Origin of the sequence: Janthinobacterium sp. PLB04, from assembly GCF_021165895.1 — a bacterium.
GTDB lineage: Bacteria > Pseudomonadota > Gammaproteobacteria > Burkholderiales > Burkholderiaceae_D > Janthinobacterium > Janthinobacterium lividum.
On sequence record NZ_CP088968.1, the window covers coordinates 725,519 to 781,484 of the forward strand.

Annotated in this window: 59 protein-coding genes and 1 pseudogene (1 of these 60 only partly in view); 51 read left to right on the forward strand and 9 right to left on the reverse strand. The window is 60.6% G+C overall.

All coding sequences use genetic code 11. The features are described 5' to 3' along the window. Positions 1-189 precede the first annotated feature (189 nt). The 29 genes from rplC to dsbD all read left to right on the forward strand — a co-directional run bounded on the left by rplC (position 190) and on the right by dsbD (position 16,439). The gene (gene rplC, locus LSO07_RS03040; RefSeq protein ID WP_010394393.1) at positions 190-846 is read left to right on the forward strand and encodes a 50S ribosomal protein L3; all 657 of its coding nucleotides are present in this window, start codon (positions 190-192) and stop codon (positions 844-846) included. A 3-nt stretch (positions 847-849) separates the two neighbouring features. Then, on the forward strand, positions 850-1,470 hold the full coding sequence (gene rplD / locus LSO07_RS03045; protein WP_034753197.1) for a 50S ribosomal protein L4: 621 nt from the start codon (positions 850-852) through the stop codon (positions 1,468-1,470). Continuing rightward, on the forward strand, positions 1,467-1,784 hold the full coding sequence (gene rplW, locus LSO07_RS03050) for a 50S ribosomal protein L23 (protein WP_010394398.1): 318 nt from the start codon (positions 1,467-1,469) through the stop codon (positions 1,782-1,784). The genes rplD and rplW overlap by 4 nt, the downstream gene beginning before the upstream one ends. After that, on the forward strand, positions 1,784-2,611 hold the full coding sequence (gene rplB / locus LSO07_RS03055; protein WP_034753198.1) for a 50S ribosomal protein L2: 828 nt from the start codon (positions 1,784-1,786) through the stop codon (positions 2,609-2,611). The genes rplW and rplB overlap by 1 nt, the downstream gene beginning before the upstream one ends. A gap of 10 nt (positions 2,612-2,621) precedes the next feature. Continuing rightward, positions 2,622-2,897 (forward strand): 30S ribosomal protein S19, encoded by a 276-nt coding sequence (gene rpsS, locus LSO07_RS03060; protein ID WP_008444295.1) that lies wholly within the window; start codon positions 2,622-2,624, stop codon positions 2,895-2,897. Further along, a complete protein-coding gene (rplV, locus tag LSO07_RS03065) occupies positions 2,894-3,226 on the forward strand; it encodes a 50S ribosomal protein L22 (protein WP_170840583.1) in 333 nt (110 codons plus the stop codon). The genes rpsS and rplV overlap by 4 nt, the downstream gene beginning before the upstream one ends. A gap of 9 nt (positions 3,227-3,235) precedes the next feature. Further along, positions 3,236-4,060, forward strand: coding sequence for a 30S ribosomal protein S3 (gene rpsC / locus LSO07_RS03070; protein WP_034753199.1), 825 nt, complete (start codon positions 3,236-3,238; stop codon positions 4,058-4,060). Positions 4,061-4,062: 2 nt separating this feature from the next. After that, positions 4,063-4,482 carry a 50S ribosomal protein L16 gene (gene rplP, locus LSO07_RS03075; RefSeq protein ID WP_034753201.1) on the forward strand — a complete coding sequence of 140 codons (420 nt, stop codon included), beginning with the start codon at positions 4,063-4,065 and terminating at the stop codon, positions 4,480-4,482. 12 nt (positions 4,483-4,494) lie between these two features. Then, positions 4,495-4,686, forward strand: a complete 192-nt coding sequence (gene rpmC, locus LSO07_RS03080) for a 50S ribosomal protein L29 (RefSeq protein WP_010394412.1) — start codon at positions 4,495-4,497, stop codon at positions 4,684-4,686. After that, positions 4,683-4,955, forward strand: coding sequence for a 30S ribosomal protein S17 (gene rpsQ / locus LSO07_RS03085; RefSeq protein ID WP_010394415.1), 273 nt, complete (start codon positions 4,683-4,685; stop codon positions 4,953-4,955). Before rpmC ends, rpsQ begins: the two co-directional genes overlap by 4 nt. Positions 4,956-5,208: 253 nt before the next feature. Next, positions 5,209-5,577: a 50S ribosomal protein L14 gene (gene rplN / locus LSO07_RS03090; protein WP_008444317.1), complete on the forward strand. Its 369-nt coding sequence runs from the start codon at positions 5,209-5,211 to the stop codon at positions 5,575-5,577. A gap of 9 nt (positions 5,578-5,586) precedes the next feature. Next, positions 5,587-5,901, forward strand: coding sequence for a 50S ribosomal protein L24 (rplX, locus tag LSO07_RS03095; RefSeq protein WP_034753204.1), 315 nt, complete (start codon positions 5,587-5,589; stop codon positions 5,899-5,901). A 6-nt stretch (positions 5,902-5,907) separates the two neighbouring features. Beyond that, positions 5,908-6,447 carry a 50S ribosomal protein L5 gene (rplE, locus tag LSO07_RS03100; RefSeq protein WP_010394421.1) on the forward strand — a complete coding sequence of 180 codons (540 nt, stop codon included), beginning with the start codon at positions 5,908-5,910 and terminating at the stop codon, positions 6,445-6,447. Positions 6,448-6,449: 2 nt separating this feature from the next. Then, complete coding sequence (rpsN, locus tag LSO07_RS03105) at positions 6,450-6,755, forward strand: 30S ribosomal protein S14 (RefSeq protein WP_010394423.1); 306 nt, start codon at positions 6,450-6,452, stop codon at positions 6,753-6,755. A 14-nt stretch (positions 6,756-6,769) separates the two neighbouring features. After that, positions 6,770-7,165, forward strand: coding sequence for a 30S ribosomal protein S8 (rpsH, locus tag LSO07_RS03110; protein WP_034753208.1), 396 nt, complete (start codon positions 6,770-6,772; stop codon positions 7,163-7,165). A gap of 10 nt (positions 7,166-7,175) precedes the next feature. Then, positions 7,176-7,709: a 50S ribosomal protein L6 gene (gene rplF, locus LSO07_RS03115; protein ID WP_034778281.1), complete on the forward strand. Its 534-nt coding sequence runs from the start codon at positions 7,176-7,178 to the stop codon at positions 7,707-7,709. Positions 7,710-7,722: 13 nt separating this feature from the next. After that, a complete protein-coding gene (rplR, locus tag LSO07_RS03120) occupies positions 7,723-8,085 on the forward strand; it encodes a 50S ribosomal protein L18 (protein WP_010394431.1) in 363 nt (120 codons plus the stop codon). Positions 8,086-8,094: 9 nt separating this feature from the next. Then, positions 8,095-8,613 carry a 30S ribosomal protein S5 gene (gene rpsE / locus LSO07_RS03125; protein ID WP_010394433.1) on the forward strand — a complete coding sequence of 173 codons (519 nt, stop codon included), beginning with the start codon at positions 8,095-8,097 and terminating at the stop codon, positions 8,611-8,613. A 10-nt stretch (positions 8,614-8,623) separates the two neighbouring features. After that, the gene (gene rpmD / locus LSO07_RS03130; RefSeq protein ID WP_010394435.1) at positions 8,624-8,803 is read left to right on the forward strand and encodes a 50S ribosomal protein L30; all 180 of its coding nucleotides are present in this window, start codon (positions 8,624-8,626) and stop codon (positions 8,801-8,803) included. Between the two features lie 30 nt (positions 8,804-8,833). Then, the gene (gene rplO, locus LSO07_RS03135; protein WP_034753211.1) at positions 8,834-9,265 is read left to right on the forward strand and encodes a 50S ribosomal protein L15; all 432 of its coding nucleotides are present in this window, start codon (positions 8,834-8,836) and stop codon (positions 9,263-9,265) included. A 32-nt stretch (positions 9,266-9,297) separates the two neighbouring features. Further along, entirely contained in the window at positions 9,298-10,632 is a 1,335-nt protein-coding gene (gene secY / locus LSO07_RS03140; RefSeq protein WP_010394438.1) for a preprotein translocase subunit SecY, read from the forward strand. 18 nt (positions 10,633-10,650) lie between these two features. After that, the gene (gene infA, locus LSO07_RS03145) at positions 10,651-10,869 is read left to right on the forward strand and encodes a translation initiation factor IF-1 (RefSeq protein WP_005663428.1); all 219 of its coding nucleotides are present in this window, start codon (positions 10,651-10,653) and stop codon (positions 10,867-10,869) included. A 42-nt stretch (positions 10,870-10,911) separates the two neighbouring features. Beyond that, positions 10,912-11,025: a 50S ribosomal protein L36 gene (rpmJ, locus tag LSO07_RS03150; RefSeq protein WP_010394471.1), complete on the forward strand. Its 114-nt coding sequence runs from the start codon at positions 10,912-10,914 to the stop codon at positions 11,023-11,025. 14 nt (positions 11,026-11,039) lie between these two features. Next, positions 11,040-11,405, forward strand: coding sequence for a 30S ribosomal protein S13 (gene rpsM, locus LSO07_RS03155; protein WP_046681666.1), 366 nt, complete (start codon positions 11,040-11,042; stop codon positions 11,403-11,405). A gap of 17 nt (positions 11,406-11,422) precedes the next feature. Next, complete coding sequence (gene rpsK / locus LSO07_RS03160) at positions 11,423-11,827, forward strand: 30S ribosomal protein S11 (protein ID WP_010394475.1); 405 nt, start codon at positions 11,423-11,425, stop codon at positions 11,825-11,827. A gap of 258 nt (positions 11,828-12,085) precedes the next feature. Further along, positions 12,086-12,709, forward strand: a complete 624-nt coding sequence (gene rpsD / locus LSO07_RS03165) for a 30S ribosomal protein S4 (protein WP_010394478.1) — start codon at positions 12,086-12,088, stop codon at positions 12,707-12,709. A 108-nt stretch (positions 12,710-12,817) separates the two neighbouring features. Continuing rightward, positions 12,818-13,795 carry a DNA-directed RNA polymerase subunit alpha gene (locus LSO07_RS03170; RefSeq protein WP_008444343.1) on the forward strand — a complete coding sequence of 326 codons (978 nt, stop codon included), beginning with the start codon at positions 12,818-12,820 and terminating at the stop codon, positions 13,793-13,795. A gap of 148 nt (positions 13,796-13,943) precedes the next feature. Next, positions 13,944-14,336, forward strand: coding sequence for a 50S ribosomal protein L17 (gene rplQ, locus LSO07_RS03175; RefSeq protein ID WP_034753219.1), 393 nt, complete (start codon positions 13,944-13,946; stop codon positions 14,334-14,336). 156 nt (positions 14,337-14,492) lie between these two features. Beyond that, entirely contained in the window at positions 14,493-16,439 is a 1,947-nt protein-coding gene (gene dsbD, locus LSO07_RS03180) for a protein-disulfide reductase DsbD (RefSeq protein WP_151092249.1), read from the forward strand. Positions 16,440-16,535: 96 nt separating this feature from the next. Here the strand turns inward: dsbD and LSO07_RS03185 are convergent, their stop codons facing one another. Further along, complete coding sequence (locus LSO07_RS03185) at positions 16,536-17,069, reverse strand: Spy/CpxP family protein refolding chaperone (protein ID WP_170846394.1); 534 nt, start codon at positions 17,067-17,069, stop codon at positions 16,536-16,538. Positions 17,070-17,255: 186 nt separating this feature from the next. Between LSO07_RS03185 and LSO07_RS03190 the strand changes: the two genes are divergently transcribed. The 5 genes from LSO07_RS03190 (at position 17,256) to LSO07_RS03210 (ending at position 24,860) form a co-directional block, all read left to right on the forward strand. Then, positions 17,256-17,984, forward strand: a complete 729-nt coding sequence (locus tag LSO07_RS03190; RefSeq protein WP_034753223.1) for a response regulator — start codon at positions 17,256-17,258, stop codon at positions 17,982-17,984. Further along, on the forward strand, positions 17,981-19,339 hold the full coding sequence (locus LSO07_RS03195) for an ATP-binding protein (protein WP_034778284.1): 1,359 nt from the start codon (positions 17,981-17,983) through the stop codon (positions 19,337-19,339). Before LSO07_RS03190 ends, LSO07_RS03195 begins: the two co-directional genes overlap by 4 nt. Positions 19,340-19,426: 87 nt before the next feature. Then, positions 19,427-20,599 (forward strand): efflux RND transporter periplasmic adaptor subunit, encoded by a 1,173-nt coding sequence (locus tag LSO07_RS03200; protein ID WP_151092251.1) that lies wholly within the window; start codon positions 19,427-19,429, stop codon positions 20,597-20,599. Next, positions 20,596-23,706 (forward strand): efflux RND transporter permease subunit, encoded by a 3,111-nt coding sequence (locus LSO07_RS03205; RefSeq protein WP_034778288.1) that lies wholly within the window; start codon positions 20,596-20,598, stop codon positions 23,704-23,706. The genes LSO07_RS03200 and LSO07_RS03205 overlap by 4 nt, the downstream gene beginning before the upstream one ends. A gap of 272 nt (positions 23,707-23,978) precedes the next feature. After that, complete coding sequence (locus LSO07_RS03210; RefSeq protein WP_225317160.1) at positions 23,979-24,860, forward strand: hypothetical protein; 882 nt, start codon at positions 23,979-23,981, stop codon at positions 24,858-24,860. 76 nt (positions 24,861-24,936) lie between these two features. Here the strand turns inward: LSO07_RS03210 and yihA are convergent, their stop codons facing one another. Next, the gene (yihA, locus tag LSO07_RS03215; protein ID WP_099395868.1) at positions 24,937-25,680 is read right to left on the reverse strand and encodes a ribosome biogenesis GTP-binding protein YihA/YsxC; all 744 of its coding nucleotides are present in this window, start codon (positions 25,678-25,680) and stop codon (positions 24,937-24,939) included. 186 nt (positions 25,681-25,866) lie between these two features. On the opposite strand from yihA, the gene LSO07_RS03220 reads away from it, so the two are divergent. From LSO07_RS03220 to LSO07_RS03240, 5 genes are all read left to right on the forward strand, one after another. Continuing rightward, on the forward strand, positions 25,867-26,538 hold the full coding sequence (locus LSO07_RS03220) for a c-type cytochrome (RefSeq protein ID WP_034778295.1): 672 nt from the start codon (positions 25,867-25,869) through the stop codon (positions 26,536-26,538). 185 nt (positions 26,539-26,723) lie between these two features. Next, complete coding sequence (locus tag LSO07_RS03225) at positions 26,724-28,820, forward strand: cytochrome c biogenesis protein ResB (protein ID WP_151092253.1); 2,097 nt, start codon at positions 26,724-26,726, stop codon at positions 28,818-28,820. A 49-nt stretch (positions 28,821-28,869) separates the two neighbouring features. Then, positions 28,870-30,021, forward strand: coding sequence for a c-type cytochrome biogenesis protein CcsB (ccsB, locus tag LSO07_RS03230; RefSeq protein WP_034778299.1), 1,152 nt, complete (start codon positions 28,870-28,872; stop codon positions 30,019-30,021). An 84-nt stretch (positions 30,022-30,105) separates the two neighbouring features. Beyond that, entirely contained in the window at positions 30,106-31,083 is a 978-nt protein-coding gene (msrP, locus tag LSO07_RS03235; protein ID WP_151092255.1) for a protein-methionine-sulfoxide reductase catalytic subunit MsrP, read from the forward strand. A 9-nt stretch (positions 31,084-31,092) separates the two neighbouring features. After that, the gene (locus tag LSO07_RS03240) at positions 31,093-31,746 is read left to right on the forward strand and encodes a sulfite oxidase heme-binding subunit YedZ (RefSeq protein ID WP_151092257.1); all 654 of its coding nucleotides are present in this window, start codon (positions 31,093-31,095) and stop codon (positions 31,744-31,746) included. On the opposite strand, the gene lptM is transcribed toward LSO07_RS03240, so the two are convergent. Next, positions 31,743-31,925, reverse strand: coding sequence for an LPS translocon maturation chaperone LptM (gene lptM / locus LSO07_RS03245; protein ID WP_034778304.1), 183 nt, complete (start codon positions 31,923-31,925; stop codon positions 31,743-31,745). The two genes, LSO07_RS03240 and lptM, sit on opposite strands and share 4 nt — an antisense overlap. Positions 31,926-31,965: 40 nt before the next feature. Here lptM and cyaY point away from each other — a divergent pair, with 40 nt between their 5' ends. Then, on the forward strand, positions 31,966-32,295 hold the full coding sequence (gene cyaY, locus LSO07_RS03250; protein WP_034778305.1) for an iron donor protein CyaY: 330 nt from the start codon (positions 31,966-31,968) through the stop codon (positions 32,293-32,295). 175 nt (positions 32,296-32,470) lie between these two features. On the opposite strand, the gene LSO07_RS03255 is transcribed toward cyaY, so the two are convergent. Then, a complete protein-coding gene (locus LSO07_RS03255; RefSeq protein WP_046681678.1) occupies positions 32,471-34,816 on the reverse strand; it encodes a penicillin-binding protein 1A in 2,346 nt (781 codons plus the stop codon). A 301-nt stretch (positions 34,817-35,117) separates the two neighbouring features. Here LSO07_RS03255 and pilM point away from each other — a divergent pair, with 301 nt between their 5' ends. From pilM to LSO07_RS03305, 10 genes and pseudogenes are all read left to right on the forward strand, one after another. After that, positions 35,118-35,750 (forward strand): pilus assembly protein PilM, encoded by a 633-nt coding sequence (pilM, locus tag LSO07_RS03260; RefSeq protein WP_191909569.1) that lies wholly within the window; start codon positions 35,118-35,120, stop codon positions 35,748-35,750. Beyond that, positions 35,747-36,319 carry a PilN domain-containing protein gene (locus LSO07_RS03265; RefSeq protein ID WP_151092261.1) on the forward strand — a complete coding sequence of 191 codons (573 nt, stop codon included), beginning with the start codon at positions 35,747-35,749 and terminating at the stop codon, positions 36,317-36,319. Before pilM ends, LSO07_RS03265 begins: the two co-directional genes overlap by 4 nt. Before the next feature lie 2 nt (positions 36,320-36,321). Next, complete coding sequence (locus LSO07_RS03270; protein WP_151092263.1) at positions 36,322-37,347, forward strand: pilus assembly protein PilP; 1,026 nt, start codon at positions 36,322-36,324, stop codon at positions 37,345-37,347. A 92-nt stretch (positions 37,348-37,439) separates the two neighbouring features. After that, positions 37,440-38,765 (forward strand): annotated as a pseudogene (locus LSO07_RS03275) (type IV pilus secretin PilQ); the annotation flags it as partial. 46 nt (positions 38,766-38,811) lie between these two features. Next, positions 38,812-41,091 carry an Ig-like domain-containing protein gene (locus LSO07_RS03280; RefSeq protein ID WP_151092265.1) on the forward strand — a complete coding sequence of 760 codons (2,280 nt, stop codon included), beginning with the start codon at positions 38,812-38,814 and terminating at the stop codon, positions 41,089-41,091. 106 nt (positions 41,092-41,197) lie between these two features. Next, positions 41,198-42,817, forward strand: a complete 1,620-nt coding sequence (aroKB, locus tag LSO07_RS03285; RefSeq protein ID WP_034778314.1) for a bifunctional shikimate kinase/3-dehydroquinate synthase AroKB — start codon at positions 41,198-41,200, stop codon at positions 42,815-42,817. A 1-nt stretch (position 42,818) separates the two neighbouring features. Beyond that, positions 42,819-43,955, forward strand: a complete 1,137-nt coding sequence (locus LSO07_RS03290) for a deoxyguanosinetriphosphate triphosphohydrolase (protein ID WP_151092267.1) — start codon at positions 42,819-42,821, stop codon at positions 43,953-43,955. A gap of 242 nt (positions 43,956-44,197) precedes the next feature. Continuing rightward, on the forward strand, positions 44,198-44,908 hold the full coding sequence (gene dsrO, locus LSO07_RS03295) for a sulfate reduction electron transfer complex DsrMKJOP subunit DsrO (RefSeq protein ID WP_051991383.1): 711 nt from the start codon (positions 44,198-44,200) through the stop codon (positions 44,906-44,908). Between the two features lie 3 nt (positions 44,909-44,911). Next, a complete protein-coding gene (gene nrfD / locus LSO07_RS03300) occupies positions 44,912-46,024 on the forward strand; it encodes an NrfD/PsrC family molybdoenzyme membrane anchor subunit (RefSeq protein WP_151092269.1) in 1,113 nt (370 codons plus the stop codon). Between the two features lie 10 nt (positions 46,025-46,034). Continuing rightward, complete coding sequence (locus tag LSO07_RS03305; RefSeq protein WP_151092271.1) at positions 46,035-49,244, forward strand: molybdopterin dinucleotide binding domain-containing protein; 3,210 nt, start codon at positions 46,035-46,037, stop codon at positions 49,242-49,244. Here LSO07_RS03305 and LSO07_RS03310 read toward each other — a convergent pair. Genes LSO07_RS03310 through mutM form a run of 5 tightly spaced genes read right to left on the reverse strand, consistent with a single transcriptional unit; the run spans position 49,241 to position 55,646 of the window. Beyond that, positions 49,241-49,864, reverse strand: a complete 624-nt coding sequence (locus tag LSO07_RS03310) for a response regulator transcription factor (protein ID WP_034778325.1) — start codon at positions 49,862-49,864, stop codon at positions 49,241-49,243. The two genes, LSO07_RS03305 and LSO07_RS03310, sit on opposite strands and share 4 nt — an antisense overlap. Beyond that, entirely contained in the window at positions 49,861-51,666 is a 1,806-nt protein-coding gene (locus LSO07_RS03315; RefSeq protein WP_191909570.1) for a sensor histidine kinase, read from the reverse strand. The genes LSO07_RS03310 and LSO07_RS03315 overlap by 4 nt, the downstream gene beginning before the upstream one ends. Then, positions 51,666-52,841 (reverse strand): A/G-specific adenine glycosylase, encoded by a 1,176-nt coding sequence (gene mutY / locus LSO07_RS03320; RefSeq protein ID WP_151092275.1) that lies wholly within the window; start codon positions 52,839-52,841, stop codon positions 51,666-51,668. Before mutY ends, LSO07_RS03315 begins: the two co-directional genes overlap by 1 nt. A 44-nt stretch (positions 52,842-52,885) precedes the next feature. Beyond that, complete coding sequence (locus LSO07_RS03325; protein ID WP_151092277.1) at positions 52,886-54,787, reverse strand: dynamin family protein; 1,902 nt, start codon at positions 54,785-54,787, stop codon at positions 52,886-52,888. 22 nt (positions 54,788-54,809) lie between these two features. Continuing rightward, positions 54,810-55,646, reverse strand: coding sequence for a bifunctional DNA-formamidopyrimidine glycosylase/DNA-(apurinic or apyrimidinic site) lyase (mutM, locus tag LSO07_RS03330; protein WP_034778336.1), 837 nt, complete (start codon positions 55,644-55,646; stop codon positions 54,810-54,812). Between the two features lie 168 nt (positions 55,647-55,814). Between mutM and LSO07_RS03335 the strand changes: the two genes are divergently transcribed. Then, positions 55,815-55,966, forward strand: the 5' end (the start) of a protein-coding gene (locus tag LSO07_RS03335; protein ID WP_034778524.1) for a tetratricopeptide repeat protein. Its footprint extends 1,633 nt past the window's final position; 152 of the gene's 1,785 nt are visible here — the first part of the coding sequence; the start codon lies at positions 55,815-55,817; the stop codon falls past the right edge of the window.

Below are 55,966 nucleotides of genomic sequence, written 5' to 3' on the forward strand. Positions count from 1 at the left end.
TTTCCGGCGCACCGACAACTCCCGCAAGGGCGCCGCGCAACACTTTGACATACCTCGTGTTAACTTGTTGCGTCAAGGGTTTTTGTGCTATATACTAGCCGGCTTCGGTATGGATTCGTCTTTTTTGAGTCCTACGTTACTTTGTAGTTAAACAAGCCCCGCCCAATCGCAGGTGGGAATGGAGAAAAAATGAGCCTAGGCCTTCTCGGTCGCAAGGTTGGTATGATGCGCATTTTCACGGATGAAGGGGATTCGATCCCGGTCACCGTGTTGGACGTATCGAACAACCGTGTTGCGCAAATCAAAACCCCTGAAACAGATGGTTACTCCGCTGTTCAGGTCGCATTCGGTCAACGTCGCGCTTCCCGCGTGACCAAAGCTGTTGCTGGTCATCACGCTAAAGCTGGCGTTGAAGCCGGTACTCTGTTGAAAGAGTTCCGTGTCGATGCTGCTAAAGCCGCTGAACTGAAAGCTGGCGATGTTGTCGCTGCTTCCCTGTTCGAAGTCGGTCAAAAGATCGACGTGCAAGGCGTTACCATTGGTAAAGGCTATGCAGGCGTTATCAAACGTTACCACTTCGCTTCTGGCCGTGCAACGCACGGTAACTCGCGTTCGCACAACGTTCCAGGTTCCATCGGTATGGCACAAGATCCAGGTCGCGTTTTCCCTGGTAAGCGCATGACCGGTCATCTGGGTGACGTTAACCGTACGATCCAGAACCTCGTGATCGCCCGTATCGATGCCGACCGTCAGCTGTTGCTGGTCAAAGGCGCGATTCCAGGTGCGAAAAATGGCCAGGTAGTTGTCTCGCCAGCCATCAAAACCAAAGCCAAGAAGGGAGCTTAAACGATGGAACTCAAGCTTCTGAATGCGCAAGGTCAAGCCGCCTCGAACGTTGCTGCAGCCGATACGATTTTCGGCCGTGACTACAATGAAGCGCTGATCCACCAAGTCGTCATCGCTTATCAAGCGAATGCACGTAGTGGTAACCGCAAGCAAAAAGACCGTGAAGAAGTTCACCACACGACGAAAAAGCCATGGCGCCAAAAAGGTACCGGCCGCGCTCGTGCTGGTATGTCGTCGTCGCCACTGTGGCGCGGCGGTGGTCGGATTTTCCCGAACTCGCCTGACGAAAACTTCACCCACAAAGTGAACAAAAAAATGTATCGCGCAGGTATCTGCTCGATCCTGTCGCAGCTGGCTCGCGAAGAGCGCCTGATCGTCATCGACGATCTGACGATCGACGCGCCAAAAACCAAGCTGTTGTCGCAAAAATTGAACGGCCTGGGCTTTGATTCGGTTCTGATCATCACCGACGTTCTGAACGAAAACCTGGAACTGGCATCGCGCAACCTGCCTAACGTACTCGTCGTTGAGCCACGTCACGCAGACCCGATGTCCCTGGTGTTCTACAAGAAGATCCTGGTCACCAAAGCTGCATTGGCCAAGATTGAGGAGATGCTGGCATGAGCGCGATTTTGAAACATAGCGAAGAACGCTTGATGAAGGTGCTGTTGGCGCCCGTGATTTCCGAAAAGGCCACCATGGTCGCGGAAAAGAACGAGCAAATTGTATTCCGCGTACTGCCGGATGCAACCAAGCCTGAAATCAAGGCAGCGGTCGAACTGCTGTTCAAGGTTGAAGTTCTGTCCGTGCAAACTGCAAACCGCGAAGGTAAGCAAAAACGCACCGGCAAGTTCAACGGTCGTCGTAACCATACCAAGCGTGCTTTCGTGTGCCTGAAGCCTGGCCAGGAAATCAACTTCTCCGAGGAGGCTGCATAATGGCACTCGTTAAGATGAAACCAACCTCGCCAGGCCGTCGCGGCATGGTGAAGGTGGTGAATGCCGACCTGTACAAAGGTCGTCCGTTCGCTGCCCTGGTTGAAAAGAAATCCAAGACCGCTGGTCGTAACAACAACGGTCACATCACCACCCGTCATATCGGTGGTGGTCATAAGCAACACTACCGCTTGATCGACTTCAAGCGCACCAAAGATGGTATTCCAGCGAAAGTGGAACGTATCGAATACGATCCAAACCGCACCGCGAATATCGCTCTGTTGTGCTACGCCGACGGCGAACGTCACTACATCATCGCAACCAAAGGCATGGCCGTTGGCGACAGCGTGATGAACGGTTCGGAAGCACCGATCAAATCGGGTAACTGCTTGCCAATCCGTAACATCCCAGTCGGTACCGTGATGCATTGCGTCGAAATGCTGCCAGGTAAAGGTGCCCAAATGGCACGTACCGCTGGCGCTGGCGTTGTGCTGATGGCACGTGAAGGTACCTACGCTCAAGTGCGTCTGCGCTCGGGTGAAGTACGTCGCGTGCACATCGAGTGCCGTGCAACGGTAGGTGAAGTCGGCAATGCCGAGCACAGCCTGCGTAAAATCGGTAAAGCTGGTGCGATGCGCTGGCGCGGTGTTCGTCCTACCGTTCGCGGTGTGGTCATGAACCCGGTCGATCACCCGCACGGTGGTGGTGAAGGTAAAACAGCAGCTGGTCGTCATCCAGTTTCGCCTTGGGGCCAACAGACTAAGGGTAAGAAAACACGCAGCAACAAGCGTACTACTTCCATGATCGTCTCGCGCCGCGGCAAGAAATAAGGGGTAGCACATGACACGTTCATTGAAAAAAGGGCCGTTCTGTGACGCCCACCTGGTGAAAAAAGTTGAAGCCGCGCAAGCAGCCAAAGACAAAAAGCCAATCAAAACCTGGTCGCGTCGTTCGACAATCATGCCTGACTTTATCGGCCTGACGATCGCGGTTCATAACGGCAAGCTGCACGTGCCGGTTTATGTTTCCGAAAACATGGTTGGTCACAAGCTCGGCGAATTCGCACTGACCCGTACGTTCAAGGGCCATGCAGCTGACAAAAAGGCTAAGAAATAATGGAAACTAAAGCTATCCTCAAAGGTGTGCGCCTGTCGGACCAAAAGGGCCGCCTGGTTGCTGACCTGATCCGTGGCAAGAAAGTTGACGCTGCACTCAACATCTTGCAATTCAGCCCGAAAAAAGGTGCTGCGATCATCAAACGCGTTCTGGAATCCGCTATTGCGAATGCCGAGCACAATGATGGCGCGGACATCGACGAATTGTTCGTGAAAACGATCTACGTCGAAAAGGGCCCGGTCCTGAAGCGCTTCACCGCGCGTGCAAAAGGCCGTGGCGACCGTATTTCGAAACAATCCTGTCACGTTTACGTGACTGTCGGTAACTAAGGAGCCACGATGGGTCAGAAAATTCATCCAACCGGTTTCCGTCTGGCGGTCACCCGTAACTGGGCTTCGCGCTGGTATGCAGGCAACGGTAATTTCGCTGCCATGCTGAACGAAGACTTGAAAGCACGTGCTTACCTGAAAAAGAAACTGAAGAACGCTTCCGTTGGCCGCATCGTTATCGAGCGCCCAGCCAAGAACGCGCGCTTCACGATCTACAGCTCGCGTCCAGGCGTGGTCATTGGTAAAAAAGGCGAAGACATCGAAGTACTGAAGTCGGCGCTGACCAAGATCATGGGCGTACCTGTTCACGTGAACATCGAAGAAATTCGCAAGCCAGAAATCGACTCGCAACTGATCGCCGATTCGATCGCTCAGCAGCTGGAAAAACGGATCATGTTCCGCCGCGCCATGAAGCGTGCAATGCAAAATGCAATGCGCCTGGGTGCTCTCGGTATCAAGATCATGTCGTCCGGCCGTCTGAACGGTATCGAAATCGCGCGTAAAGAGTGGTACCGCGAAGGCCGCGTGCCTCTGCATACCCTGCGCGCCGATATCGACTACGGTACCAGCGAAGCGTCGACCACCTACGGCATCATCGGTGTCAAGGTGTGGGTATACAAAGGTGACCGCGCGCCTAACGGCGATGCACCAGTCATCGATACCCCAGCTGACGAGAAGAAAAGCCGCGGCCCACGCCGTGACGATGGCAAGCCAGCTGGCCGTCCACGTCCAGCCGGTGCCGGTGCGAAACCATCCACAGCACCAGGTGCACGTGTGCGTACCGCCGCTAAACCGGCCGCCGCAGCAGCACCAGCTGAGAAAGCAGGAGAATAATCATGCTGCAACCAGCACGCAGAAAGTATCGTAAAGAGCAGAAAGGCCGTAATACCGGTATTTCGCACAGCCGCGGCACCGCCGTGTCGTTTGGCGAATTCGGTCTGAAGGCAGTTGCGCGCGGTCGTATCACTGCGCGTCAAATTGAAGCGGCGCGTCGTGCAATGACGCGTCACATCAAGCGCGGTGGCCGTATCTGGATCCGTATTTTCCCGGACAAACCGATTTCGAACAAACCGGCTGAAGTCCGTATGGGTAACGGTAAAGGTAATCCTGAGTACTACGTCGCTGAAATTCAGCCAGGCAAAGTACTGTATGAAATGGATGGCGTTGATGAAGCGCTGGCACGGGAAGCATTCCGTCTTGCCGCCGCTAAACTGCCACTGGCGACGACGTTTGTCATCCGCCAAGTCGGCCAATAATTGGAGTTGTATATGAAAGCATCTGAACTCCGCGGCAAGGACCAGCCAGCTCTGCAAAAAGAGCTGAATGACCTGTTGAAGGCACAGTTCGGCCTGCGCATGCAAATCGCTACGCAGCAGCTGAGCAACACTTCGCAGCTCAAGAAGGTACGCCGCGATATCGCGCGTGTGAAGACGGTAATGAATCTGAAGGAAGCCAAATGAACGAACCAGTGAAACAGTCGCTCAAGCGCACGCTGATCGGTAAAGTGGTTTCGGACAAGATGGACAAGACCGTTACCGTTCTGATCGAGCGCCACGTAAAACATCCTTTGTATGGCAAGATCATCATGCGCTCGAACAAGTATCACGCGCATGACGAGACCAACCAAGTCAAGGCCGGTGATACGGTCGAGATCCAGGAAGGTCGCCCGATCTCCAAAACGAAGGCATGGACGGTGACACGTGTGGTTCAAGCCGCACCAACCGTTTAAATAAAAACCACCGTTTCGGCTGTTGGTTTTAATTAGTACTTGCAGGCCCGCAAATTGTATGTAATACTTGCGGGCTTCGTTCATGTAACGCCGCAAAGTGTCTGGCCACAGACAGTAGCATTCGCGGTCAGTTGATGTATGAAGGTCATGCACCCAAACAGTGAAGCCCAGCAGGGCGGCTCTGGCGGGACCAAGACTGACCGTGGGTCTACATTGTGTGGATTCTTCGGCTTAAGTTGGGAAAGAGAATACTATGATTCAAACTGAAAGCCGGCTCGAAGTGGCTGACAATACCGGTGCCAAAGAAGTAATGTGCATCAAGGTATTGGGCGGCTCCAAGCGCCGTTATGCTGGCATTGGCGATGTGATCAAGGTAACCGTTAAGGTTGCTGCGCCACGTGGCCGTGTCAAAAAAGGTGAAATTTATAACGCCGTGGTTGTGCGCACCGCTAAAGGTGTTCGCCGCCAAGACGGTTCCCTGGTGAAGTTCGACGGCAATGCCGCCGTTCTGTTGAACGCCAAGCTGGAACCGATCGGTACCCGTATTTTTGGACCTGTCACGCGCGAACTGCGCACTGAGAAGTTCATGAAAATCGTGTCCCTGGCACCGGAAGTCCTGTAAGGAGTCGTAATGGATAAGATTCGTAAAAACGACGAAGTCATCGTTCTGACCGGGAAAGACAAGGGCAAACGTGGTGTGGTACAGCAGCGTATCGATGCTGAACATATCGTGGTTGACGGCATTAACATCGCTAAAAAAGCGACTAAGCCAAACCCGATGACTGGCGTAACTGGTGGTATCGTCGATAAGACCATGCCAATTCACGTGTCCAACGTTGCATTGTTTAATGCAGCGACTGGCAAGGCAGATCGCGTGGGTTTCAAAGAAGTGGACGGCAAGAAAGTTCGCATCTTTAAATCCTCCGGCGAAGTAGTGAAGGCTTAAGAAATCATGGCACGTCTCCAAGAATTCTATAAAGAAAAAGTCGTTGCCGACCTGACCAGCAAGTTTGGTTACAAGTCGGTAATGGAAGTTCCACGCCTGACCAAGATCACCCTGAACATGGGTGTTGGTGAGGCTATCGCGGATAAAAAAGTTCTCGAGCACGCAGTTGCTGACTTGACCAAGATCGCCGGCCAGAAGCCAGTGACCACCAAGTCCCGCAAAGCGATCGCAGGCTTCAAAATCCGTGAAGGTTACCCGATCGGTACGATGGTCACCCTGCGCGGCGCTCGCATGTACGAGTTCCTGGATCGCTTCATTACCGTGGCTCTGCCGCGCGTACGCGATTTCCGTGGTGTGAACGGCCGTGCATTTGATGGTCGTGGCAACTACAACATCGGTGTCAAGGAACAGATCATTTTCCCTGAAATCGAATACGACAAGATTGACGCGTTGCGCGGTATGAATATCAGCATCACGACAACCGCTAAGACCGATGACGAAGCCAAAGCTTTGCTCGCCGCCTTTAAATTCCCTTTCAGGAACTGATCATGGCCAAACTGTCACTGATTAATCGTGAGATCAAGCGTGCTGACCTGGTGGCGAAATTCGCCCCTAAGCGCGAAGCTCTCAAGGCCATCGTCGATGACCAATCGAAATCGGAAGAAGAGCGCTACGAAGCTCGCCTGAAATTGCAGGCGCTGCCACGTAACTCGAACCCGACGCGTCAACGTAACCGTTGCGCCATCACTGGTCGTCCGCGCGGCACATTCCGTAAATTCGGTCTGGGTCGTATCAAGCTCCGTGAATTCGCCATGCGTGGTGAAATTCCGGGTATGACAAAAGCAAGCTGGTAATAGGAGAATATGCAATGAGTATGAGCGATCCTATCGCCGATATGCTGACCCGCATTCGCAATGCACAAGGCGTGCAAAAGACGACCGTGGCCATGCCATCGTCGAAAGTCAAAATTGCGATTGCCAGCGTCCTGAAGGACGAGGGTTACATTGAAGATTTCGCTGTTGCCGAAGCTGGTGGCAAAGCGGAACTGAAAATCGGTTTGAAGTATTATGTTGGCCGTCCCGTTATTGAGCGCTTGGAGCGCGTGTCCCGTCCGGGTCTGCGCGTCTACAAGGGTAAAGACGAGATCCCTGTTGTGATGAATGGCTTGGGTGTGGCGATCGTGTCGACTCCGCAAGGCGTCATGACTGACCGCAAAGCACGCGCTACCGGTGTCGGCGGCGAAGTTATTTGCTACGTGGCTTAAGGAGTTACACATGTCTCGAGTAGCTAAAATGCCTATCGTAGTGCCAGCTGGCGCCGAAGTCGCCATCTCCGCACAAGCGATCACCGTAAAAGGCCCGCTGGGCGTACTTTCCCAGGCCCTCACCGGCCAGGTTAAAGTGGAAAACAATGCAGGAACCCTGAGTTTCGACGTGGCGAACGACAGCCGCGAAGCCAATGCCATGTCCGGCACGCTGCGCGCACTGGTCAACAACATGGTTGTTGGCGTCACCAAGGGTTTCGAGAAAAAGCTGAACCTGGTAGGCGTGGGTTACAAGGCGCAAGCTCAAGGCGACAAGTTGAATCTGTCCCTGGGTTTCTCGCACCCTGTAGTGCATGACATGCCAGCCGGCGTTACCTGCGCAACACCAACCCCGACCGAGATCCTGATTAAAGGTATCGACCGTCAACAGGTTGGCCAGGTGGCCGCTGAAGTTCGTGCTTACCGCGCTCCTGAGCCTTATAAAGGCAAGGGCGTTCGCTATGCGGACGAAGTGGTTAAGCTTAAAGAAACCAAGAAGAAGTAATTAGGGGCTGACGATGGATAAGAAAGAATCACGGCTTCGCCGCGGACGCCAAACCCGCATCAAGATTGCGGAATTGAAAGTAAATCGCTTGTCGGTGCATCGCACCAACCTGCACATTTACGCCAACCTGATCAGCCCGGACGCTAAAGTCCTGGTTTCGGCCTCGACGGCTGAAGCGGAAGTTCGCGCTGAACTGGCAGGCCAATCCGGCAAAGGCGGCAATGCCGCTGCTGCAGCCTTGATCGGCAAGCGCGTCGCTGAAAAAGCGTTGAAAGCAGGGATTACCGAAGTTGCGTTTGACCGCTCCGGTTTCCGTTACCACGGCCGTGTGAAAGCGTTGGCAGAAGCCGCACGCGAAGCCGGTCTGAAGTTCTAAGGATCAATCATGGCAAAAATGCAAGCAAAAATGCAAAGCGACAAGCCGGATGATGGCATGCGCGAAAAAATGATCGCGATCAACCGCGTGACCAAAGTGGTCAAGGGTGGTCGTATCATGGGTTTCGCCGCGCTGACCGTAGTTGGTGATGGCGATGGCCGCGTCGGCATGGGCAAGGGCAAATCGAAAGAAGTGCCAGTTGGCGTGCAGAAGGCAATGGAAGAAGCCCGTCGCAACCTGATCAAAGTACCGCTCAAAAACGGTACCTTGCATCACACGGTTGTTGGTCGTCACGGCGCCTCCAAGGTCCTGATGAACCCAGCTAAGCCTGGTACTGGCGTTATCGCTGGTGGCGCAATGCGCGCTATCTTCGAAGTGATGGGCGTGACGGACGTGGTGGCGAAATCCACCGGTTCGAACAACCCATACAACCTGGTACGCGCTACGCTGGACGGCCTGTCGAAAATGAGCACTGCTTCCGATATCGCTGCCAAACGCGGCAAGTCGGTCGAAGACATTCTGGCTTAAGGTGGACAAAATGACAAACACAGTCAAAGTGCAATTGGTCAAGGGCTTGATCGGTACGCGCGAATCGCATCGCGCTACCGTGCGCGGTCTGGGTCTGCGTCGTGTAAATTCGGTTTCCGAATTGCAAGACACCCCATCCGTACGCGGCATGATCAATAAAGTATCGTATCTCGTTAAAGTTGTCGGGTAAGCCTTCGGGCTTACACGAACGGAGCAAATCATGGAATTGAATACTATTGCACCAGCCGAAGGCGCTAAGCACTACAAGCGTCGCGTCGGTCGCGGTATCGGCTCCGGCCTGGGTAAAACCTCGGGTCGTGGTCACAAAGGTCAGAAATCGCGTTCGGGCGGCTTTCATAAAGTCGGTTTCGAAGGCGGTCAGATGCCTCTGCAACGCCGTCTGCCTAAGCGCGGTTTCAAATCGATGCACGCAACCTTCAAAGCTGAAGTGCGCCTGTCCGATCTGAACAACCTGGCTGTTGGCGATGTCGACATTCTGGTCTTGAAGCAAGCTGGCGTTCTGGGCGTGTTGGCCCGTGACGTGCGCGTGATCTTGTCCGGCGAAATCACCAAAGCGGTGAATTTGAAGGGCTTGAAAGTGTCCGCTGGCGCGAAAGCAGCCATCGAAGCAGCCGGCGGCTCGGTAGCCTGAGTTGACCGCTAACAGCTTGATCGGAGCGAAAATTGGCGACTAATCCACAACTTGCTAAAAGTGCAGCGGCCGGTTTCCCTTGGGGACGGCTCTGGTTTTTGCTTGGCGCATTGGTGGTTTATCGTATCGGTGCTCACGTCCCGGTTCCCGGGATTGACCCGACACAATTAGCCTCGCTGTTCAAGGAGCACGAAGGCGGCGTCCTGGGCATGTTCAACATGTTCTCGGGCGGTGCCTTGTCTCGCTTTACAGTGTTTGCGCTGGGTATCATGCCTTATATCTCGGCCTCGATCATCATGCAATTGCTGTCGATCGTGTCACCGCAGATGGAAGCGTTGAAAAAAGAAGGCGAAGCAGGTCGTCGCAAGATCACCCAGTACACCCGGTATTTCACGGTTGCCCTGGCACTGTTCCAAGCGTTAGGCATTGCAGTCGCACTGGAGTCGCAAGCTGGTCTGGTGTTGGAACCTGGTCTTGCATTCCGCTTCGTGACGGTCGTCACTTTGTTGACCGGAACAATGTTTTTGATGTGGTTGGGTGAGCAAATTACCGAGCGTGGCTTGGGGAATGGCATCTCGATCATCATTTTTGCCGGGATTGCAGCAGGTCTGCCGTCGGCGTTGGGTGGCTTGTTCACTCAGGTGTCGAATGGTTCGATCGGCAGCTTCAGCGCGATTTTCATCGTGATCCTGGTAGCGCTGGTAACGTACTTCGTTGTATTCGTTGAACGTGGTCAGCGCAAAATATTGGTCAATTACGCGAAGCGCCAGGTAGGCAACAAGATTTATGGCGGTCAAACCAGCCATTTGCCGTTGAAGCTGAACATGGCCGGCGTGATCCCGCCGATCTTTGCTTCTTCGATCATCTTGTTTCCGGCCACTATCGTGGACTGGTTTTCAAAGGGCGCCGACAACGCTAACCCTGCGGTGCGGTTCTTGAAAGATTTGGCAGCATCGATGGGGCCTGGTGAGCCTATCCATGCGCTGTTGTACGCAGTGGCGATCGTGTTTTTCTGTTTCTTCTATACAGCGCTGGTCTTTAACAGCAAGGAAACAGCGGACAACTTGAAGAAAAGCGGTGCGTTCATTCCCGGGATCCGTCCAGGCGAGCAGACAGCCCGTTACATCGACAAGATCCTGACACGCTTGACACTTGCCGGCGCAGTCTACATCACCCTGGTGTGTTTATTGCCGGAATTTATGCAAGCCCAGTGGAAAGTACCATTCTATTTCGGCGGTACTTCTTTATTGATTATTGTAGTTGTCACCATGGATTTCATGGCGCAAGTACAGAACTACGTGATGTCGCAGCAATATGATTCGCTGCTGCGCAAAGCAAATTTCAAGGGCGGAATTCCGACGCGTTAAGCGCGGTAAACATACCGAATGGCAAAAGACGACGTCATACAGATGCAGGGCGAGATTCTTGAGAATCTCCCAAATGCAACATTTCGAGTGAAGCTGGAGAACGGACACGTGGTGCTCGGGCATATTTCAGGTAAAATGCGGATGAACTATATTCGCATTCTCCCTGGAGACAAGGTGACGGTGGAGTTAACGCCGTACGACCTGAGCCGAGCCCGCATTGTGTTCCGTACCAAGTAACACACTGAATCAAACCAAAGAAGCGAAAGAAAGAGCCCAAAAATGAAAGTTCTCGCATCAGTCAAGCGGATCTGCCGCAACTGCAAGATCATCAAGCGCAAAGGCGTAGTCCGCGTTATCTGCGTGGAACCACGTCACAAGCAGCGTCAAGGTTAATCGAGGAATAACAAATGGCACGTATTGCAGGGGTTAATATCCCAAATCATCAGCATACCGTTATCGGCCTGACGGCCATCTACGGTGTGGGCCGTCCACGCGCAGAGAAAATCTGTGCATCGACCGGTGTAGCAACCAACAAAAAGATCAAAGATCTGGATGACAGCGAACTGGAAAAGCTGCGCGATGAAGTAGGTAAATTCATCGTCGAAGGCGATCTGCGTCGTGAACTGTCCATGAACATCAAGCGTTTGATGGATCTGGGTTGCTACCGCGGCATGCGTCATCGTAAGGGTCTGCCTTGCCGTGGCCAGCGTACGCGTACGAACGCACGTACCCGCAAGGGTCCGCGTAAAGCCGCTCAATCGCTGAAAAAATAATCCGCTAGGGAATAATTATGGCTAAGTCGCAAAATAACGCCGCATCAGCACGCGTGCGTAAAAAAGTTAAAAAGAACGTCGCTGAAGGCATCGCACATGTCCACGCTTCGTTCAATAACACCATCATTACCATCACCGATCGTCAAGGCAATGCCTTGTCGTGGGCTACCTCCGGCGGTGCAGGCTTCAAGGGTTCGCGTAAATCGACCCCGTTCGCAGCGCAGGTCGCCGCGGAAGCCGCTGGTAAAGTGGCTGTTGAGTGTGGCGTGAAGAACCTGGAAGTACGTATCAAGGGCCCAGGTCCTGGTCGTGAATCCGCCGTTCGCGCGCTGAACAACCTGGGCATCAAGATCACCGAGATCCAGGACGTGACGCCGGTACCGCACAACGGTTGCCGTCCACCGAAACGTCGTCGTATCTAAGATAGTGTTGCAGAGGGCGCTTCGGCGCCAGCTGCTTTGCTGTCTGTTGTAACTCAGTACAGTTGTGTGAAAACGCTGGAGCAGGGAGCCGGAAACGGTTATACTGCCCGGCTGTTCTTGCCTGTCAAATTCTGTTTGACGGGTTTTTCGTTTTCAGCCACCGTCTGATTGAAACCAAATCAGACTAGCGCCTAACCGCATCAGTGTGTTTGATCATGCATGTGGCTGGGGCGTTATCATTTAAAAAAAGGAAGTATCGTGGCACGTTATATCGGACCTAAAGCAAAACTTTCCCGCCGTGAAGGTACAGACCTGTTCCTGAAGAGCGCACGTCGCTCGCTGGACAGCAAGTGCAAACTGGACGTCAAGCCAGGCCAACACGGTGTCAAATCCGGCGCCCGCACCTCGGACTACGGTAACCAACTGCGCGAAAAGCAAAAAGTCAAGCGCATGTACGGCGTGCTGGAACGTCAATTCCGCCGCTACTTCGCTGAAGCAGACCGTCGTAAAGGCAACACCGGCGAAACGCTGTTGAAGTTGCTGGAAACGCGTCTGGACAACGTTTGCTACCGCATGGGCTTTGGCTCGACCCGCGCTGAAGCGCGTCAATTGGTCAGCCACAAAGCGTTCACCGTGAACGGTATCGTTGTGAACATCGCTTCGTACGCAGTCAAAGTTGGCGACATCGTTGCTGTTCGTGAAAAATCGAAAAAGCAAGTGCGTATCGTTGAAGCACTGTCGCTGGCTGAACAAGTTGGTATGCCTAGCTGGGTTTCGGTTGATGCCAAGAAAATGGAAGGTACTTTCAAGTCCCTGCCAGAGCGTAACGAAATCGCTAACGACGTCAACGAATCGCTGATCGTCGAGCTGTACTCGCGTTAATAGCAGTTAGCACCATCACCGCCCACTCGTTTTCTTTCGGGTGGGCGTTTTACTAATGCCATCAGCCTTATCGGTGTAATGAGCCGAGGGTATTGAAAAGGACATTTCATGCAAAACAGTTTGTTGAAGCCACGTATTATCGATGTTGAAGCTCTCGGTGCAGGTCACGCCAAGGTCGTGATGGAACCGTTCGAGCGCGGCTATGGCCACACATTGGGTAACGCGTTGCGCCGCGTTCTGCTGTCGTCGATGGTAGGCTACGCGCCGACCGAAGTGACGATCGCTGGCGTCGTCCACGAATATTCCTCCCTCGATGGCGTGCAAGAAGACGTCGTCGATCTGTTGCTGAACTTGAAGGGTGTGGTTTTCAAAGTCCACAACCGCGATTCGGTAACCCTGACCCTGAAAAAAGAAGGCGAAGGCGCGATCCTGGCCTCCGATATCGACCTGCCGCATGACGTCGAACTGATCAACCCTGACCACGTGATCGCCCACCTGACCGCTGGTGGCAAGCTGGACATGCAGATCAAGGTTGAAAAAGGCCGCGGCTACGTTCCTGGTAACGTGCGTCGCCTGTCGGAAGACACGAACAAGACCATCGGCCGCATCATTCTGGATGCGTCGTTCTCGCCAGTGCGCCGCGTATCGTACTTCGTTGAATCGGCCCGCGTTGAACAGCGTACCGACCTGGACAAGCTGATCATCAACATCGAAACCAACGGCGTGATCTCGCCGGAAGAAGCGATCCGCCAGTCGGCCCGCGTCCTGGTGGACCAGTTGAATGTGTTCGCTGCCCTGGAAGGCACGGAAGCCGCCGCCGAAGCGCCATCGCGCGCTCCGCTGGTCGATCCTATCCTGTTGCGTCCAGTCGACGACCTGGAGTTGACCGTGCGTTCGGCGAACTGCCTGAAAGCGGAAAACATCTACTACATCGGCGACCTGATCCAACGTTCGGAAAACGAACTGCTGAAAACGCCAAATCTGGGCCGCAAGTCCCTGAACGAAATCAAGGAAGTGCTGGCATCGCGCGGCTTGACCTTGGGCATGAAGCTGGAAAACTGGCCGCCTGCCGGCCTGGAAAAGTAATCGCAGTAAAAGCAAGTTGTAGCAAACTGCCTGGGACAGGTGTCCCAGGCTTTTATTTTGTAGTACCAAACCGGTCCGCGGCTGTAAGGGGTTTCCCACTCAGCTGATCGAAGAACTGGAATTTAAACACTCACCGAAAGGATTTATCATGCGTCACGGTCACGGCCTCCGTAAACTGAATCGTACCTCGTCCCACCGTCTGGCAATGCTGCGCAACATGACAGTATCGCTGCTGCGTCACGAAGCGATCAAAACCACCCTGCCAAAAGCAAAAGAACTGCGCCGCGTTGTCGAGCCAATTCTGACCCTGGGCAAAACCGACTCCCTGGCAAACAAGCGTCTGGCCTTCAACCGCCTGCGCGACCGTGAAATGGTCGTCAAACTGTTCGCTGAACTGGGCCCACGTTTCGCCAACCGTAACGGTGGTTATGTGCGTATCCTGAAAATGGGTTTCCGCGTCGGCGATAACGCTCCTATGGCGTTCGTTGAACTGATGGATCGTCCAGATACGACCGAAGCAGTTGAAGTTGCTGGCGAGTAATCCCAGTAATTGCTTCAATGAAAGCCAGGCCTAGCCTGGCTTTTTTGTTTTCTGCTGCAGCTATCCTTGCTGCGGTGTACTATTCTTCTTTCGCGCCGGCCCTGCAGCCACTGCACGCCCCGCGCGTCCTCTGTCGAATGGTTGAAAAGGTAGTTCATGTCCCGTTTCCCCTCCAGCGCCACCGCGCGCGCCGCTCCCCTGCATCAACTGCTGATCTGGTTTGCCACCTGTTTGCTGCTGGCCATGGCCGTCTTTGGCACGGGTCAAGCCCGCGCCGACGATGAATTCCTCGACCCCGAGCTGGCCTTCAAGTTTTCCGCCCGCATGCAGGATCCGGCCACCATCGCCGTCACGTATGTGATTGCCGATGGCTACTATATGTACCACGAGCGCTTCAAGTTCGAGGCCGTGGGCGCCAAGCTGGGCACGCCGGTGTATCCGGCTGGCAAGGTCAAGTTCGACGATACCTTCCAGAAGAACGTGGAAACCTTCCGCAAGACCCTCACCATCACGATTCCCGTGGAAGCTGCCGGGCCGTTTACCTTGAAAGCGACGGGACAGGGCTGCTCCGACAAGGGCCTGTGCTATGCGCCGCAGGATGCGACGGCCCAGCTGGTGGGCGGTGGCGGCGGCCAGAGCATGGCGCCGGGCGGCTTGCCGTCGAAGTTCGCCTTGCCGGCCGCACCGGCGGTCGACACGGTGGCCGTCAACGGCCCGCAGGCGCAGGCGTCGCCTGGCGTGTCCGTGCTGAGCATTCCGCAGGCCGACATCACCAGCACGCCCGAGCCGGCCGCGGCGGCGCCCGCGGCGGCAAGCTCCGCGCCCGCGCAAAGCGAGATGGGCAAGATCGAAGCGGCCCTGAAGGGCGGCAAGCTGCTCGTCATCGTGCCCCTGTTCATGCTGCTGGGCCTGGGCCTCGCATTTACGCCGTGCGTGCTGCCGATGGTACCGATTTTGTCGTCGATCATCATCGGCGATGGCGGAAAGGTCAGCCGCTCGCGCGGCTTGCTGCTGTCGCTGACGTACGCGCTGGGCATGGCCATCGTCTACACGGCGCTGGGCGTGGCGGCCGGTCTGGCGGGCGAAGGCCTGGCGGCCCAGCTGCAAAACCCGTGGGTGCTGGGTTTCTTTGCCCTGCTGATGGCGGGCCTGGCGCTGTCGATGTTCGGCTTGTATGAACTGCAAGTGCCGGCTTTCCTGCAAGGCAAGCTGACGTCCGTATCGAACCAGCAATCTTCAGGCCGCCTGGCGGGCGTGTTCGTCATGGGCGCCATTTCCGCCCTGATCGTGGGACCCTGCGTGGCCGCGCCGCTGGCCGGCGCCTTGCTGTACATCAGCCAGACGCGCGATGTCGTCATCGGCGGCAGCGCCCTGTTTGCCATGGCGGTGGGCATGAGCGTGCCTTTGCTGCTGGTGGGCGTGTCGGCTGGCACCTTGCTGCCCCGTGCCGGCGCCTGGATGGATGCCGTCAAGCGCTTCTTTGGCGTGCTGCAACTGGGCGTGGCCTGGTGGCTGGTCTCGCCCGTGCTGCCGGGCGCCGTGCAGATGCTGGGCTGGATGGTCTTGTTCGTCGGCTATGGCATGTATTTGTTGGTGGGCAAGAGCGGCGCGAAGAACGCCTGGGTAGCCAAGGCCTTCGGCCTCGTGTTTGCCTTGCTGGGCGCGATGCAACTGGTGGGCGTGGCCAGCGGTGGCCGCGACCCGCTGGCGCCGCTGGCCCACCTGGGCGGCGGGCAGGTGCATGCCCAGCCGTTTACGCGCGTGAAGACCGTGGCGCAGCTGGACGCGGCGCTGGCCCAGCTCAATGGCAAGCCGGCCCTGCTGGACTTTTATGCGGACTGGTGTGTGTCGTGCATCGAGATGGAAAAACTGACCTTCGTCGATCCCGCCGTGCGCGAGAAGATGGGGCAAGCCGTGCTGCTGCAAGTGGACGTGACGGCCAATGACGCGGACGACAAGGCTATGCTGAAACGTTTCCAGCTGTTCGGCCCGCCGGGCATCATCATGTTCAACCCGCAAGGGCAGGAAATTGCCCAGTCGCGCGTGATCGGCTTCCAGAATGCAGCCACCTTCCTGGCCTCCTTGCGCAAGCTCGACGAGTAGGCCGGGTAGGTCGGGTTAGCCCCTAAGGGCGTAACCCGACACCACCATACACGCCAACAAAGTTGTCGGATTACGGGCCTGCGGACCTAATCCGACTTACCCGGCTTTCGGCTGCTGATGCATGCCATGGTGGCCACCGCGATGGCCGCCGTGCTTGCCGCCAGGCACGCTGTCATCAAACACTTTCTTTTGTTCCGGCGTCAGCACGGCGTAGAAGGTTTTCAGCGAGGCCAGACGGCTTTCCTGGCTGGCGATGCGTTCCTTCGACATGGCGATCCATTGCTCCATGCGTTCCGGCGCCGACAGCTTGGCCATCGCTTCGCGCTTGGCCTTCCAGTCACCCATCGGTTTTTTCGGCGCGTTGGCGGCCGTGAATGTGGCCCAGGCCGGTTCCTGCGCGGCCGTCAGCTTCAGCTTGTCATGCAGGCGGGCCTGGTACTTGGCCATGCGCTCGGCAGGATTGCCGCCGCGGTGCTGGCCGCGGTGGCCGTCATGTTGCATCTTGGTGCTGGCGGCAGGCGCGCTGGCGGCCGCTTCCTGGGCGTGGACGGTCAGCGATGCCGCACCCATGCCGAGTACGCTCATGGCGATGATCAAGTTCTTGCGCAAGGTTGTCATTGAGGCGTTCATCTGGATTCCTTTGTAAAAGTGAGGGATGTACATGTTGCTGCACATGAATCCATGTTGGACGCGCCATGTTTCCCCGAAGTGTCCGCTGCCAGACAGTTTGTATCTATATGTTTCTTCGGGTCTTCTATATACAAGACGATACAAATGCGTTGTGCAAGGGCGGGGGAAGTGGGGATAATTCGTACCATGGAACCCACTTCTACAATTCTCATCGTCGACGACGACCGCGATATCCGCAGCTTGCTGGCGGACTACCTGGAAACGAACGCCTACCGCACCCTGGGTGCGGCGGATGGCACGGCCATGTGGAAAATCCTCGATGAAACGCGGCCCGACCTGATCGTGCTCGACTTGAACCTGCCTGGTGATGACGGCCTGACCTTGTGCCGCAAGCTGCGCGCCCAATCAACCGTGCCGGTGATCATGTTGACGGCGCGCAACGAGCCGCTGGACCGCATTCTGGGCCTGGAAATGGGCGCCGACGATTACTTGCCGAAGCCGTTCGAGCCCCGCGAATTGCTGGCGCGCATACGTAGCGTGCTGCGCCGCAGCCATGCCATGCCGTCGAACGTGCCGTCGGACAAGGCGCAGCAAATCCGCTTTTCCGGCTGGACGCTGGACCTGACGGCGCGCCACCTGCTCAATCCCAGCGGCCTGGTGATCATGCTGTCGGGTGCGGAATTCCGCTTGCTGCGCGTCTTCCTGGAACACCCGAACCGCGTGCTCAACCGCGACCAGCTGCTGAACCTGACGCAGGGCCGCGACGCCGACCCGTTCGACCGCTCGATCGATATCCAGATCAGCCGTCTGCGGCAAAAGCTCGGTGAAGATGCCCGCTTGCCGCAAATTATCAAGACCGTGCGCAACGGCGGCTACGTGCTGGCTGGCCAGGTCAATGTGGAGCCGCACGCGTGAAGGCCTTCCTGGGCTCGATGACGGGCCGTGTCTTCATGTTCTTGTTGATCGGCATCGTCGCTTCGGCCGCGCTGACGCAGTGGCTGGCCGTGGGCGAACGCCAGCGCGCCATCGAGCAATACCGCGACTACCACGCCGTCGAGCGGGCCGAGCAGCTGGTGATGGCGGCCGACGTGGTGCCGCTGGCCTCGCGCGCCGCCTACCTGAAAGTGGCCAACAAGGGCAGCGTGCGCCTGGAATTGCGTCCCGATACGGAACATAGGCCCGGTGCGCCGACGGAATTTTCCACGGCCCTGCAAGCCAAGCTGGGCGAAGGCTTCAAGGTCAGCGCGCTGGCCGAACGTCCGGCCGCCTGCGTCAAGCCGCGCCAGTCGCCGGGTATGTTTTCCGCCAAGCCATGGGGCGGCACCTGCGAAAACCTCGACGTGCGCATGCAGGATGGCCACGTGCTGCGCCTGATGGTCTTGCCACCGCGCCAGCAGCCACCGTTCAATGAACATAACGACTGGATGACCCTGCTGCCTTTCCTGATCAGCATCGCCATCCTCGCCTATCTGGTCACGCGCATGACCATGCGCCCGCTCAAGCAGCTGGCGCAGGCGGCGAAAGACCTGGGCAATGACATCAACCATCCGCCGCTGACCCTGTCGGGCGCCAGCGAGATCCGCCAGGCCAGCGCCGCCTTCAATGCCATGCAGGCGCGCATCCGCCAGCATATTTCCCAGCGGACACAGATGCTGGCGGCCATCACGCACGACTTGCAGACGCCGCTGACGCGCTTGCGCTTGCGCCTGGAAAAAGTGGCGGATACGGAATTGTATGACCGCCTGGTGGGCGACCTGTCGGCCATGCAAAGCATGGTCAAGGAAGGGCTGGACCTGGCCCGCTCGATGGACAGCACGGAAGCGATGCAGGCGCTCGATCTCGATTCCCTGCTCGATAGCGTCTGCTCCGACGCGGCCGATGCCGGCCAGAAAGTCACCCTCAGTGGACAGGCGGGCATGGCCTTGATGGCGCGCCCCATTGCCATGCGGCGCTGCCTGGTGAACCTGATCGACAATGCCGTCAAATATGGCCTGTACGCGCAGGTGACCGTCGAGCGCATCGCCGGTGCCGCGCGCATCTGCATCCGCGACGGCGGGCCGGGTATTGCGCCAGATCAACTGGCTAAAGTGTTCGAACCGTTTTACCGCATCGAGACGTCGCGTTCGCGCGAATCGGGCGGCACGGGCCTGGGCCTGACCATCGCGCGCAATATCGCCGAGCAGCACGGCGCCACGGTTTCACTGCTCAATCACGTCGACGGTGGACTGGAAGTCACCCTCATCGTGCCAGAGTATTACGCAGGAAAGTGAGCATTTCCGTGCGACAATATTGTGCTTTATGCCCCCTGGCAACTACATTCAACCTGCAGCCCTGCGCTGCAACAGCGTGACAGAACAATGAAAAAGACTAGTCTGGCAATCCTCGTGGGTGCGGCCCTGTGTATCGGTGGCGGCATCTGGTATTTCACTCATCAGTCCGGCTCGGCGACCAGTGGGCAGGATGGTAAAGGGGGCAAGGGTGGACAGGCGCCGACGACCGTGAGCGTGGTCGCGCCGGTGCGCCAGGATGTGCCGATGGTGCTGCAAGCCAATGGCAGTGTGATGCCCATCAGCAGCGTGGACTTGCACCCGCAGACGACCAGCACGATCACCAAAGTGCATATCCGCGAAGGCCAGTTCGTCAAGCAGGGCGAGCTGATGTTTACGCTGGACGCGCGCAGCGAGCATGCGAATGTCGACAAGGCGCAGGCGCAGGTCTTGCGTGACCGCGCCTCGGTGCAGGACTTCGAGCGCCAGCTCAAGCGCAACCAGGATTTGCTGAGCAAGAATTTCATCGCCCAGGGCGCCGTCGATACCCTGCAAAGCCAGCTGGACGCGGCACGCGCCTTGCTGGCCGCCGACCAGGCTGCCTTGCGCGCGGCCCAGGTCGACTCCAGCTACACCGTCCTGCGTGCGCCGCAGGCGGGCAGGGTGGGCGCCATCAATGTCTACGCGGGCAGCCTGGTGCAGCCGACCACGTCGCTCACCAGCATCACCCAGCTCGACCCGATCGACGTGTCGTTCACCTTGCCGGAAAGCAGCCTGTCCGGCTTGCTGGCGGCGCAAAAGGCGGGCGAGGTGCCTGTCACGGCGCTGCTGTCCGATGCGGGCGGCAAGCAGCTCGATGGCAAACTGAATTTTATCGACAATGCCGTCGATCCCGCCACGGGCGTGATCAGGATCAAGGCCCGTTTCAATAATGGCGGCACCGATTTGTGGCCCGGCCAGTACGTGAATACGCAGCTGACCGTGCGCACCCTCAAGGATGCGCTGGTGATCCCGCAAAACGCCATCATCACGAGTACCGCCGGCACCTTCGTGTATTCGATGGAAGCGGACAACACGGCCAAGATGCGCAAGGTGACGCGCGTGTATGCATTCGGACCGAACGCCGTCGTCACCGGCCTGGCGGGCGATGAAAAAGTCATCGTCGATGGCAAGCAGAACTTGCGTCCAGGTAGCAAGGTGCGCCTGGTGGAAAAACACAAGGCTGCCGATGGCGCTGCCGCACCGCAGGGCAAGCCAGCATGAATCTGTCCGAACTGAGCATCCGCCGCCCCGTCATGGTGGTGCTGCTGTCCCTCTCCATCATCCTGGCCGGCGTGCTGGCCTATCTGCAAATTCCCGTGGCGGCCTTGCCGAGCTATAACACGCCCGTCATCAATGTGAGCGCCGACCTGGCCGGCGCCAGCCCGGAAACCATGGCCTCGTCGGTGGCCTTGCCGCTGGAAAAGCAATTTTCCACGATTTCCGGCCTCAGCCTGATCACCTCCACGAGTACGCTGGGCAATACCTCGCTGACCCTGGAATTTGACGCCAGCATCAATGTCAACGAGGCGGCCGTCGACGTGCAGGCGGCCCTGCTGCGCGCGCAGCGCCAGTTGCCGACGGAAATGACGGACTTGCCGTCCTACCGCAAGGTCAATCCCGCCGATGCGCCGGTGCTGTTCATCCAGATGACGTCGCCATCGCTGAACTTGTCGGACCTCAACGATTACGCGGAAAACCTGATCGCCCCCAGCCTGTCGACCTTGCCGGGCGTGGCCCAGGTCATCGTGAATGGCCAGAAGCGCTTTGCCGTGCGGGTGCGCGCCCGTGCCGACCTGATGAATGCGCGCAATCTGACGATGGACGAATTGGCCACCGCCTTGCGCACCTCGAACACGAATTCCCCGCTGGGCATTCTTGACGGCCCGAGCCAGACCCTGACCATCCAGGGCAATCCGCAAATGATGAAAGCGGCCGACTTTGCCGAACTGATCGTCGCCAGCCGCAATGGCCAGCCCGTGCGCCTGAAAGACGTGGCCGAGGTGGAAGACAGCTTTCAATCGATCAAGGCCGTCGGCAGTTTCAATGGCGAGCGCTCGATCAGCCTGATGGTGCAGCGCCAACCGGACGCCAACACCGTGCAAGTGGTCGATGGCGTGCGCCGTTTGCTGCCGGGCTTCAAGGAACAATTGCCGCAGTCGATACAGATCAGCCTGGTCAACGACCGTTCGCTGTCGATCCGCGAAGCCATCCACGACGTGAATCTGACCTTGGCCCTGACGGTGGTGCTGGTGGTGCTGGTGATCTTCCTGTTCCTGCACCGCGCGGCGGCCACCTTCATTCCTGCCGTCACCATGCCGATTTCCCTGCTCGGCGCGCTGGCCCTGCTGTACTGGCTCGGCTACAGCCTCGATAACGTTTCCCTGCTGGGCATTACCCTGGCCGTGGGCCTCGTCGTCGACGATGCCATCGTGGTGCTGGAAAACATCGTGCGGCATATCGAGATGGGCAAGAAACCCATACGCGCGGCGCTGGAAGGGGCGAAAGAGATGGGCTTTACCATTATTTCGATCTCCGTCTCGCTGGTGGCCGTGTTCATCCCCATCTTCTTCATGCCGGGCGTGATCGGCTTGCTGTTCCATGAATTCGCCGTTGTCGTCTCGCTGGCCGTGCTGGTGTCGGCCGTCGTGTCGCTGACCCTGGTGCCGATGCTGGCCAGCCGCTTCCTGCCGGCCGATTCGCGCGAGCACAATGACAGCGACCCCAGCCATGGCGAAAAAACCTTTATCGGCCGCCATTTCGAAGCGGGTTTCACAAAATTGCGCAACGGTTATGTGCATCTGCTCGACAAGGCCCTGGCGCACCGCAACGTGGTGCTGTTCGTTGCCGTGTGCACCTTTGCGCTGACGGTGCTGCTGTACGCGACGATACCGAAAGGTTTCTTCCCGGAAGAAGACCTGGGCCAGATCCAGGTGAATACGGAAGCGTCGGAAGATATTTCCTCGGCGGCACTGCAGGATTTGCAAGCCCGCGTGGCGGCCGTGCTCAAGGCGGACCCCAGCGTGCAGGACGTGACCTCGTTCGTCGGCGGCGGCAACACGGGCCGCATGTTCATGGTCTTGAAACCGCGCAGCGAGCGGCCGAAAATGCCGGTGGTGCTGGAAAACCTGCGCCGCGCGGCGGGCACCGTGCCAGGCATGGCCGTGTATTTCCGGCCCGTGCAAAACTTGCAGCTGGGCGGGCGCCAGAGCAAGAGCCGCTACCAGTACACCTTGCAAAGCGTCAGTCCCGACGCCTTGAATGACTGGGCGGAAAAGTTTATTGCCGGCATGCGCACGGATCCCGCCTTCCGCGACGTCACCAGCGATTCGCAGATCAAGGGCTTGCAGGCATCGCTCAGGATCGACCGCGACAAGGCCAACCTGCTGGGCGTGCAAATGTCCGACATCCGCACGGCCCTGTACAGCGCCTTTGGCGAGCGGCAAGTGTCGACCATCTATTCCTCGGCAGCCAGCTACTACGTGATCCTGGAAGCGGCCACGGCCGACCGCCAGTATGACGATGCGCTCACGCGCGTGTCCGTGCGCAGCAAGACGGGCGAACTGGTGAAACTGTCGAGTATTGCCTACGTGGAACGCACGATTGGGCCTACCTCCGTGAATCACCAGGGGCAGTTGCAGGCCGTCACCATCGCCTTCAACCTGGCGCCCGACGTGCCGCTGGGCATTGCCACGGGCAAGATCGATGCGATGGCCAAGGACATGAGCTTGCCGGCCTCCATCATCACGCGCTACGGCGGCGACGCTGCCGTGTTCCAGAGCTCGCAGTCCAGCCAGATCATCCTCATCATTGCCGCGCTGGCCGTGATCTATGTCTTGCTCGGCGTGCTGTATGAAAGCTATATCCACCCGCTGACCATCCTGGCCGGCTTGCCATCGGCGGCAGTGGGAGCGCTGCTGACCCTGCGCCTGTTCGGCATGGACCTGACCATGATCGCCATCATCGGCATTTTGATGCTGATCGGCATCGTCAAGAAAAACGCCATCATGATGATCGACTTCGCCCTGCATGCGCAGCGCAACGACGGGCTGGCGCCGGCGGAGGCCATCCGCCAGGCGTGCATCCTGCGTTTCCGCCCCATCATGATGACGTCGGCGGCGGCCTTGATGGGCGCCTTGCCGATCGCCCTGGGCCTGGGCGCCGGCGCCGAGCTGCGCCAGCCGCTGGGCCTGGCCGTGGTCGGCGGCTTGCTCTTTTCGCAAGTGATCACCCTGTTCATCACCCCCGTGATCTATCTGTTCCTGGACAAGTACAGCGGCACGGGACCGTTGACGGACGAGCAATTGGTGGCGCTCGACAACAAAGCCTGAGCCGCCACACGGCCAGCACCGGCGCCCCGTTCCTCAGTGAATGCGGCGCCGGTTTTGTATGGGCCGTGATACATACGGTAACAACCGTCAAGCGACGGCTCGGGTACTCTGGTTACCGCTGCAAGGAATGTCGCTATCCTGTACGCTTCGGGTTGGATATGCCGAGGAAGTGTTCCCAAAAGCAAGGGACTCTGGCACTATGGCTGCCCTGTAAGATTACTTTTGTCGCTACACAGAAAGCACGATTCATTTTGCATGACACGACCCATTTGATGGCTGCCGATTCCGATGTTTGCCCCACCTGCGGGCAAGTGATCCAGCCACCACCGGCCTACGGGTCCACGACCAGCACCATGCGCAAGGTGGCGCTCGGCGTGTCCGTCTTGCTGCACGTGCTGCTGGCGGCGTATGCATTGTTTCGCAGCGATACGATCGAAAAGATCCCGCCGCCGAAGAAGGAAAGCGCGATGGTTTACATTGCGCCACTGAAAGACAAGCCGCAGCCGCAGCCGAAACCCACGCCGAAGCCGAAGGACACGAAGGTGGCCAAGGTCAAACCGCCACCGGCGCCGAGCAAGCGCGTGGTCACAAAAGACGTGCCGCGCGACAAGCCAAAACTGGAAACATTCACGCCGCCGCTGGTGTCGAAGGTGCCGTTGCCGCCGCCGCCGGCTGAAGACATGAGTTCGATGATCGAGCAGCGCCGCAAGCAGCGCGAGGCGCAAAACCCCGCGCCGCCGGCCGAGGAAAGCGAAAACGACCGCGCCATGCGCGTGGCCAAGGCGAATATCGCCGGCGCCCAGGGACGCAATTCCGGCAGCGACCGCGAGGATTCGGGCGGGGTGTTTTCCATCGTCAACCAGACTTCGTTCAGTGCCGAAGTCAAGTTCAAAGGCTGGAACGGCAACTTCAAGCGCAACTGGCTGAAGCAGGAAAAAGTCGAGCTGGGCAATGAGCCCGATATCGAAACGGCCATCTTGAAGAAGATGATCCAGCTGATCCGTGCCGAAAAGCCCGGTGATTTCGTCTGGGAATCGCGCCGCCTGGGGCGCAACGTCAACCTCAGCGCCCGCGTGGAAGACACGGCCGAGCTGATGGCCTTCCTGCGCCAGGAATTCTTTTCCGAGAAACGGCCAGGGCCGGGACGGCGCTAGGCGCTCGTAAAACTGGCAATAAAAAAGGCTGCACCGTGTGAACGGGCAGCCTTTTTTTACGCAGCGTTGATCTCGATCAAGCCGATTTGTCGGTTCCTGCTTCCGGCTCGACATCGTCTTCCATGTCGATCAATTCGACCATCTGGGCCGCGCCATCTTCGCTGATGCCGGCCAGTTCCATGATCTTGTCGTTGGCTTCGTCGATGCCGACGCGCTTCAGGGCCGAGAACAGTTGCACGGTGAACGGGAAACCGACGCCGTCTTCATCCACGTAGCTGTCGAGCTTGGCTTTCGCCTGGCGCAAGGCATTCACGGATTCATTGCGGTTCAGCTTATCGACTTTCGTCAGGATGCAGTGGATCGGTTTGCCCGTCGGGGCGAACCATTCCAGCATCTGGATGTCCAGGTCGGTGAATGGGCGGCGCGAATCCATGATCAGGATCAAACCCGCCAATTGCTCGCGGCGCTGCACATAGTCGCCCAGCAGGCGCTGCCAGTGCAATTTGGCCGAGCCCGAGACTTCCGCGTAGCCGTAGCCCGGCAAGTCGACCAGCAGGCATTCGATCTCTTCAACGATGGTGGCATCCTTGCGGTGCTGCGCCACGTGGGCGCCGCCGATGGAGAAGTAGTTGATATGCTGGGTACGGCCAGGTGTCTTGGAGGCGAACGCCAAGCCTTTCTGATTACACAAGATGTTGATGGCGGTCGATTTACCGGCATTGGAGCGGCCGGCAAAGGCGATTTCCGGCACCGTGGTATCGGGCAGGTCACGCAATTGGTTGACGGTCGTAAAGAAGCGGGCTTGCCAGAGTTTTGACATGGGAGTAGTAAAGCAACAAAAGGGAGCGATAAGGGAGCGATAACGCCAAGAAGCTATTGTACAATAAGGGGTTGTTTATTGTTGCCGGCGTAGCAGCGATGCGGCTTGCGGCCCTGAAAATAAAGCAAAAATCCACAGGGCGCGGCAATGTCCACCACTAATTTCTCACTGTCTCAGGGTGCCTGAATGAATCGTGCGTTTTCACCGTTTATCAAATCCATGCTGCTCGCTTTGCTGGCTGTATCGGCAACTGCCTCTGCGGTCGAAGCAGCGAAACCGGCCGTCAAGGTCGACGCGGCCAAGGGCGCTACCCTGTACGCCGATGGCGATGCGGCACGCGGCCTGCCTGCCTGCGTCTCCTGCCATGGCGCGGCCGGCAATTCGACCATCACGGTCAATCCGAAGCTGGCCGGCCAGCACGAAAGCTATATCTACAAGCAACTGGTCGACTTCACCACGCCGGAGCGCAACCAGCCCGTCATGACGACGTACGCGAAGATGCTCAGCGACGCCGACAAGAAGAATATCGCCGCCTACCTGGGCGCGCAGCTGTCCAAGCCGGGCGCCGCGAAAAACAAGGACACGATCGACCTGGGCAAGAAAATCTACCGTGGTGGCATTGCTTCCAAGCAAGTTGCTGCCTGCGCCAGCTGTCATGGTGCGACGGGCAATGGTATTCCCGTCCAGTATCCGCGCATCGCCGGCCAGCACCAGGACTACACGGTGGCCCAGCTGGCCATGTTCCGCAGCACCAAGGCTGATGCCCGCAAGAACAGCGCGCAAATGCACACCATCGCCGCCCGCATGTCGGATGACGAGATCGCCGCCGTTGCCGATTACATCGCCGGCCTGAAGTAAGTTTTCATAGTGGCAAGAGATTGCCAGGCGCACCAGCGCGCATGAACCAGGGCGGCCGTCTCGACAGGCTGCCCTTTTTTATGGCAGGGGCCAAACAGGAGTATGCTGCCGCCTTGCGCGGAGAAACTATCTGCTCCATGCCTAAATTTTCTTGAAGATTGCATATCCCGTATGAGTATCAACGTATGAGCACAGGCACGACCGGAATCGAGTTAAAGACCCAACGCCGCAGCCTGGCTGAATTCGTCGAGCTGGTCTCGTCGATGCGCTTTGCCATCAGCCTGCTGACCCTGATCGCCGTCGCGTCCATCATCGGCACCGTGCTCAAGCAAAATGAGCCCATGCCCAATTATGTGAACCAGTTCGGCCCGTTCTGGTTCGCCGTCTTCGACAAGCTGAGCCTGTACTCCGTGTATTCGGCCTGGTGGTTCCTGGTCATCATGGGTTTTCTCGTCGCCTCGACCTCGCTGTGTATCGTGCGCAATGCACCGAAGATGCTCAAGGATATGCGCAGCTGGCGCGACAATGTGCGCGAACAATCCCTGCGCAATTTCCATCACAAGGCGGAATGGCAGGCGCCGCTGCCACGCACCGTGCTGGCGCAGCTGATGGTGATGCGCCTGAAAGACGCCGGCTACGCGGCCAAGGTGGTCGAGAAGGACAACGCCACCCTGGTCGCTGCCAAGCGGGGCGCGGCCAATAAATGGGGCTATATCTTTGCCCACGGCGCCATCGTCATCATCTGCGTGGGCGGCTTGCTCGATTCGGAAATGCCGATCCGCGTACAGCAATGGTTCTTCGGCAAGACGCCGTTTTCCGGCAGCGGCGTGATCGCCGACATTCCCGCCCAGCACCGCCTGAGCCTGTCGAACCCCACTTTCCGCGGCAACACCATGATCCCGGAAGGCGCGTCGAGCAACACGGCCATCATTCCCCAGGCCGATGGCGTGCTGATCCAGGACCTGCCCATCACCATCCTGCTGAAAAAATTCCACATCGATTTCTACAGCACGGGCATGCCCAAGCTGTTCGCCAGCGATGTCGTGGTGACGGATCATGAAACAGGGGAAAGTTTCCCTGCAACCATCAAAGTCAACCAGCCGCTGCTGTACAAGGGCCTGGCCCTGTACCAATCCAGCTTTGAAGATGGCGGCAGTAAGCTCAAGTTGACGGGCTTTCCCATGACGGGCAAGACGACGAAACGCTTCGATATCGGCGGCGAAGTGGGCGGCAGCACCCCGCTCGAGCGCAGCGACGGCAATTCCTACACGGTGGAATGGTCGGGTTTCCGCCCGTTCAACGTGGAAAACCTCAGCGCCGGCCAGGACGTGCGTGCCGTCAGCAAGGCGGAAAGTTTCAACGATAAGTTTGCCGTCGGCCTCGATAAACGCCTCGGTTCGGCCGCGAAGAATGCGAACAACAAGGATCTCAAGAACGTCGGTCCTTCGGTGCAATACAAATTGCGCGACAAGACGGGCCAGGCGCGCGAGTACCAGAACTACATGCAGCCGGTCACCGTGGATGGCACGACGGTGTTCCTGGCCGGCATGCGCGTCAACCCCAGCGACCCGTTCAGCTATCTGCGCATTCCCGCCGATGACAATTACAGCGTGAACGAATGGATGCGCTTGCGTGCCGCGCTGCAAGATCCCGCGCTGCGCCAGCAGGCCGCCACGCGCTATGCGGCGCGCGCCATGCCGCAACCGGGTGCGGAAGCCTTGCGCGGCCAGTTGCAGGAATCGGCGGCGAAAAGCCTGGGCATCTTTGCCGGAAATGGGCAAGAGGGCGGCTTCCTCGCCATTTCGCGCTTCCTGGAGAAAATTCCTGCCGCCGAGCAAGAAAAAGCGGCCGATATCTTCATGAAGATACTGAATGGCAGCCTGTGGGACTTGTGGCAGGCGGCGCGCGCCCAGGATGGCTTGAAAGCCATCGAGGCCGATGACAAGCATGGCCGCTTCCTGCAACTGGCCACGAATGCGCTGTCCGACAGCTTCTTCTATGGCGCGCCCGTGTATCTGCAACTCGACGACTTCACGGAAATCAAGGCGTCCGTGCTGCAGGTGACGCGTTCGCCGGGCAAGAGCGTGGTCTACCTCGGCTGCCTGTTCCTCGTGATCGGCGTGTTTTCCATGTTTTATATCCGCGAGCGCCGCCTGTGGGTGTGGATCAAGGATGGCGAGGGCGGCAGCGATGCCTTGATGGCCATGAGCACGCAACGCAAGACGCTGGATTTTGAAAAAGAATTTGAGAACTTGAAGGCAAAGCTGCCGCAATCGGCGTAAGCTGCGCTGTGTCTGGGACGCTTGCGCGTCGCCTGCAATGGAGAAAATGATGGAATTGGCAAACAAGCAAATATATACGCAGGAACCGGGATTTTTCAAGCGCCTGAGCCTGATCGATTGGCTGTATGGCGCCGGCTTGCTGGCCGCATCCCTGTTCGGCCTGGTGCGCTTTGGCGCCTTCATGGATATCTATGAAAAAGCCATCTTGCTGGCCGCGGCGCCCACGTTCGCGTGGCTGGGCTGGTACTGGAAGCCCGTGCGCTGGCTGATCCCCGTGGCGGCCGTGTTGTCGCTGTTCGCCATCGAGCTGTACGCTGGCCACCTGGAGATGGCGAACCAGAAATTCTTCCTGAAATATATCTTGTCGAGCCAATCCGCCATCTTGTGGATGGGCACCCTGTTCGTGCTGTCGACCCTGTTCTACTGGATCGGCCTGGTGGCGCGCTCGGAATTCGGCTCGTCCGTTGGCTCCCTGCTGTGCTGGGCCGGCGTCGTGCTGGGCCTGACGGGCATGCTGGTGCGCTGGTACGAGTCTTACCTGATCGGTGCCGACGTGGGCCATATTCCCGTGTCGAACCTGTATGAAGTGTTCATCCTGTTTTCCCTGATCACGGCCATGTTTTACCTGTACTACGAACAGCATTACGCGACGCGCCAGCTGGGCGCCTTCGTCATGCTGGTCATTTCCGCGGCCGTCGTGTTCCTGATGTGGTACACGGTCACGCGCGACGCGGCCGAAATCCAGCCGCTGGTGCCGGCCCTGCAAAGCTGGTGGATGAAGATCCACGTGCCGGCCAACTTCATCGGCTACGGCACCTTCGCCCTGTCGGCCATGGTGGCGGCGGCCTACCTGCTCAAATCGAGCGGCTACCTGGTCGACCGCCTGCCATCGCTGGAAGTGCTCGACGACGTCATGTACAAGGCTATTTCCGTCGGCTTCGCTTTCTTCACGGTAGCGACCATCCTGGGCGCCTTGTGGGCGGCCGAAGCATGGGGCGGCTACTGGTCGTGGGACCCGAAAGAAACGTGGGCGCTGATCGTCTGGCTCAACTATGCAGCCTGGCTGCACATGCGCCTGATGACGGGCTTGCGCGGCCGCGTCGCCTCGTGGTGGGCGCTGGTGGGCTTGCTGGTGACGACCTTCGCGTTTTTGGGCGTGAATATGTTCCTTTCTGGATTACATTCTTACGGCAAGCTTTAATTGTTTTTTGCATGACAGAAGCGTCATGAACGGCCCGGGAAAACTGGTGTAAGGTACAAACAATCACCTTTTCCCGGAGCCGCCATGTTGATCAAGCGCAGTCCCAACGGCATTGAGTTGCCGTATTCTTCCGAAATCACGCCGCGTGCCGTGTTTGAATCGCGCCGCAGCTTCATCAAGCAAATCGCCCTGGGCTCCGTGTCCAGCGCGGCCTTGCTGGAAATGGCCAGCCGCGAAGCCTTCGCGCAAGGCACCAATCCCAAGCTGGCCGCCAAGCTCAATCCCGCCTATTCGGCGCTGGAAAAGCAGACGGCGTATAAAGACGCCACCACTTACAACAATTTCTACGAATTCGGCACGGACAAGAGCGACCCGGCGCAAAACGCGGGCACCCTGCGCACGCGGCCCTGGACCGTCAGCATCGAGGGCGAAGTCAAGAAGCCCATGACCCTGGACCTCGACGCGCTGCTGAAGCTGGCGCCGCTGGAAGAGCGCGTGTACCGCTTGCGCTGCGTGGAAGGCTGGTCGATGGTCATCCCGTGGGTCGGTTATTCCTTCTCGGAAATCATCAAGAAGGTCGAACCGACGGGCAATGCGAAGTATGTGGAATTCATCACCCTGGCCGACAAGAAGCAGATGCCAGGCGTGGGCAGCCGCGTGCTGCAGTGGCCCTACACGGAAGGCTTGCGCATCGATGAGGCGAATCATCCGCTGGCGCTGCTCACCCTGGGCATGTATGGCGAAACCTTGCCGAATCAGAATGGCGCGCCCGTGCGCATGGTGTTGCCGTGGAAATATGGTTTCAAATCCGCCAAATCCATCGTCAAGATCCGTTTCGTCAAGGAACAGCCGCGCACGTCCTGGAACCTGTCGGCGCCGTCCGAATATGGTTTTTACTCGAACGTGAATCCCAACGTCGATCATCCGCGCTGGTCGCAAGCATCCGAGCGGCGCATCGGCGAAGATGGTTTTCTCACGCGCAAGCGCAAGACCCTGATGTTCAATGGCTACAACGATGTCGCTTCCTTGTATGCGGGCATGGATCTGAAGAAGTTCTTTTAAGGAAATACCATGGCCCTCAACCCCACGAGCAAGCAGTTGTCGCTGCTGAAAAGCCTGATCTTCTTGCTGGCGCTGCTGCCGTTCGCGCGCATGGTCTGGCTGACGTACACGGGGCAACTGGTGGAGCCCCTGGAATTCATCACGCGCGGCACGGGCGACTGGACCCTGTATTTCCTGTGTATCAGCCTGGCTGTCACGCCCTTGCGGCGCCTCACGCAATGGAATTGGCTGATCAAGCTGCGGCGCATGCTGGGCCTGTTCGCCTTTTTCTACGCGGCGCTGCACTTCACCACTTTTTTATGGTTTGATCACTTTTTCGATGTGCAGGAAATGTGGAAGGATGTGCTCAAGCGTCCGTTCATCACGGTGGGTTTCATCGCTTTCGTGCTGCTGATTCCGCTGGCCGTGACGAGCACGAACGGCATGGTGAAACGCATGGGGGGCAAGCGCTGGCAGTGGCTGCACCGCTTGATCTATGTTATCGCGCCGCTGGGTATCTTGCACTTCTGGTGGATGAAGGCGGGCAAGAATAATTTCGCGCAACCGATCCTGTTCGGCAGCATCGTCGCGCTACTGCTGTTAATACGCGTGTATTTCGCCTGGGTCAAGCGAGAGAAGAGCGCCAGGGCGGCCAAGGCTGCCACCCCGGTACGCTCGGCTTAGGTTGCTGGCACGATCACCGGTGGCGGCGGCACGGGCGCCGGTTCGACCGGGCCTTTGGCTGGCGCGCCCTTGGCCGCTGGCGGCTTGGGCAGGTACAGGGGGCCGGGCTGGCCGCAGCCGGCCAGGACGCTAGAAACCACAATGGCGGTGCCGATATAAAACGCTGAGGATGACTTCACGATTAGAATCACGGTTTGATTAAGATCTTTGGAGTGTAGCATGAGCGAATCGGAATTCCTGGCCCTGGCCGAAGCCACCCTGACCCAGATCGAGGCGGCGCTGGACCGGCTGAACGATGAAGACGTGCTCGACGTCGAATGCAGCCGCAGCGGCAATGTGCTGGAAATCGAGTTCATCGATAACGGCACGAAAATCATCGTCAACAGCCAGGCCCCCATGCGCGAAATGTGGGTGGCCGCCCGTTCCGGCGGTTTCCACTACAAGCGCGTGGGCGACGAGTGGATCAACACGCGCGACAGTTCGGAACTGTTTGCGGCTTTGTCGGCCATGGCCAGCGAGCAGGCGGGTGCGGCAGTTGTATTGAAGTAAGTGTTTGAAGTGATGCATGAAAAATGGGCAGCCTTTGCGGGCTGCCCATTTTTTGTGGTCCAGTGTCGGGTAGGTCGGGTTAGGCCGCAGGCCGTAACCCGACACCACCACCGGCGCCAACGATGTTGTCGGATGACGCGCTTGCGCGCTAATCCGACCTACCCGGCCTACGTGTTTAAAATAGCTCGTTCTTCACAGCCTCTTTCGCCTTCTCTTCCTCCGGCGTGCCGCGCGCCGCGCCTTCCAGGCTGCCCACGCCCGTGCCCGGTGGATTTTCCGCATAGTAATACTCGTCGCCCACGTGGATCAGGCCTTCCGGCACGGCGCGTTCCTCGACGGGGATGCTCTTCAGGGCTTTCGCCATGTAGCTGATCCAGATCGGCAAGGCCAGGCCGCCGCCCGTTTCCCTGTTGCCCAGGTTGCGCGGCTGGTCGTAGCCGATCCAGGCGATGCCCACCAGCTTGGCCTGGTATCCGGCGAACCACGCGTCGATCGAATCATTGGTCGTGCCCGTCTTGCCGGCCAGGTCGGGACGCTTCAAGGCCATGGCCTTGTTGGCCGTGCCGAAGCGCACGACGTCGTTGAGCATGCTGTTCATCATGAAGGCGTTGCGCTCGTCGATGACCCGGTTGGCTTCCTCGCCCGCCAGGTCCGGCTTGGCTTGCGACAACACATTGCCGTCGCTATCGGTCACCTTGGCGATCAGGTACGGGTTGATCTTGTAGCCGCCATTGGCGAACACGGCATACGCGCCCGCCATCTGCAGCGGCGTCACGTTGCCCGCGCCCAGGGCCAGGGTCAGGTACGGGGGGTTCTTGTCCGCGTCAAAGCCGAAGCGCGTCGCGTATTCCTGGCCATACTTGGCGCCGATCTTGTGCAGGATGCGGATGGAAATCATGTTCTTCGATTTCATCAAGCCTTTGCGCATGGTCATCGGACCATCGTATTTGCTGTCGTAGTTCTTCGGTTCCCACGCCTGGCCGCCCGTCTGGCCCGCGTCGAACGAGATCGGCGCATCGTTGATGATGGTGGCCGGCGACAGGCCCCGCTCCAGCGAAGCGGAATAGATGAAGGGCTTGAAGGCGGAACCTGGCTGGCGCCACGCTTGCGTGACGTGGTTGAACTTGTTGCGGTTGTAATCGAATCCGCCCACCATGGCGCGAATGGCGCCATCCGTGGTGCTGGCCGAGACGAACGCCGATTGTACTTCCGGCATTTGCGTCAAGACCCAGGCATTGCCTTCTTGCATGACGCGGATCACGGCGCCGCGCTTGATGCGGCGGTTCGGCGCCGCTTTTTCCGACAGCCAGGCCGCGCCGAAGGTCAGGCCGGGGCCCGTGATCGTGATTTCCTCGCCGGCCGACGTGACTGCCTGCAGCGATTTGGGCGACGCTTGCAGCACCATGGCGGCGATGATGTCGTCGCTGTCCGGGTGGTCGGCCAGTTCCGTCTCGATCGCGTCATCCGCTTCGGCCTTGGTTTTCGGAATCTCGATATACGCTTCCGGGCCGCGGTAGCCGTGGCGTTTCTCGTAATCCATCACGCCCTTGCGCAAGGCGATGTAGGCGGCGTCCTGGTCTGCCTTGGTGATGGTGGTGTAGACATTCAGGCCGCGCGTGTAGGTGTCTTCCTTGAATTGCTCGTAGACCAGCTGGCGCGCCATTTCCGACACGTATTCCGCGTGCACGCCGAAGGCGCTGCTGTCGGTTTTCACTTTCAGCTCTTCATTCTTGGCTTCCGTGTATTGCTCTGGCGTGATGTAGCCCAGCTGCGCCATGCGCTGCAGGATGTACTGCTGGCGCATGCGCGCGCGTTTCGGATTGACGACGGGATTGTAGGCCGACGGCGCTTTCGGCAAGCCGGCCAGCATGGCCGCTTCGGCCACGGTCAGGTCCTGGATGTTCTTGCCGAAATAGATTTGCGCGGCCGAGGCGAAGCCGTAGGCGCGCTGTCCCAGATAAATCTGGTTCATATACACTTCGAGGATCTGGTCCTTGCTGAGATTTTTCTCGATCTTCCAGGCCAGCAAGACTTCATACGCCTTGCGTTTCAGGGTCTGTTCGCTGGACAGGAAGAAATTGCGCGCCACCTGCTGCGTGATGGTCGAGGCGCCTTGCTTGGCGCCGCCCGTCAGGTTGTGCAGGGCCGCGCGCGTGATGCCCAGGTAATCGACGCCGCCATGTTCATAGAAGCGGTCATCTTCGATGGCCAGCACGGCTTTCTTCATGACATCGGGAATATCCTTGATGTGCACCATGTTGCGGCGCTCCTCGCCGAATTCGCCGATCAGCACGCTGTCGGACGTGAACACGCGCAGCGGCATCTTTGGCTTGTAATCGGTCAAGGTATCGAGCGCCGGCAGGTTCGGATAGGCCATGGCCAGGCCAAAGACCACCAGCAAGACGCCGACGATGCCCAGGCCCAGCAGCGATGCCAGGGCCATCAGCAGGAAACGTTTGGGTTTGCTGCCCTTGGTGGGCGGCTTCGAGCCAGCGGGGCCAGCGGATTTTGAAGATGTCATGCGTCGTATGTCTTTCGGTTAATTATGCCGGCCAATTATAAGCGAGCTTGCCGGGGTGGCAGCGCGCTGTGGCGCTTGCCGGGGGGAGTGTCGAAACTTGCCGATACTCTATATAAGCGTGTATTGGCCCGCTGGCAACCAGGATTTGGTAACAATTATTCTGCGCCAGATCACGGCCCGGCCAGATAGGCGCCGCGCGCAGCACACTCCGGCGTGAAATCCGTTTACAAGCCAGCGCTGCCGGGACTAGGCTTTCAGATGGCAGGAACCCTTCCCACGCTGACGTTTCCCTATGAAAAACATGTCCATCAGCAATTTTCTTGGCACCAGCTTGCTGGGCGTCGACATCGCCGACGATGCCGTGCGCGTCGTCGAGTTGAGGCGCCGGCGGGGAAAGCTGTCGTGCCGGCATTGCGGCGCCGCCACGCTGGCGCCCGGCGTGATACTGGAAGGTAATGTTGAGGACATGCTGGGCCTGGCCGATGCCCTGCGCCAGGCACACCGCGACAGTGGCAGCGCCTGCACGCGGGTGGCGCTGGCCATGCCGGCCACGGCCCTGATCACGCATGCGATCCGCTTGCCCGCCGGATTGGCGGAAGAACAGCTGGAAATCCTCGTGGAACTGGAAGCGGCGCAATACATGCCGTTCGCGCTGGAAGACGCCAGCCTGGATTTTTTCATTCTCGGCCCCGCGCCGTCGCTGCCCGGCACGGCAGGCAAGGAGGTCGACGTGCTGCTGGTGGCGGCGCGGCGCGCCAGCGTGCAGCGCCGTCTCGATGCGGCCAGGGCGGCGGGCCTGCTGGCCGTCGTCATGGATAGCGAGGCGCTGGCCTTGCAGGCGGCACTCGCGCAGGGTGGCTGGCAAGCCTTGCCCGACGGTGGCGTGGCATACCAGCTGGCCTGGGGCCTGGCCTTGCACCGGTACGCCCGATGACGGTCCGGGGGCAAGTCGAGCGCATCAACCTGGTGCCGTATCGCCCTGCGGCACGGCGCAGGCGCATTCAGCTGCTGCTGGGACAACTGGCGGGCGGGGCGCTGCTGGGATTGCTATTGGCCCTGGCGACAGGCGCTTGGCAGCGGCACGAGCTCGACGCGCAGCTGCGCCGCCAAGAGGGCTGGCGCAGTGCCATGCAGCAAGTCGATGCCGTCCTTGCCACCAGCAAGCGGGTGCAGGGCGAGACGGCGGCGTTGCTGTTGCGCCAGCAGGCCATTGCCAGTTTGCAAGAGCAACGCAATGCCTGGGTGCGCATGCTGGACGCGCTGGCCCGGGCGATGCCGGCCGGCGTGGCCTTGCACAGCGTGCGCCAGGAAGCGGCGATGGTGCGTCTGCAGGGGCAGGCTGTGTCGCAGGACAAGGTCGCTGCCCTGCTGCTGGCGCTGGAACAGGCGGCGCCCTGGTCCCGGCCGGAATTGGTGGAAGTGCGACTGGAAGTGCGCGGCGCGGCCGATGGCGCCGTGGAGTGGACGGTACGGCTGGCTTTGGCACCTAGTCCTGGAGGTTGATCATGCTGAGCTTGAAGACTGCGTCGCTGTGGCCGCTACCTGCGCGCCTCGCTTGTGCTGCCCTGGCCGGTACGCTGGTGGCGGCCGTACTGCACCTTGCATGGCTGGATGGCCTGAGTGTTGCCGTGCAGGCGGCGCAAGGCGAGCAGGTCCGCTTGCGCGCAGCCTATCTGTCGGCGCAGGCCAGGGCGAAGCAGTTGCCGCAATGGCGCGCACAGCAGCGCCAGGCCGGCGCCGAACTGGCCCAGCTGGAACAGCAACTGCCCGACCAGCAGGCGATGGCGTTGCTGTTGACGCAGATTAATGCCGCAGGCCAGTCGCGCGGGCTGCAATTTTCCCTGTTCAAGCCCGGTGCGGCCCAGCCGCAAGCGCCCTATGTCGCCTTGCCGATCGCCATACAGTTGCGCGGCGGCTATCACGCCATGGGCGCGCTGCTGGCGGACCTGGCGCGCCTGCCGCGCATCGTCACGGTGCATGGGCTGGCCTTGACCCTCGGCAAGGATCGCTTGCTGACCCTCGATGCCGTGCTGCACGCGTATCGCTTGCCCGCAGCGGGGGAACGGTTGGCACAAGCGGCTTTGGCACCCAAGGCCGGCGCGCCGGTATGGCGTCCGCTTGCCGCTGTCGCGCCGCATCCCTACGCGGCCGCCGCCTTGCCCGATCCTTTCAATGCATTGCCACCAGCATCCGAGCCCGGTCAGCGGGGTGGCGTGGCGGGGCCCGACCCACGCCGTGTGCGCGAAGCGCTGGAAAGCGTGTCCTTGACGGCCATCAGCATGGTCGGCAGCGTGCAGCAGGACGGGCGTCTGAGCGCGCTGCTGCTGGCGGGCCAGCGCGTGTACCGGGTAGCGGTGGGCCAGTACCTGGGGCAAGATCACGGCGTGGTGACGGGTATCAGTGAACAGGCTGTGCAGTACCGTGAATTGCTGCGCGAGGCGGATGGTCCCTGGCGCGAGCGGCGCGGCAGCCTGGCCTTGCAGGTGGCGGGGGCGGGGCCGAAGGCCAGCGTGCCCGAGGCGGCGCCATGAGGCCGCGCGACATGCTCCTGGCCGCTTTGCTGTGTCTGCATGCCTGCGGGCTTGCCCGGGAGGCCGTGGTGCACGTGTCGGCCCCGCGCCTGTATGCGGGCGAGAAGATTTCCGTCGACTTCCAGAACGTGGGCGTGCGCGCGGCCCTGCATATCCTGGCCGATGCGTCGGGCCAAAACATCATCGCCAGTGACAGCGTGGCGGGCAATGTGACCCTGCGCCTGCGTGACTTGCCGTGGGACCAGGCGCTCGACGTGCTGCTGCAGGCCAAGGGCCTGGACATGCGGCGCAATGGCAGCGTGCTGTGGATCGCGCCGCGCGAGGAAATGCTGGCGCGCGAAAAACTGGAACTGGAACAGCGCGCGCAGATCGCGGAACTGGAGCCGTTACAGTCGGCCATCTTCCAGCTCAATTACCAGAAGGCCGAAGCGTTCCGCACCGTGTTCGGCCTGGACGCGGGGGAAGGGCGCAGCCGGCTGCTGTCGCGCCGTGGCAGCGTGCTGATCGAGCCGCGCACGAATCAGCTGTTCGTCACCGACGTGCCGGCGCGCCTGGAGCAGATCCGTCAACTGATCGCCAAGACGGATATTGCGACACGGCAGGTAATGATCGAGGCGCGCATCGTCGAGGCGAACGACAGTTTCAGCCGCAACCTGGGCGCGCGCCTGGGTTTTACGGACCAGCGCCTGGCGGCGGGCCAGTTGCCCGGTTTTTCCCTGGGCGGCAGCGGGCGCCGCGCGGCCATCGGCGGCAGCTACCAGGGCGTGGGCGAGGCGACGGGGCAAACGGTGGCAGGTAGCGGCGCCTTCGTGCCGAACACGCAATTCGTCAACTTGCCAGCCGCCAGCATCAATGGCTTGCAGCCGGCCAGCTTCGCCCTGAGCCTGTTTTCGGCGGCCGCCAATCGCTTCCTGAACCTGGAACTGTCCGCGCTGGAAGCGGATGGCAGGGGCAAGATCATTTCCAGCCCCCGCGTGGTGACGGCCGACAAGGTGCTGGCGCTGATCGAGCAAGGCATCGAACTGCCGTACCAGGTGGCCACCAGCAGCGGCGCCACGTCGATCACGTTCCGCAAGGCGAACCTGCGCCTGGAAGTGACGCCGCAGATCACGCCGGACGGCAACGTGGTGCTGGAAGTGGATGTCAACAAGGATAGCGTGGGCCAGGAAACCCGTTCCGGCTTCGCCATCGACACCAAGCACGTGCGCACGCAAGTGATGGTGGAAGACGGCGGCACGGTGGTGCTGGGCGGCATCTATCAGCAATCGGAACGGGGCACGGACAGCAAGGTGCCGCTGCTGGGCGACATCCCCGTGCTCGGTGTTTTTTTCCGCAGCACGGGCCGCAGTCAAGAAAAAACGGAACTGATGGTGTTTATTACGCCGAAAATAGTGGCAGATCGGCCAGCAACACGTTAATGTCACATCTTTACGTTTAAGTAACAATGCACACGAAAGCGGACTGATGGCGACTATGCGGAATGTATCTGGGAGCAACACTTATTGGAGTCGGGTATCGAATTGGCTGGTCTTGCTGGCGCTAGGCGCCTTGCTGGCCGCCTGTGGCGGCGGTGGCGGCGATCCGACCATCGATGGCGGCAGCAGTGGCGGCACGACGGGCGGCGTGGCCGCGACGGTCACGGTGAGCCTGTTGAACGCCGCTGGCCAGCCCAGCAATGCATTGAGCAGCACGACGCCGTTGACGGCCAAGGCGCTCGTCAACGATAAAAATGGCGTTCCAATCAGCAATGCCGTGGTCACGTTTTCGGCCGATGCCACGCTGGTATCGTTGTCGTCAACCAACGGCACGGCGCTGACCGACGCCAAGGGCTATGCCAGCATCACCGTCTCGGCCTTGAATGCGACGGTCACCGGCGCGGGCAAGCTGACGGCGACTGTCGCGGCGGGTACCGCCACGGTAAGCGGCGAGGCGAGCTATGACATCAAGGCGGTGCAGGCAGCAGGCGCAAAGATGACGCTCTCCTTGCTGAGCGGCACAACGGCCAGTAATTCCCTGACGAGTTCCACGCCATTGACGGCAAAGGCGCAACTGACTGACTTGACCGGCAAGCCCATTATCGGTGCCTTGGTGGCCTTCGCCACCGATAACGAGATGGCCGTCATGGCGCCTTCCGTAGGGACGGCTCTCACCGATGCGGCAGGGGTTGCCACTGTCACCCTACGGCCGTTTAACCTGTGGGCCAGCGGCGCGGCCACTTTGCGAGCGACGTCGACAGTTAATGGCACAGTTGCCAACAGTCAGGTCAATTATGTACTGAGCTCCATCAATTTGACATCGTCCAACCTTATAGTCTCGCCTACTCGTATTGCCGCTTACGGCACCAGCTTGGTGTCGGTCGAGGTCACTGCTGGAAACCAGTTGTACATGGGCTCAGACGCAGTCGTGAATTTTATGTCGAATTGTGCTGTTGCGGGCAAAGCTACTTTGACCAGCGGCGTACCTGTTATCAATGGCAAGGCAACGGCCGTTTATCGCGACCTCGGTTGTGGCATCTTGGATTCCGTGGTCGCCATTGTGGTGGGAACCAATACGGCGTATGTCGCCAATCTGCAGGTCGATCCGGTCATTGCCACGTCGATCCAGTTTTCGGCGGTCAGTCCGATTGGCAAGTCTCTTGTCATTAAAGGTCAGGGGGGCTTGTCTCGAACGGAAACGGCCACACTGACATTCCGTGTACTCGACACCGCCAACAGACCCTTGCAAGGTCAGGAAGTCACATTTGAGATGATTAACGGGCCGGGTATCACCTTGAATAAGCAGAAGGACACTACGGATGCCAATGGTGAGGTCGTCACCACCGTCAATTCAGGTACCACACCAACTACTTTCCGTGTCAAAGCCAGCCTGGCATCCGGAGTTTCTACCTTGTCCGACTCCATTCTTGTGACGACAGGCTTGCCTGTGCAGACTGCATTTTCGCTGAGCGTGGGTAAATCCAACGTGGAAGGCTGGTCGTACGACAGCACGGTGGAGTCTCCAGCGACAACCGTTACTGTCCTGTTGGCGGATCAGGCGGGCAATCCCGTTCCTGATGGTACGCCTGTGGTCTTCCAGAGCAACCTGGGAGCGATTGGCTCCGCGAACATGGGCGGCTGTACCACCATCAACGGTGGTTGTTTGGTAAATTTCCGCAGCCAGAATCCGCGTGTGGCGACCAACCCGCCGGCGACGCCCTGTAATGACATCAAAAATGGTGGTACGGCGGACAGTACCTGGCCGGGCCTGGCGACCGTGTGCGCCAGCACGTCGGATGGCAGCAAGACTTTGTTCGCGAAGATTGCCATATTTTTAAGCGATAGCGTCCCGGGAAGCGTCATCCTGACTAACGAGAATGGCAGTGTCGCCAGCCTGAATCGGACAGAGTATGACCTGGGTTCAAGGTCGGCGAGCCTGCCCCGCACATTCCGCCTGCTGATCAGCGATCTGCATCAGAATCCCATGCCATCCGGTAGTACGGTGACAATCACGAATGCCGTCAATGGGCAGGTTTCAGTGTTGCCGGCGAGCGTGCAAAATATCTACCCGCACAATATGCTTGGTGTCGATGACAGGGCGGGCAACAACATCAAGGGTAACCAGGGCAGCCTGCATACCGTTACAATTAACAGTATGACGCCGACCAACTGTGTAGCCGATGTAGTCAATACGTTTAATGTGACAGTGACGACGCCGCTGGGCAACGCAACCAGTTACCCGTTTAGACTGACATTCTCCTGTCCTTGACCTGCGGGGGAGCGGGGGCCGTCGAGGGCGGCACCCGTTATTTTCTGATTGATTGATATAAAAAGTGTCCGAAATTTCCAACAGTAATATCTTTCTTGTCGGCCTCATGGGCGCAGGCAAAACCACGATCGGGCGCATCCTGGCCCGCAAGCTGGGCTTGCGCTTTGTCGATTCCGACCACGAAATCGAGGCACGCACGGGAGCGACCATCCCTTGGATCTTTGAAATCGAGGGCGAGGCCAGCTTTCGCCGGCGCGAGGCCGAGGTCATCCGCGACCTGAGCGCCCAGGAAGGCATCGTCATGGCCACGGGCGGCGGGGCCATCCTCAACGCCGACAGCCGCGCCTACCTGAAGGAGCGGGGCACGGTCGTCTACCTGCGCGCCAGCGTCAGCAACATCCTCGCGCGCACCAGCCACGACAAGAACCGTCCCCTGCTGCAGACGGCGGACCCGCGCGGCAAGCTGGAAGAATTGACGTCGCAGCGCGAGCCCCATTACATGGAAGTGGCCGACATTGTGATCGACACGGGCCGTCCTAACGTACAATCGATGGTCCAGACCATCCTGATGCAGCTGGCCAGCCTCGAATGCGAGGCCTCGCCCAACTGCGTCATTCATGCAGAGCCTTCGATGAACGAGCAATCCAAAATGTTGTTGAGCGTAGACCTCGACGAACGCAGTTATCCGATCGCCATCGGTCCTGGCCTCCTGGCCGACGCCGACGCGCTGCTGCGCCATATCAGCGGCCACAAGGTGGCCATCGTCACCAACACCACCGTCGCGCCGCTGTACCTGGGCCGCCTGCAGGCGGCGCTGGCCAGCGATGGCCGCGAAGTGATCAGCATCGTCCTGCCGGACGGCGAAGAATATAAAAACTGGGCCAGCCTGATGCAGATCTTCGACGCGCTGCTGGCCAACAAATGCGACCGCAAGACCACTCTCGTGGCGCTGGGCGGCGGCGTGATCGGCGACCTGACCGGCTATGCGGCGGCCAGCTACATGCGCGGCATCGGCTTCGTGCAGGTGCCCACCACCCTGCTGGCGCAGGTCGATTCCTCCGTTGGCGGCAAGACGGGCATCAACCACCCGCTGGGCAAGAACATGATCGGCGCCTTCTATCAGCCGCGCGCCGTGATCGCCGACACCTCGACCCTGGAAACCCTGCCGGCGCGCGAGCTGTCGGCCGGCCTGGCCGAAGTGATCAAGCATGGCGCCATCATCGATGCGGCGTTTTTCGACTGGATCGAGGCGAACATGGCCAAGCTGATGGCGCGCGACAAAGGCGCCCTGGCGTATGCGATCGCCCGCTCGTGCGAAATCAAGGCCGACGTGGTGCGCCAGGATGAGCGCGAAGGCGGCTTGCGCGCCATCCTGAATTTCGGCCACACCTTCGGCCACGCCATCGAGGCGGGTCTCGGCTACGGCCACTGGCTGCACGGCGAAGCCGTCGGCTGCGGCATGGTGATGGCGGCCGACCTGTCCTGCCGCATGGGCTATATCGACCAGGCGGCCGTGGAGCGCGTGCGCAAGCTCGTCGCCGCCGCCGGCCTGCCGATCAAGGCGCCGGACCTCGGTGTCGAGCGCTGGCTGGAACTGATGGAAGTGGACAAGAAGAATGAGGGCGGCGCCATCAAGTTCATCTTGCTCAAACCCTTGGGCAGCCCGAACATCACGTCCGCGCCGCACGAACTGGTGCTGGCCACCCTGGCCGCCGGAGTGCAATAACATGCTGCCAGAAGACTTCCTTGCTCCCTACGCAGCTCACTCGGCACAGGGGCAGGGACGTCGCTTTGCCGAGGCGCCGCACGCCTCGCGCAGCCAGTTCCAGCGCGACCGCGACCGCATCATCCACTCCTCGGCCTTCCGCCGCCTCGAATACAAGACGCAGGTTTTCCTCAACCACGAGGGAGACCTGTTCCGCACGCGTCTGACGCACAGCCTGGAAGTAGCGCAGGTCGGCCGCTCCATCGCGCGCAACCTGCGCCTCAATGAAGACCTGGTGGAAGCCATCGCGCTCGCGCATGACCTGGGCCACACGCCGTTCGGCCACGTGGGCCAGGACGTGCTCAATGAATGCATGCAGGAGCATGGCGGCTTCGAGCACAACCTGCAAAGCCTGCGCGTGGTCGACACCCTGGAAGAGCACTACGGCGCCTTCGACGGTTTGAACCTGATGTTCGAGACGCGCGAAGGCATATTGAAACACTGCTCCCTGGCGCATGCGCGCGAACTGGGACCCGTGGCGCAGCGCTTCATCGACCGCACGCAACCGACCCTGGAAGCACAGCTGACCAACCTGGCCGATGAAATCGCCTACAACAGCCACGATATCGACGATGGCCTGCGTTCCGGCCTGATCACCATCGACCAGCTGGAAGAGGTGGAATTCTTCGGCCGCCTGTGGCGCGAGGTGCAGCAGGCGTTTCCCGGCCTGTCGGGCCGGCGCGCCATCTATGAAACCCTGCGCCGCCTGATCACGGCGCTGGCCGACGATCTGATCGTCACGTCGAATGCCCTGATTGGTGACGCCGCTCCCCGCGACATCAGCGAAGTGCGCGCCAGTCCCCCGTTGATCCGTTTTTCGGATGCCATGCGCCGTGATGCGACGGAGCTGAAACGCTTTTTAAGGGCGAACCTGTACCGCCACTACCAGGTCAACCGCATGCGCGTCAAAGCGAGCCGCATCGTGCGCGAACTGTACGACAGCTTCATGGCCGAACCGGCCCTGCTGCCGCCCGACTATCAACTCAGGGATGGCGACGTCACGCAGCAGGCGCGCAAGATCGCCGACTACATCGCCGGCATGACGGACCGCTACGCGATCCGCGAGCACCGCAGGTTGTATTCTCTGGATGAGTTGTAGGTCGGGTTAGCCGGAACGGCGTAACCCGACACCACCACCATCCCTGCCAACAAGGTTGTCGGATTACGCGCTTGCGCGCCTCGGCGGCCCCGCTAATCCGACCTACTCCGCATTTTCGGTCCTGTCAATCGGCATGATCATCTAGGCTCCCGCACTATCACCCCAATATCCCCGCAGCGCCTTCTTTTCTATCATGGCAGCAAGTCAACAAGGGCTTGCCGCCCATAGTCAAGGAGAGTGCCATGATTGAATCGCGCCGCAGTTTCTTGCGCGCCTTGCCAGCCGTAACCATCGGAGCGGCCATCGCGCCGCTGCCCAGCAAGGCGGCCACCAAGGGCGAAGGCGGACAGCGCTGGGCGATGGTGGTCGATGTGCAGAAGTGCATCGGCTGCCAGGCTTGCACGGTCTCCTGCATCATGGAAAACGCCGTGCCGGAAAATAGCTTCCGCACCGTCGTCTCGACCTATGAAGTCAAGGAAGAGAACCGTTGCGGCACCTACATGCTGCCGCGCCTGTGCAACCATTGCGCCAATCCCCCCTGCATTCCCGTCTGTCCCGTGGGCGCCACCTTCCAGCGCAAGGACGGCGTCGTCGTCGTCGACGGCGACCGCTGCGTGGGCTGCGCCTACTGCGTGCAGGCCTGCCCGTACGACGCGCGCTTCATCAACCACGAGACGGGCAAGGCCGACAAATGCACGTTCTGCGCGCACCGGGTCGACGAAGGCTTGCTGCCGGCCTGCGTGGAAACCTGCGTGGGCGGCGCGCGCATCTTCGGCGACCTCAATGATCCGGAGAGCCTGGTGCACCAGCTGCTCACCGAGAACAAGGTGAAGGTGCTGAAACCCGAGCAGGGCACCCAGCCCCACGTGTTCTACCTGGGACTGGATACGCGCTTCGCCGGCCACGTCGAGGGCGAAGCGACTCTTTGGCAACCGAGCAAACACGGGAAATAAACCATGGACAGCCACATCACCGAAATTGTCAACGTCACGCGCGAAGCGGCATGGCTGCCGTGGGCGGTGCAGTATTTTTTCCTCATCGGCCTCAGTTATGGCAGCTTCATGCTGACCTTGCCGTACTTCGTCTTCGGCCGCAAGGCGTATGAACGCCTGGGACGCATAGCGCTGCTGGCGTCGCTCGTCTGCGGCATGACGGCGCCCGTGGCGCTGCTGGCCGACCTGCACGGGCCGGGCCGCTTCTACCACTTCTATCTTTACTTCCAGCCGCAGTCGTGGATGTCGTGGGGCGCGTTCTTCATTCCCCTGTATCTGGGCTGTTTGATGCTGTACGCGTGGCTGGCGCTGCGCGTGGACTTCGCCGCGCGGGGACAGGGCCAGGACCGTTTGGCCTTTGCCTATCGCCTGCTGGGGCGCGGTGGCGCCGCATCGCGCAAGGCCATCATTACCGCTGCCGCCTTCACCTTGCTGGCCGCCTTTGTCGTGGGCCTGTACACGGGCATGGAAGTGATGGTGGTGCGTGCCAGGCCCCTGTGGTTCACGCCGTTCCTGCCGGCGCAATTTGCCGCCACGGCCTTTGTCGGAGCGGTGGGTCTGGCGCTGCTGTTCAACCGCTTCCTGCCGGGCCGCGACCAGGTGCTGGAAGTGGCGCTGAACCGCGCCCTGGCCCTGTCGCTGGCGCTGGTGCTGGCGCTGGGCGGCGGCTGGCTGTTCGTCAGCCTGTCCGGCGTGAGCGCCAGCCACAGCATGGCCTTTACCCAGGTGGCCGGCATGCCGCAATGGCAGTTCACTGCCGTCTGGGCCGTGCTGTCGTCCATCGTGCCGATGGCCCTGGCCATCTGGCGCCCGGCCAGCAGTGGCCTGCTCAATGGCTTGATCGCGCTGCATAGCGCCTGGATGATGCGCTGGACGATTTTCATCGGCGGCCAGACGATCCCGAAGACGGGCGCGGGCCTGTACGACTACCACCTGCCGATGGGGAACGATGGCTTGATGGGGATTATCGGCACGGCCGGTTTGTGGATCGCGCTGCTGTTGCTGATGCTGGAATTTTTGCCATGGGCCGGACGCGTCGTCGCTGCACGCACCCGTCCTGCCATGGCCACGCACTGAGGAGTCAACAATGAACGAACACATACACAACGACGTCCCTGAAGACGAGAACGAAAAACGCCGCAAGCTGCTGCGCTACGGCGCCATCGGCGGCGGGCTGGCCGCATTTGCCGCCAGCTTTTCCACCACGGCCGGCCGCATGGTCGACCATGCGCTGGGCAAGGATAAACCCGTGCAGAAACTGCATGGCAATTCCCTGCAACCCGAGTTTTCCGTCGACACGGCGACGGGGAAATTGACGGTCAATCCCGACCAGCAGGTGAGCTACACCATGTGCATGGGCTGCACCACGTTTTGCGGCGTGCGCGTGCGCCTCGACAAGAAAAGCGGCAAGGTGCTGCGCGTGGCGGGCAATCCCTACAGCCCCCTGTCGGCCGACCCGGCGCTGCCATATCAAACCTCGGTGCGCGACAGCTTTGTGTCGCTGTCGCGCTTCCAGGAAAAGGGCTTGAAAGGGCGCTCGACCGCTTGCGGCCGCGGCAATGGCGTGCTGGAACAGATGGAGTCGCCGTTCCGCGTGCTGGCGCCCATGAAGCGCGTGGGACCGCGCGGGGGCGGCCAGTGGGAACCGATCGCCTTCGACCAGCTGGTGAAGGAAGTGACGGAAGGCGGCGACCTGTTTGGCGAAGGCCACGTGCAGGGGCTGCGCGCCTTGCGCGAGCTGGAAAAACCGATCGATCCGGCGCAGCCGGAACTGGGCCCGCAAGTGAACCAGGTGGGCCTGATGTGCAGCACCGACGATGGCCGCCTGGCGTTCGGCACGCGGTTTTTCAAGCAGTCGTACGGCAGTTTGAACCTGGTCAACCACGGCTCGTATTGCGGCGGCGCCTACCGCAGCGGCTCGGGCGCCATGTTCGGCGACATGAAGAAAATGCCGCATGCGAAAGTGGACCTGGAAAACACGGAGTTCTGCATTTTCGTCGGCACGGCACCGGGCAATGCGGGCAACCCGTTCAAGCGCCAGGGCACCCTGATCGCGAAAGCCCGCTCGGGCAAGCGCGAATTCAGCTACGTCGTCGTCGACCCCGTGCTGACGAATGCGGACAGCCTGGCCGCGGGCGACCGCAGCCGCTGGGTACCGATCAAGCCGGGCACGGATGGCGCGCTGGCCATGGCCATGATCCGCTGGATCATCGAGCACGAACGCTATGACCGCAACTTCCTCGTGCAGCCGAACCTGAAGGTGGCGGAAGCGGCGGGCGAAGCCGCCTGGTGCAACGCCACGCATTTGATCATCAACGAGAAGGGCCATCCGCGCGACGGCCGCTACCTGCGTGCGTCGGACATCGGCGCGGTGGAACTGGCGGAAGATGAGCGCTACAAGGATGGCGACGCCTTCTGCGTGATCGACGCCGCCACCCAAGCCATCGTGCCGCACAATGCCGCCAAGGGCGAGGCGCGCCTGTTCTTCGACGGCCCGCTGGACGTGGCCGGTGCACCGCTGCACCTGAAGACGGCCATGACGATGCTCAACGAGGAAGCGCAGCGCCACAGCATGGATGACTATGCGGCCGCCTGCGGCATCGCGCGCGACATCATCGAAGGCCTGGCGCAGGAACTGACCAGCCATGGCAAGCGCGCCGCCGTCAATGCGCACGGCGGCATGATGTCGGGCGCCGGCTTTTATAACGCGTACGCGCTGGTCATGCTCAACACCCTGATCGGCAATTTGAACCGCAAGGGCGGCACCCTCGTCAACGGCGGCAGCTTCAAGGATGCGGGACCCGGTCCGCGCTATAACCTTGAGAGTTTCGACGGCGAGATCAAGGCGGCCGGCATGCCGATCGGACGCAATGTGCCATATGAAAAAACCTCGGAATTCAAGCTGAAGAAAGAAGCGGGCAAGGCGTATCCGGCCAAGGCGCCGTGGTATCCGAACGCGCCCGCGCTGGCGACAGAATGGCTCACCAGCGCCATGAACGGCTACCCGTACACCCTGAAGGCGCTGATCCTGTGGAGCTGTAATCCTGTCTACGGCATCACGGGCTTGCGCGCGCAGATCGGCAAAGAACTGGCCGATCCGAAGAAGATTCCCCTGATCGTCGCCATCGACCCCTTCATCAATGAAAGCTCGGCCTTTGCCGACTACCTGCTGCCCGACACCTTGCTGTATGAAAGCTGGGGCTGGGCCGGCGCTTGGGGCGGCATGCCTGTCAAAATGAGCACGGCGCGCTGGCCCGTGGTCGAACCGCGCGTGCAAAAGACGCCGGACGGCCAGACCATCTGCATGGAATCGTTCTTCATCGCGCTGGCAAAGACGATGGCCTTGCCCGGCTTCGGCCCGGACGCCTTGCAAGACATGGATGGCCAGCGCTTTCCCTTGCAGCGTGCGGAAGACTGGTATCTGCGCGGCGGCGCCAACATCGCCTGGCAAGGCAAAACATCCGTGCCGGAGGCCAGCGACGACGATATCGATTTGTCCGGCGTGGCGCGCATCCGCCCTGAACTGGAGCGCACCCTGAAGCCGGAAGAGTGGCGCAAGGTGGCCTTTATGCTGGCGCGGGGAGGGCGCTACCAGAGCTATGGCGAGATGTTCGGCCTGCGTTTGCCGCCGCCGGTGAATCCCAAGGCGCCGGCAGCGCCTGCACCCGTGATCGACGAGACGCCGTATCCGCAGGACTGGTCCACGCACCGCTATCTGAAACCGATGATGCTGTACAACGAGGGACTGGGCGTGAGCAAGAACAGCTTGAGCGGCAAGCGTTTCCCCGGTACGCCCGCGTGGAGAGTGGCGGCATTTGCCGACGGCACGCCCGTGCGCAAAGCCTATCCGGCCAGCGAGTGGCCGTTCGAGTTGATCAGTTTTAAATCGGCGCTGCAGAACTCCTACAGCATCGGCGCGCGGCGCTTGCGCGGCATCCATCCGGATAATCCCGTCGCCGTGCATCCCGACGACGCGGCCCGCTTGAAGCTGGAAAATGGCGATGAAATATACCTGGAAACGCCGGGCGGCAGGGCCAAGGCGACGGTGATGCTGCGCCATGGCGTGCAGCGGGGCGTGATCGCCATCGAACACGGTTTCGGCCACAAGGAGCATGGCGCGCGCGCGCACCGCATCGGCAAGCTGCGCCAGCCCGACGAGCCGGCCATCGGCGCGGGCATCAACCTGAACGACCTGGGGCTGACGGACCCGAGCCGCGGCGACAAGAACGTGTTTGTCGATCCTGTCTCGGGCACGTCGGTGCGGCAGGGACTGCCGGCGCGCATCGTGCGGGCCTAGATCTGGCCACCTGCCATCAGCAGCCGGGCTACCTCGGCTGCCGAATGCAGGCCCAGTTTTTCCATCGTGTTATGGCGGTGCACCTGCACCGTCTTGTCGCTGATGCCCAGCTCGCGGGCGATGACTTTCGAGGCTTTGCCTTCGGCCATCAGCAGTGCCACTTCGCGCTCGCGCGCGGTGAGCCTGGCCAGCGCCGATTGCGCCGTATTCGCGCTGGCGGCGCTGCGGCTTTCTTCCACGCTGCGGGCCACGGCGCGCGAGACGGCGTCCAGCAATACCTGGTCCTTGCACGGCTTTTCCAGAAAATCGCAGGCGCCCGCCTTCATCGTCTGCACGGCCATGGCCAGGTCGCCGTGGCCGCTGAGGAAAATCACGGGCAGCGATATGGCGTGCCCGGTCTTATTATTCAACTCCTGTTGCAGTTCCAGTCCGCTCATCAGGGGCATGCGCACGTCGAGCAGCAGACAGCCGGGCACATGGCCATCGTAGCGCTGCAGGAAATCGCGCGCCGATTCAAACGTCTGCACTTGCCAGCCGGCCGAATCGAACAGATAGGCCAGCGAGCGGCGCATGGCGGCGTCGTCGTCGACGACAAAGATGATCGCATCGCTTTCATTCATGGTGTTTCCTCTTGTATTTCCTTGTGTGCGTCCATGCCGGTATCTTCGGGCAGGCGGAACCAGACCGTCAAGCCCGGTGCATCGGCATTGGCATGTGCCGACAGGCTGCCGCCGAACGATTCGATGATGCTTTTGCTGAGCGACATGCCCAGTCCCAGGCCTTCGGCCTTGGTGGTAAAAAACGGTTCGAACAGGCGCGCCATCTTCGCCGTCGGCAGGCCGCAGCCGGCGTCGCGCACGGCCACCGTGCAGGCGCCGTTTTCGCGGTGCAGCAGCACGCCGATGGCGTGCTGCGGATTGCCGTTTTCTACCTGTGCATCGAGCGCATTCTTGAGCAGATTGAGCAGCACCTGCTGCACCTGCTGCGGGTCGGCCAGCACGCGCGGTGCGGCGCTGACCGTCTCGTGGCGCCAGGCTATCCTCGCTTGCGGATGGGCCGCGCGGAACAGCGATACCGCTTGCTCGACGGCGTCGGCCAGGGCGAAGGCCGTGCTGTGCGCGGGACGCTTTCGCGCCATCGCGCGGATGTGGCGGATGATGGCGCCCGCGCGTTCACTTTGCGTGGCGATTTCCTGCGCGCCGACGAGCAGGGGCGCCGCATCGAGCCGGCCCGCCGTGATGCGGCGCGCCATGCCGCGCGCGAAATTGCCGATGGCTGCCAGCGGCTGGTTCAATTCGTGCGCGATGGCGCTGGCCATCTCGCCCAGGATCGCCAGGCGCGCCGTGTGGTCGAGCGTGGCCTGGCGCTGGCGCGCCTGTTCTTCCAGCGCGCGCTGCTGGTGCTGGGCGGCGCGCAATTGCTCCGTGCGCCGGCTGACCAGGTATTCCACGCGTACCGTGTGCACGGCCCAGGCGACGAGCAAGGCCAGCACCAGCAGCATCCAGCCCCAGTAGCGGCGCAGCGCCGTCTCGAACGTCAGCTTGTCCAGGTAGGCGTAGGGGCCGATGCGCAAGTCGCGGAACAGTTCATCGACGATCTGGTAATCGCTGGGCACCGTCCAGCTGTAGCCTTCATCTGTGCGCGGCATGGCCAGCAGGGCCTGCGCCACCTTTTTCGCCAGCGCGGGCGGCGTCTGGCGCAGGGCCACGAAGGGCCAGTCCGGATACAGCCGCGATGAGCTGGCGCAGCGAAATCCGGGTATCGGGCGCGTGGTGATCACGCGCAGTTCGTCGGCGCGCACTTCGCCGCGCGCCACCATCTGTTCCAGCAAACAGGTGCGCACGATGCCCGCATCCATGCGCCCGGCGCGCACGGCGTCGACGATCTGCTGCGAGGGAAAACCGCTGTAGCGCAAGCTGGCAAAATCATGCGTGGGATCGATGCCCGCTTCGCGCAGTTCGCGCGCGGCGATTTGGTAACCGCCAAACGCATCGGGCGCCACGGCCATCACGTTCTTGCCCGCCAGGTCGGCCAGGTCATGCAGCGGCGAGGCGCTGCGCACGACGATGGCCGAACCGATGGCCTGGCGCGGAGAATCCGTCCACGGCGATTCCAGGGTAGCGATGCGGCTGGCGCCATCGCTGTGTTCAAGCGCCACGTAATGGCCGCTGCTGGTGATGGCAAAGGCGATGGCCTGCGACTGCACGGCGCGCGTGAGACCCGCCTGGTCGTAGTCGGCCAGGATGAAACGGATGCCGGGAATGCTGGCCTGCAGGTGGCGCGTCACATACGACCAGTCCTGCTGCACGGCGTCACCACCTTTGTAGGCGAGTACACCGATGCGTACCTCCGGCAGCTCGTCAGCCGCTTGAGCGCCGTGCAGACACAGCGCCGTCAGTGCGAAGAGTAAAAAACGCCGCACTAGAACATGCTGCGCTGCGCCGAACGCGCATCGCCGAACAGGTCCAGCAGCAGTTTCTTGATGGGCGCGGGCAGCGGCGCGTCCGCGATTTTCGTGCCGTCGTACCAGACGTGCGTGGACTCTCCGGCCAGCGCCAGGCGCCGCGCCAGGGTGATGCGGCAGGGAACGATGTGCAGCTTGTAGTGGGTAAACACATGCACGATGGGCAGCAGCCGTTCCTGCGTTTCGATCTCGCCGAATGGCGCCACGGCGCGCGCCAGCGCATCCTGGTCGATGTCGCGCGGACAGTCCTCGCCGGCCAGCACGTGGCCATCGAGTTCGGGCAAGGACAGCAAGCCGCCCCAGATGCCCGAGCCCGGGCGCTGCTCCAGCAGCACCTTGCCGTCGTCGATGATGACCAGCATGACGGCATGTTTTTCCGGGCTGGTTTTCTTCGGTTTGCGCACGGGCAGATCCTTGGTGCGGCCGGTGGCGTAGGCCACGCAGCGCGGCTGCAGCGGACAGCGGCCGCAATCGGGACTGCTGCGCGTGCACAGGGTGGCGCCAAAGTCCATCAGGCCCTGTGTGTAGGCTTCGATGCCTGAATCTATTCCCGCTGCGGGCAGCAGCGCTTCGGCGCGGCGCCACATGGCTTCCTCGACGCGTTTTTCGCCGGGATAGGCGTCGATGCCAAACGTGCGCGCAAAGACGCGCTTGACGTTGCCGTCCATGATGGCTGCGCGCGTGCCGCTGGAAAACGCGGAGATGGCGGCCGCCGTCGAGCGACCGATGCCGGGCAGGTCGGCCAGCAGGGCCGGATCGGTGGGGAAGACGCCGTCGTATTCGGCCACCACGCGCTGCGCGCACTTGTGCAGGTTGCGCGCCCGCGTGTAGTAACCGAGGCCGCTCCACTGCGCCATCACGTCTTCCACGGGGGCTGACGCCAGATCGCGCAGGGTAGGGAAGCGTTCGAGAAAGCGCGCGTAGTAGCCAAGTACGGCGGTGACCTGCGTTTGCTGCAGCATGATTTCGGACAGCCAGATCAGGTAGGCGTCGCGCGTGTTTTGCCATGGCAGCGCATGGCGGCCATGCTGCTTTTGCCAGGCGATGACGGTGGCGGAAAAAGTCGGGTCGATATAGTCTTCTAAAGGTGCCGCGCCCGTGGCGGGCGAGAGCGGATGCAGCAGACGTTTCATGCAGGGTTCCAGTGTTCTGTTGTTTGATGTTGCTGATGTTGCGCTCAGCTTGCGCTGGCGGCGCGCAAGGTAGCGAGCAATTGCGCCAGCTGCTCCTTGTCGCGTTCGAGCGCCGCCAGGCTGGCTTCAAAGCCGGCGATTTTCTGTTCCAGGCTGCCCGTGGCGTCGTGGATGCGCTGGATCGAGGCAAAGCGCAGTTTCAGCTGTTCCTTGTACTCGACGATCTGCGCTTCGAGCGGCGCCATGATGACTTTCAGCCAGGCGCTGGCGTCGTCGTTGGCGTTGGTGAAACTGCGGCGCACGCGCGAGGCGATGGTGTCGAAGAATTTTTCCATCAGCACGACCCGGCTGGTGGTGAGCAGGGTCGCCGTGCCGAACTGCTTGTGATACACGGCTTCGATATCGGCGATCTCCTGGCGGTAGCGGGCCAGCGAAAACGGCATCGGCAAGGCCAGCGCCAGGCCATGTTCGGAGGCGAATTTGCGGTACATCACGTTCATCATTTCCGTGATCTCGGCCGTCTTGCCTTCCGAGCGGTCGAGGTTCTGGCCGATGCGCTCGAAATACTGGCGCACGGCTTCGCGCAAGCCCGTGAAAAAGCGGCTGCGCTGCATGGCCGTGCGCACGCCATGGATATCGTCGCGCACGATGTCCATGCCCAGGCTCGTGTACAGCTCCGTCGACAGGCGGGTAAACACGGCGCGCGTCGCTTGCAGCTTGAACAGGCTGCTGTCGAATTCCTTCTTCTCGATATCGATGCGCCGCATCATGTGCGCGATCACGCTCTGGTTCTTGCCGCGCAGGCTGTGAAGCTCGTGCAACTGCTCGGCGATGCCGCGCGCGCGTGCCGCCGCCTGCACCTGCTGCGCCGCTTCGATGGCGTCCAGGTCGAACGCCAGCTGGCGCCGGATGATGTCCTTGCGCGCGGGGATCAGCTCTTCGAACAGGGCTGTCTCCAGCGCCTGCAAGCGGCTCTTTTCCAGCAGCGCCGCGTCCTGGTTGATCTTGCCCACCAGGGCCTTTTGCGCCGAGACGGGAAACACCTGGCCCGCATCCAGCATCAGCAGGTGCGCCACGCTGGCCTGCTGGCGTTCGATGGCTTGCGCCACCTCGGCATCGCCGCGCAACTCATCCCACATGCTGTCGATCTTGTTGAGCACCACCAGGCGCCCGGCGCCGGCGCCGATATGGTTGCGCCATACCTCGATGTCGCTGCGCGTGACGCCCGTGTCGGCCGCCAGGATGAACAGCACCGCGTGCGCATTCGGGATCAGGTTCAGGGTCAGTTCCGGTTCCGTGCCGATGGCGTTCAGGCCCGGCGTGTCGAGGATCACCAGGCCCTGCTTCAGCAGCGGATGGGGGAAGTTGATGATGGCGTGGCGCCACATGGAGATTTCCACCTGGCCGTCCTCGTCCAGCATGGCGGGGGCGTCCGCATCGTCGGCGTCGTACAGGCCGTAGCGTGCCGCCTCCTCGATGCTGACTTTTTTCGTCAGGCTGACCTGGCGGATGGCTTCCTGCATGTCGCCGCCCGCCTCGATGTTCAGAGGCAGGACGGTCCAGGCGGCGGGCAGGTCGCGGTAGTCGCTGGTCGACAGGTTCTGTGCGCGCGTCTCGATGGGCAGCAGCCGGATCGATGGCGGCCAGGCCGCGTCGTACAGCAGCTCGGTGGGGCACATGGTGGTGCGGCCCGCGCCCGAGGGCAGGATGCGCTGGCCGTAGCCGGCAAAGAAGATGGCGTTGATCAGCTCGGATTTTCCGCGCGAGAATTCCGCCACGAAGGCGACCGATAAACGGTCATCGGCCAGGCGGGAGCCACAGCGCGCCAGGCGCAGCGCGGAGGCGCCGTCGACCAGGCCCGCCGCGCTGGCGGCTTGCCGGTATGCCTGCAAGGCGGCCTGCACGTCCTGCCGCCATGCGCTGTATTGTTCCAGGTCTCTGACCATCTGGCTCCCTCTGTGAGTGTGGCTACTTTTGACAATTCACGCAGTAAAACGTGGAACGCTGTCCCTGGACGATCTGGCGGATCGGCGCGCCGCACACGCGGCATGGCTTGCCCGCGCGGTTGTACGTGAAATACGTCTGCTGGAAGTAGCCGGACTGGCCGTTCACGCCGATGAAATCGCGCAGGGTGCTGCCGCCCTGCACGATGGCTTCTGCCAGCACGTCGCGGATCGATTGCGCCAGTTTCTCATAGCGGGCCAGGCCGATGCGCCGGGCTGGCGTCTTCGGGTTGATCCCCGCGCGGAACAGGCTTTCGGAACAATAGATATTGCCCACGCCGACGACGATGTCGCCCGCCATCAGCACCTGCTTGATGTTGGTGCCCTTGTTGCGCGTTTTCTCGAACAGCAGCTGGCCCGTGAAGCCGCCTTCCAGCGGTTCCGTGCCCAGGCCGCGCAGCAGCGCGTGGCCGTCCAGCGGGCCGTCGGCCTCGTCGTGCCACAGCACGGCGCCAAAGCGGCGCGGGTCCGTCATGCGCAGCACCTGGCTGCCGCCTTCCGCGTCTTCCACGATGAGGTCGAAATGGTCGTGCTTTTGCGCCTCCGTCCCCGTCGGCAGCACGCGCAAATGGCCCGACATGCCCAGGTGGATGATCAGGGTGCCGTGGCGGAAGTGGATCAGCAGGTATTTGCCGCGCCGCCCCGTCAGGCCGATGGTTTGCCCCGACAGTTGTTCGCCCAGGGCAGGGGGGAAGGGCCAGCGCAGGCCGTCGCGGCGCAGCACGACGGAGCGCACGGCGCGGCCTTCGAGATGGGGCGCGACACCGCGCCGTGTGACTTCGACTTCTGGCAATTCTGGCATAGGGCTCGAATGGTGGAAAACCGGGTAAAAAAACAGGCGGGTTGCCGGCGGATGGCGGGCCCGGGCGCGCTACGCCGCCACGACGTATATATTTCGTTACATACGTGAAGTACGCGATAGCCGCGTTGGGCGTAGAATCAAACTTTGCCGTTCAGCCAGGATCAGCCTTTGAAAAACGCTTTCGCCATTGTAACCTTGTCCGCCCTGATGGCCACGCATGCCATGGCACAGACGCCTGTTGCCCCTGTCGATGGGGCGGCCAGTCCCGCTGCGGCCGCTGCGCCGCAAGCGCCCGGTACCGAGTCCGGCGACGACGCCAA

Coding starts and splice junctions, on each gene's coding strand:
- rplC (WP_010394393.1), top strand. CDS start 190: ATGAGCCTAGGCCTTCTCGGTCGCAAGGTTGGTATGATGCGCATTTTC.
- rplD (WP_034753197.1), top strand. CDS start 850: ATGGAACTCAAGCTTCTGAATGCGCAAGGTCAAGCCGCCTCGAACGTT.
- rplW (WP_010394398.1), top strand. CDS start 1,467: ATGAGCGCGATTTTGAAACATAGCGAAGAACGCTTGATGAAGGTGCTG.
- rplB (WP_034753198.1), top strand. CDS start 1,784: ATGGCACTCGTTAAGATGAAACCAACCTCGCCAGGCCGTCGCGGCATG.
- rpsS (WP_008444295.1), top strand. CDS start 2,622: ATGACACGTTCATTGAAAAAAGGGCCGTTCTGTGACGCCCACCTGGTG.
- rpsC (WP_034753199.1), top strand. CDS start 3,236: ATGGGTCAGAAAATTCATCCAACCGGTTTCCGTCTGGCGGTCACCCGT.
- rplP (WP_034753201.1), top strand. CDS start 4,063: ATGCTGCAACCAGCACGCAGAAAGTATCGTAAAGAGCAGAAAGGCCGT.
- rpmC (WP_010394412.1), top strand. CDS start 4,495: ATGAAAGCATCTGAACTCCGCGGCAAGGACCAGCCAGCTCTGCAAAAA.
- rpsQ (WP_010394415.1), top strand. CDS start 4,683: ATGAACGAACCAGTGAAACAGTCGCTCAAGCGCACGCTGATCGGTAAA.
- rplN (WP_008444317.1), top strand. CDS start 5,209: ATGATTCAAACTGAAAGCCGGCTCGAAGTGGCTGACAATACCGGTGCC.
- rplX (WP_034753204.1), top strand. CDS start 5,587: ATGGATAAGATTCGTAAAAACGACGAAGTCATCGTTCTGACCGGGAAA.
- rplE (WP_010394421.1), top strand. CDS start 5,908: ATGGCACGTCTCCAAGAATTCTATAAAGAAAAAGTCGTTGCCGACCTG.
- rpsN (WP_010394423.1), top strand. CDS start 6,450: ATGGCCAAACTGTCACTGATTAATCGTGAGATCAAGCGTGCTGACCTG.
- rpsH (WP_034753208.1), top strand. CDS start 6,770: ATGAGTATGAGCGATCCTATCGCCGATATGCTGACCCGCATTCGCAAT.
- rplF (WP_034778281.1), top strand. CDS start 7,176: ATGTCTCGAGTAGCTAAAATGCCTATCGTAGTGCCAGCTGGCGCCGAA.
- rplR (WP_010394431.1), top strand. CDS start 7,723: ATGGATAAGAAAGAATCACGGCTTCGCCGCGGACGCCAAACCCGCATC.
- rpsE (WP_010394433.1), top strand. CDS start 8,095: ATGGCAAAAATGCAAGCAAAAATGCAAAGCGACAAGCCGGATGATGGC.
- rpmD (WP_010394435.1), top strand. CDS start 8,624: ATGACAAACACAGTCAAAGTGCAATTGGTCAAGGGCTTGATCGGTACG.
- rplO (WP_034753211.1), top strand. CDS start 8,834: ATGGAATTGAATACTATTGCACCAGCCGAAGGCGCTAAGCACTACAAG.
- infA (WP_005663428.1), top strand. CDS start 10,651: ATGGCAAAAGACGACGTCATACAGATGCAGGGCGAGATTCTTGAGAAT.
- rpmJ (WP_010394471.1), top strand. CDS start 10,912: ATGAAAGTTCTCGCATCAGTCAAGCGGATCTGCCGCAACTGCAAGATC.
- rpsM (WP_046681666.1), top strand. CDS start 11,040: ATGGCACGTATTGCAGGGGTTAATATCCCAAATCATCAGCATACCGTT.
- rpsK (WP_010394475.1), top strand. CDS start 11,423: ATGGCTAAGTCGCAAAATAACGCCGCATCAGCACGCGTGCGTAAAAAA.
- LSO07_RS03170 (WP_008444343.1), top strand. CDS start 12,818: ATGCAAAACAGTTTGTTGAAGCCACGTATTATCGATGTTGAAGCTCTC.
- rplQ (WP_034753219.1), top strand. CDS start 13,944: ATGCGTCACGGTCACGGCCTCCGTAAACTGAATCGTACCTCGTCCCAC.
- dsbD (WP_151092249.1), top strand. CDS start 14,493: ATGTCCCGTTTCCCCTCCAGCGCCACCGCGCGCGCCGCTCCCCTGCAT.
- LSO07_RS03185 (WP_170846394.1), bottom strand. CDS start 17,069: ATGAACGCCTCAATGACAACCTTGCGCAAGAACTTGATCATCGCCATG.
- LSO07_RS03190 (WP_034753223.1), top strand. CDS start 17,256: ATGGAACCCACTTCTACAATTCTCATCGTCGACGACGACCGCGATATC.
- LSO07_RS03200 (WP_151092251.1), top strand. CDS start 19,427: ATGAAAAAGACTAGTCTGGCAATCCTCGTGGGTGCGGCCCTGTGTATC.
- LSO07_RS03205 (WP_034778288.1), top strand. CDS start 20,596: ATGAATCTGTCCGAACTGAGCATCCGCCGCCCCGTCATGGTGGTGCTG.
- LSO07_RS03210 (WP_225317160.1), top strand. CDS start 23,979: ATGGCTGCCGATTCCGATGTTTGCCCCACCTGCGGGCAAGTGATCCAG.
- yihA (WP_099395868.1), bottom strand. CDS start 25,680: ATGTCAAAACTCTGGCAAGCCCGCTTCTTTACGACCGTCAACCAATTG.
- LSO07_RS03220 (WP_034778295.1), top strand. CDS start 25,867: ATGAATCGTGCGTTTTCACCGTTTATCAAATCCATGCTGCTCGCTTTG.
- LSO07_RS03225 (WP_151092253.1), top strand. CDS start 26,724: ATGAGCACAGGCACGACCGGAATCGAGTTAAAGACCCAACGCCGCAGC.
- ccsB (WP_034778299.1), top strand. CDS start 28,870: ATGGAATTGGCAAACAAGCAAATATATACGCAGGAACCGGGATTTTTC.
- msrP (WP_151092255.1), top strand. CDS start 30,106: ATGTTGATCAAGCGCAGTCCCAACGGCATTGAGTTGCCGTATTCTTCC.
- LSO07_RS03240 (WP_151092257.1), top strand. CDS start 31,093: ATGGCCCTCAACCCCACGAGCAAGCAGTTGTCGCTGCTGAAAAGCCTG.
- cyaY (WP_034778305.1), top strand. CDS start 31,966: ATGAGCGAATCGGAATTCCTGGCCCTGGCCGAAGCCACCCTGACCCAG.
- LSO07_RS03255 (WP_046681678.1), bottom strand. CDS start 34,816: ATGACATCTTCAAAATCCGCTGGCCCCGCTGGCTCGAAGCCGCCCACC.
- pilM (WP_191909569.1), top strand. CDS start 35,118: ATGTCCATCAGCAATTTTCTTGGCACCAGCTTGCTGGGCGTCGACATC.
- LSO07_RS03265 (WP_151092261.1), top strand. CDS start 35,747: ATGACGGTCCGGGGGCAAGTCGAGCGCATCAACCTGGTGCCGTATCGC.
- LSO07_RS03270 (WP_151092263.1), top strand. CDS start 36,322: ATGCTGAGCTTGAAGACTGCGTCGCTGTGGCCGCTACCTGCGCGCCTC.
- LSO07_RS03280 (WP_151092265.1), top strand. CDS start 38,812: ATGGCGACTATGCGGAATGTATCTGGGAGCAACACTTATTGGAGTCGG.
- aroKB (WP_034778314.1), top strand. CDS start 41,198: ATGGGCGCAGGCAAAACCACGATCGGGCGCATCCTGGCCCGCAAGCTG.
- LSO07_RS03290 (WP_151092267.1), top strand. CDS start 42,819: ATGCTGCCAGAAGACTTCCTTGCTCCCTACGCAGCTCACTCGGCACAG.
- dsrO (WP_051991383.1), top strand. CDS start 44,198: ATGATTGAATCGCGCCGCAGTTTCTTGCGCGCCTTGCCAGCCGTAACC.
- nrfD (WP_151092269.1), top strand. CDS start 44,912: ATGGACAGCCACATCACCGAAATTGTCAACGTCACGCGCGAAGCGGCA.
- LSO07_RS03305 (WP_151092271.1), top strand. CDS start 46,035: ATGAACGAACACATACACAACGACGTCCCTGAAGACGAGAACGAAAAA.
- LSO07_RS03310 (WP_034778325.1), bottom strand. CDS start 49,864: ATGAATGAAAGCGATGCGATCATCTTTGTCGTCGACGACGACGCCGCC.
- mutY (WP_151092275.1), bottom strand. CDS start 52,841: ATGAAACGTCTGCTGCATCCGCTCTCGCCCGCCACGGGCGCGGCACCT.
- LSO07_RS03325 (WP_151092277.1), bottom strand. CDS start 54,787: ATGGTCAGAGACCTGGAACAATACAGCGCATGGCGGCAGGACGTGCAG.
- mutM (WP_034778336.1), bottom strand. CDS start 55,646: ATGCCAGAATTGCCAGAAGTCGAAGTCACACGGCGCGGTGTCGCGCCC.